Annotated in this window: 51 protein-coding genes, 4 pseudogenes and 1 riboswitch (1 of these 56 running past the window's edge); of the genes and pseudogenes, 41 read left to right on the plus strand and 14 right to left on the minus strand. The window is 71.0% G+C overall.

What is annotated here, in order from left to right; all coding sequences use genetic code 11:
- Both NW895_RS14530 and NW895_RS14535 read left to right on the plus strand, forming a co-directional pair.
- Positions 1–460, plus strand: partial view of an RICIN domain-containing protein gene (locus tag NW895_RS14530; protein ID WP_289935912.1) — the 3' end only. Its footprint begins 2441 nt before the window's first position; 460 of the gene's 2901 nt are visible here — the last part of the coding sequence; its start codon lies beyond the left edge, outside the window; it ends in the stop codon at positions 458–460.
- 570 nt (positions 461–1030) lie between these two features.
- The gene (locus tag NW895_RS14535) at positions 1031–2479 is read left to right on the plus strand and encodes a family 43 glycosylhydrolase (RefSeq protein WP_289935913.1); all 1449 of its coding nucleotides are present in this window, start codon (positions 1031–1033) and stop codon (positions 2477–2479) included.
- Between the two features lie 166 nt (positions 2480–2645).
- Here NW895_RS14535 and NW895_RS14540 read toward each other — a convergent pair.
- From NW895_RS14540 to NW895_RS14550, 3 genes and pseudogenes are all read right to left on the minus strand, one after another.
- Positions 2646–2815: pseudogene (locus tag NW895_RS14540) on the minus strand (F420-dependent oxidoreductase); the annotation flags it as partial.
- Between the two features lie 106 nt (positions 2816–2921).
- Complete coding sequence (locus tag NW895_RS14545) at positions 2922–4208, minus strand: cytochrome P450 (RefSeq protein ID WP_289935914.1); 1287 nt, start codon at positions 4206–4208, stop codon at positions 2922–2924.
- A gap of 17 nt (positions 4209–4225) precedes the next feature.
- Complete coding sequence (locus NW895_RS14550) at positions 4226–5590, minus strand: glutamine synthetase family protein (RefSeq protein WP_289935915.1); 1365 nt, start codon at positions 5588–5590, stop codon at positions 4226–4228.
- A 320-nt stretch (positions 5591–5910) separates the two neighbouring features.
- On the opposite strand from NW895_RS14550, the gene NW895_RS14555 reads away from it, so the two are divergent.
- From NW895_RS14555 to NW895_RS14620, 14 genes are all read left to right on the plus strand, one after another.
- A complete protein-coding gene (locus NW895_RS14555) occupies positions 5911–6099 on the plus strand; it encodes a ferredoxin (protein ID WP_069757848.1) in 189 nt (62 codons plus the stop codon).
- A gap of 2 nt (positions 6100–6101) precedes the next feature.
- Positions 6102–7331: an FAD/NAD(P)-binding oxidoreductase gene (locus NW895_RS14560; protein ID WP_289935916.1), complete on the plus strand. Its 1230-nt coding sequence runs from the start codon at positions 6102–6104 to the stop codon at positions 7329–7331.
- 1 nt (position 7332) lies between these two features.
- Complete coding sequence (locus NW895_RS14565) at positions 7333–8139, plus strand: acetoacetate decarboxylase family protein (protein WP_289935917.1); 807 nt, start codon at positions 7333–7335, stop codon at positions 8137–8139.
- Positions 8140–8173: 34 nt separating this feature from the next.
- Positions 8174–9637, plus strand: a complete 1464-nt coding sequence (locus tag NW895_RS14570; protein WP_289935918.1) for an aldehyde dehydrogenase — start codon at positions 8174–8176, stop codon at positions 9635–9637.
- Entirely contained in the window at positions 9630–10550 is a 921-nt protein-coding gene (locus NW895_RS14575; protein ID WP_289935919.1) for a 3,4-dihydroxyphenylacetate 2,3-dioxygenase, read from the plus strand. Before NW895_RS14570 ends, NW895_RS14575 begins: the two co-directional genes overlap by 8 nt.
- Positions 10543–11388 (plus strand): fumarylacetoacetate hydrolase family protein, encoded by an 846-nt coding sequence (locus tag NW895_RS14580; RefSeq protein WP_289935920.1) that lies wholly within the window; start codon positions 10543–10545, stop codon positions 11386–11388. The genes NW895_RS14575 and NW895_RS14580 overlap by 8 nt, the downstream gene beginning before the upstream one ends.
- Positions 11389–11436: 48 nt before the next feature.
- Positions 11437–12039 carry a TetR family transcriptional regulator gene (locus NW895_RS14585; RefSeq protein WP_289935921.1) on the plus strand — a complete coding sequence of 201 codons (603 nt, stop codon included), beginning with the start codon at positions 11437–11439 and terminating at the stop codon, positions 12037–12039.
- A 228-nt stretch (positions 12040–12267) separates the two neighbouring features.
- A complete protein-coding gene (locus tag NW895_RS14590; protein WP_289935922.1) occupies positions 12268–13464 on the plus strand; it encodes a cytochrome P450 in 1197 nt (398 codons plus the stop codon).
- Positions 13465–13497: 33 nt separating this feature from the next.
- Complete coding sequence (locus NW895_RS14595) at positions 13498–13710, plus strand: ferredoxin (RefSeq protein WP_289935923.1); 213 nt, start codon at positions 13498–13500, stop codon at positions 13708–13710.
- Between the two features lie 15 nt (positions 13711–13725).
- Positions 13726–13965 carry a hypothetical protein gene (locus NW895_RS14600; protein ID WP_289936027.1) on the plus strand — a complete coding sequence of 80 codons (240 nt, stop codon included), beginning with the start codon at positions 13726–13728 and terminating at the stop codon, positions 13963–13965.
- A gap of 145 nt (positions 13966–14110) precedes the next feature.
- Positions 14111–15568 carry an APC family permease gene (locus tag NW895_RS14605; RefSeq protein ID WP_289935924.1) on the plus strand — a complete coding sequence of 486 codons (1458 nt, stop codon included), beginning with the start codon at positions 14111–14113 and terminating at the stop codon, positions 15566–15568.
- Positions 15569–15720: 152 nt separating this feature from the next.
- Positions 15721–17211, plus strand: coding sequence for an aldehyde dehydrogenase (locus NW895_RS14610; protein WP_289935925.1), 1491 nt, complete (start codon positions 15721–15723; stop codon positions 17209–17211).
- A complete protein-coding gene (locus NW895_RS14615; protein WP_289935926.1) occupies positions 17208–17930 on the plus strand; it encodes a gamma-glutamyl-gamma-aminobutyrate hydrolase family protein in 723 nt (240 codons plus the stop codon). Before NW895_RS14610 ends, NW895_RS14615 begins: the two co-directional genes overlap by 4 nt.
- Positions 17931–17953: 23 nt before the next feature.
- Entirely contained in the window at positions 17954–18859 is a 906-nt protein-coding gene (locus tag NW895_RS14620; protein WP_289935927.1) for a hypothetical protein, read from the plus strand.
- 89 nt (positions 18860–18948) lie between these two features.
- Here NW895_RS14620 and NW895_RS14625 read toward each other — a convergent pair.
- Positions 18949–19164: pseudogene (locus NW895_RS14625) on the minus strand (bifunctional methylenetetrahydrofolate dehydrogenase/methenyltetrahydrofolate cyclohydrolase); the annotation flags it as partial.
- On the opposite strand from NW895_RS14625, the gene NW895_RS14630 reads away from it, so the two are divergent.
- On the plus strand, positions 19097–19513 hold the full coding sequence (locus NW895_RS14630; protein WP_289935928.1) for a hypothetical protein: 417 nt from the start codon (positions 19097–19099) through the stop codon (positions 19511–19513). The pseudogene NW895_RS14625 and the gene NW895_RS14630 overlap by 68 nt on opposite strands.
- Before the next feature lie 150 nt (positions 19514–19663).
- Here NW895_RS14630 and NW895_RS14635 read toward each other — a convergent pair whose 3' ends face one another.
- A complete protein-coding gene (locus NW895_RS14635; RefSeq protein ID WP_289935929.1) occupies positions 19664–21832 on the minus strand; it encodes an MMPL family transporter in 2169 nt (722 codons plus the stop codon).
- A 134-nt stretch (positions 21833–21966) separates the two neighbouring features.
- On the opposite strand from NW895_RS14635, the gene rpe reads away from it, so the two are divergent.
- The 7 genes from rpe to NW895_RS14670 all read left to right on the plus strand — a co-directional run bounded on the left by rpe (position 21967) and on the right by NW895_RS14670 (position 29344).
- Positions 21967–22653, plus strand: coding sequence for a ribulose-phosphate 3-epimerase (gene rpe / locus NW895_RS14640; RefSeq protein WP_289935930.1), 687 nt, complete (start codon positions 21967–21969; stop codon positions 22651–22653).
- A gap of 78 nt (positions 22654–22731) precedes the next feature.
- Positions 22732–23775 carry a sugar-binding domain-containing protein gene (locus tag NW895_RS14645; RefSeq protein ID WP_289935931.1) on the plus strand — a complete coding sequence of 348 codons (1044 nt, stop codon included), beginning with the start codon at positions 22732–22734 and terminating at the stop codon, positions 23773–23775.
- A 73-nt stretch (positions 23776–23848) separates the two neighbouring features.
- The gene (locus tag NW895_RS14650) at positions 23849–24187 is read left to right on the plus strand and encodes a barstar family protein (RefSeq protein WP_289935932.1); all 339 of its coding nucleotides are present in this window, start codon (positions 23849–23851) and stop codon (positions 24185–24187) included.
- A 107-nt stretch (positions 24188–24294) separates the two neighbouring features.
- Entirely contained in the window at positions 24295–25737 is a 1443-nt protein-coding gene (locus tag NW895_RS14655; protein WP_289936021.1) for a GuaB1 family IMP dehydrogenase-related protein, read from the plus strand.
- A 348-nt stretch (positions 25738–26085) separates the two neighbouring features.
- Positions 26086–27552 (plus strand): amino acid permease, encoded by a 1467-nt coding sequence (locus NW895_RS14660; protein ID WP_289935933.1) that lies wholly within the window; start codon positions 26086–26088, stop codon positions 27550–27552.
- Between the two features lie 10 nt (positions 27553–27562).
- The gene (locus NW895_RS14665) at positions 27563–28015 is read left to right on the plus strand and encodes an Lrp/AsnC family transcriptional regulator (protein ID WP_289935934.1); all 453 of its coding nucleotides are present in this window, start codon (positions 27563–27565) and stop codon (positions 28013–28015) included.
- Between the two features lie 138 nt (positions 28016–28153).
- Complete coding sequence (locus tag NW895_RS14670; protein ID WP_289935935.1) at positions 28154–29344, plus strand: MFS transporter; 1191 nt, start codon at positions 28154–28156, stop codon at positions 29342–29344.
- Here NW895_RS14670 and NW895_RS14675 read toward each other — a convergent pair.
- A pseudogene (locus NW895_RS14675) lies at positions 29271–29689 on the minus strand (hypothetical protein); the annotation flags it as partial. The gene NW895_RS14670 and the pseudogene NW895_RS14675 overlap by 74 nt on opposite strands.
- 297 nt (positions 29690–29986) lie before the next feature.
- On the opposite strand from NW895_RS14675, the gene NW895_RS14680 reads away from it, so the two are divergent.
- Both NW895_RS14680 and NW895_RS14685 read left to right on the plus strand, forming a co-directional pair.
- A complete protein-coding gene (locus tag NW895_RS14680; RefSeq protein WP_289935936.1) occupies positions 29987–30775 on the plus strand; it encodes a carbon-nitrogen hydrolase family protein in 789 nt (262 codons plus the stop codon).
- A gap of 40 nt (positions 30776–30815) precedes the next feature.
- Positions 30816–32528, plus strand: coding sequence for an NAD(P)/FAD-dependent oxidoreductase (locus NW895_RS14685; RefSeq protein ID WP_289935937.1), 1713 nt, complete (start codon positions 30816–30818; stop codon positions 32526–32528).
- Positions 32529–32549: 21 nt separating this feature from the next.
- On the opposite strand, the gene NW895_RS14690 is transcribed toward NW895_RS14685, so the two are convergent.
- Positions 32550–33236, minus strand: a complete 687-nt coding sequence (locus NW895_RS14690; RefSeq protein ID WP_289935938.1) for a DUF5995 family protein — start codon at positions 33234–33236, stop codon at positions 32550–32552.
- A 175-nt stretch (positions 33237–33411) separates the two neighbouring features.
- On the opposite strand from NW895_RS14690, the gene NW895_RS14695 reads away from it, so the two are divergent.
- Entirely contained in the window at positions 33412–34554 is a 1143-nt protein-coding gene (locus NW895_RS14695; RefSeq protein WP_289936022.1) for a glycoside hydrolase family 6 protein, read from the plus strand.
- Here the strand turns inward: NW895_RS14695 and NW895_RS14700 are convergent.
- A complete protein-coding gene (locus tag NW895_RS14700) occupies positions 34533–35912 on the minus strand; it encodes a solute carrier family 23 protein (protein ID WP_289935939.1) in 1380 nt (459 codons plus the stop codon). The two genes, NW895_RS14695 and NW895_RS14700, sit on opposite strands and share 22 nt — an antisense overlap.
- A gap of 97 nt (positions 35913–36009) precedes the next feature.
- Positions 36010–37221: an MFS transporter gene (locus NW895_RS14705; RefSeq protein ID WP_289935940.1), complete on the minus strand. Its 1212-nt coding sequence runs from the start codon at positions 37219–37221 to the stop codon at positions 36010–36012.
- Positions 37222–37358: 137 nt separating this feature from the next.
- Between NW895_RS14705 and NW895_RS14710 the strand changes: the two genes are divergently transcribed.
- The gene (locus tag NW895_RS14710) at positions 37359–38585 is read left to right on the plus strand and encodes an ROK family transcriptional regulator (RefSeq protein ID WP_289935941.1); all 1227 of its coding nucleotides are present in this window, start codon (positions 37359–37361) and stop codon (positions 38583–38585) included.
- Positions 38586–38621: 36 nt separating this feature from the next.
- On the opposite strand, the gene NW895_RS14715 is transcribed toward NW895_RS14710, so the two are convergent.
- Positions 38622–39377 carry an NAD(P)H-binding protein gene (locus NW895_RS14715; RefSeq protein WP_289935942.1) on the minus strand — a complete coding sequence of 252 codons (756 nt, stop codon included), beginning with the start codon at positions 39375–39377 and terminating at the stop codon, positions 38622–38624.
- Positions 39378–39691: 314 nt separating this feature from the next.
- A riboswitch (FMN riboswitch) is annotated at positions 39692–39822 on the plus strand.
- A gap of 145 nt (positions 39823–39967) precedes the next feature.
- Between NW895_RS14715 and NW895_RS14720 the strand changes: the two genes are divergently transcribed.
- The 9 genes from NW895_RS14720 to NW895_RS14760 all read left to right on the plus strand — a co-directional run bounded on the left by NW895_RS14720 (position 39968) and on the right by NW895_RS14760 (position 47338).
- Entirely contained in the window at positions 39968–40570 is a 603-nt protein-coding gene (locus NW895_RS14720; RefSeq protein WP_289935943.1) for a riboflavin synthase, read from the plus strand.
- The gene (locus tag NW895_RS14725) at positions 40567–41211 is read left to right on the plus strand and encodes a nicotinamide mononucleotide transporter family protein (RefSeq protein WP_289935944.1); all 645 of its coding nucleotides are present in this window, start codon (positions 40567–40569) and stop codon (positions 41209–41211) included. Before NW895_RS14720 ends, NW895_RS14725 begins: the two co-directional genes overlap by 4 nt.
- Positions 41208–42497 carry a bifunctional 3,4-dihydroxy-2-butanone-4-phosphate synthase/GTP cyclohydrolase II gene (locus tag NW895_RS14730; protein ID WP_289935945.1) on the plus strand — a complete coding sequence of 430 codons (1290 nt, stop codon included), beginning with the start codon at positions 41208–41210 and terminating at the stop codon, positions 42495–42497. Before NW895_RS14725 ends, NW895_RS14730 begins: the two co-directional genes overlap by 4 nt.
- Before the next feature lie 23 nt (positions 42498–42520).
- Positions 42521–43006, plus strand: a complete 486-nt coding sequence (gene ribH, locus NW895_RS14735) for a 6,7-dimethyl-8-ribityllumazine synthase (RefSeq protein WP_289935946.1) — start codon at positions 42521–42523, stop codon at positions 43004–43006.
- A 33-nt stretch (positions 43007–43039) separates the two neighbouring features.
- Positions 43040–43312, plus strand: coding sequence for a phosphoribosyl-ATP diphosphatase (locus tag NW895_RS14740; protein ID WP_007491392.1), 273 nt, complete (start codon positions 43040–43042; stop codon positions 43310–43312).
- A 48-nt stretch (positions 43313–43360) separates the two neighbouring features.
- Positions 43361–44209: an ATP phosphoribosyltransferase gene (hisG, locus tag NW895_RS14745; protein ID WP_289935947.1), complete on the plus strand. Its 849-nt coding sequence runs from the start codon at positions 43361–43363 to the stop codon at positions 44207–44209.
- Positions 44210–44231: 22 nt separating this feature from the next.
- Positions 44232–44687 carry a PH domain-containing protein gene (locus NW895_RS14750; RefSeq protein WP_289935948.1) on the plus strand — a complete coding sequence of 152 codons (456 nt, stop codon included), beginning with the start codon at positions 44232–44234 and terminating at the stop codon, positions 44685–44687.
- A 237-nt stretch (positions 44688–44924) separates the two neighbouring features.
- Entirely contained in the window at positions 44925–46259 is a 1335-nt protein-coding gene (locus NW895_RS14755; RefSeq protein WP_289935949.1) for a hemolysin family protein, read from the plus strand.
- Positions 46256–47338, plus strand: a complete 1083-nt coding sequence (locus NW895_RS14760; RefSeq protein WP_289935950.1) for a hemolysin family protein — start codon at positions 46256–46258, stop codon at positions 47336–47338. The genes NW895_RS14755 and NW895_RS14760 overlap by 4 nt, the downstream gene beginning before the upstream one ends.
- 70 nt (positions 47339–47408) lie before the next feature.
- Here NW895_RS14760 and NW895_RS14765 read toward each other — a convergent pair whose 3' ends face one another.
- Both NW895_RS14765 and NW895_RS14770 read right to left on the minus strand, forming a co-directional pair.
- Positions 47409–49271 carry an AAA family ATPase gene (locus tag NW895_RS14765; RefSeq protein ID WP_289935951.1) on the minus strand — a complete coding sequence of 621 codons (1863 nt, stop codon included), beginning with the start codon at positions 49269–49271 and terminating at the stop codon, positions 47409–47411.
- A gap of 429 nt (positions 49272–49700) precedes the next feature.
- Positions 49701–50322 (minus strand): annotated as a pseudogene (locus NW895_RS14770) (hypothetical protein).
- A 211-nt stretch (positions 50323–50533) separates the two neighbouring features.
- Here NW895_RS14770 and NW895_RS14775 point away from each other — a divergent pair.
- The 3 genes from NW895_RS14775 to NW895_RS14785 all read left to right on the plus strand — a co-directional run bounded on the left by NW895_RS14775 (position 50534) and on the right by NW895_RS14785 (position 52900).
- Positions 50534–51895, plus strand: coding sequence for a peptidase C39 family protein (locus NW895_RS14775; protein ID WP_289935952.1), 1362 nt, complete (start codon positions 50534–50536; stop codon positions 51893–51895).
- Between the two features lie 140 nt (positions 51896–52035).
- Positions 52036–52176 (plus strand): SCO1431 family membrane protein, encoded by a 141-nt coding sequence (locus tag NW895_RS14780; protein WP_289935953.1) that lies wholly within the window; start codon positions 52036–52038, stop codon positions 52174–52176.
- A 64-nt stretch (positions 52177–52240) separates the two neighbouring features.
- On the plus strand, positions 52241–52900 hold the full coding sequence (locus tag NW895_RS14785) for a TetR/AcrR family transcriptional regulator (RefSeq protein WP_289935954.1): 660 nt from the start codon (positions 52241–52243) through the stop codon (positions 52898–52900).
- Positions 52901–52963: 63 nt separating this feature from the next.
- Here the strand turns inward: NW895_RS14785 and NW895_RS14790 are convergent, their stop codons facing one another.
- Entirely contained in the window at positions 52964–54196 is a 1233-nt protein-coding gene (locus tag NW895_RS14790) for a glycoside hydrolase family 18 protein (RefSeq protein WP_289935955.1), read from the minus strand.
- A gap of 347 nt (positions 54197–54543) precedes the next feature.
- On the opposite strand from NW895_RS14790, the gene NW895_RS14795 reads away from it, so the two are divergent.
- Positions 54544–55716 (plus strand): acyl-CoA dehydrogenase family protein, encoded by a 1173-nt coding sequence (locus tag NW895_RS14795; protein WP_289935956.1) that lies wholly within the window; start codon positions 54544–54546, stop codon positions 55714–55716.
- Positions 55717–56135: 419 nt separating this feature from the next.
- On the opposite strand, the gene NW895_RS14800 is transcribed toward NW895_RS14795, so the two are convergent.
- On the minus strand, positions 56136–56573 hold the full coding sequence (locus tag NW895_RS14800; RefSeq protein WP_289935958.1) for a hypothetical protein: 438 nt from the start codon (positions 56571–56573) through the stop codon (positions 56136–56138).
- Positions 56574–56680: the final 107 nt, after the last annotated feature.

The following is a 56680-nucleotide window of genomic DNA, read 5'->3' on the forward strand; positions in this document are numbered from 1 at the left end:
CGGAACGAGCACCACGATCACGATCGGCCTGCTGACCGGCCCCTTCAGGCTGGTCAACCGCAAGAGCGGCAAGGTCATGGACGTCTCCGGCGCCTCCACCTCCAACGGCGGGCCCGTCATCCAGTACACGTGGTCCGGCAGCGCCAACCAGCAGTGGAAGCTGCTCCCCGACTACGACGGGTCCTACCGCCTGTCCAACGTCAACAGCGGCAAGGTGCTCGAAGTCCCGGGCAGCTCCACCAGCAGCGGCACAGCCCTGGACCAGTGGTCGGACACCAACGGCACCAACCAGTGGTGGAAGCTCGTTCCAGCGGCCACCAGCGGCTACTACCGCCTCGTCAACATCAAGAGCGGGCTGTGCGCAGACGTGCAGAGTGGATCCACCGCCGACGGCGCCAAGGTCATCCAGTGGCCCGCCAACGGCGGCTCCAACCAGGAATGGCAGCCAGTGGGGCTGTGACGGCCCTGGGCACGTGACCGGCGGCGATCCGACTCGCCGCCGCGGCCTGGCTCCGGCATCACAGGATGGCCAGGTGGCGGCCGGCCAACGGCACGGGCCGACTGACTGGTAGTCATCCAGCGCGGGCCCAGAACGCCACCAGCGCAGCCCGCCATCAAGAAGACCCCACCTACTCCGACGCCGACACCGAAGCGACAGACCGCAGCGACGAGGGTCGGGCAGTCCCAGCGCGCGTGGCCTGGGCTTCCCGTGTGTCCGACAGTGGCTGTTGGGGTGGTCGGCGGCGTTCGGGATATCGGTTTCGTTCCACCCATTGACGGCGTCCCTGAGCCGCCTTTACGTTTCGTCCGCAGTTCCGCACGTTGTTCGTATTTTCGAACGCAGGCGTGGTCCACCTCGGCGGCGACTACGCCCGCATCGTCAACGCCTCCACCGGCAACGTCATGGGCATTGCCAACCACGGCACGCCATCGGTACCGACGTACGCCGGTGGAGCTGGCTCAGCAACAACTGCCAGCAGTGGCGGCTCGTCCCCACGACCGCCTGATCCCGAAGGGCCGCAACAGAAACATGAGACATCTCGCTAGACGGGTTCTGGTGGCCGCGGCGGCCGCGCTCGCTGTGCTCAGCACCGTGACCACCCCCGCCCAGGCCGCCGTGCCCGCGTCCCCCGCCGTCACCTTCACCAACCCGATAGCCGAGCAGCGTGCCGACCCGCACATCTTCAAGCACACCGACGGCTTCTACTACTTCACCGCCACGGTCCCCGCGTACGACAGGATCGTCATGCGCCGGGCCACCACCCTCCAGGGCCTCGCCACGGCCCCGGAGACCACGATCTGGACCAAGCACGCCACCGGTGAGATGGGCGCCCACATCTGGGCCCCGGAGATCCACTTCATCGACGGCAAGTGGTACGTCTACTTCACGGCCGGCTGGTCCAACGACATCTGGCGGATCCGCCCGTACGTCCTGGAGAGCAGCGCCGCCAACCCGCTGACCGGTACCTGGACCGAGAAGGGCAGGATCAGCCTGCCCATGGACACCTTCTCGCTGGACGCCACCACCTTCACGCACAACGGCACCCGCTACCTGAGCTGGGCCCAGGAGGACCCGGCGTTCGGCAAGGGCACGCAACTGTACCTGGCGAAGATGGCCAACCCCTGGACCATCACCGGCAGCCCGGTCATGATCTCCAAGCCCGAGTACGCCTGGGAGACCGCCGGCGCCCGCGTCAACGAGGGCCCAGCCGTCATCCAGAAGAACGGCAAGGTCTTCATGACCTACTCGGCCAGCGCCACCAACGCCAACTACTGCATCGGCCTGCTGACCGCCGACGCCACCGCCGACCTGATGAACCCGGCCTCCTGGAGCAAGACTCCCACGCCGGTCCTCAAGAGCAACGACAAGACCGGCCAGTACGGCCCCGGCCACAACTCCTTCACGGTCTCCGAGGACGGCAAGTCGGACATCCTCGTCTACCACGACCGCAACTACAAGGAGATCGTCGGCGACCCGCTCAAGGACCCCAACCGCCGCACCCGCTACCAGAAGGTGTACTGGAACGCCGACGGCACACCCAACTTCGGCATCCCCGTCGCCGACGGTGTCACCCCCGTCCGCTTCTCCTCGTACAACTACCCGGACAGATTCATCCGGCACTGGGAGTTCCGGGCCAGGACCGAGGCCAACGTCACCGAACTCGCCGACTCGCAGTTCCGCGTCGTCCCCGGCCTGGCCGGCAACGGCACCGTTTCCCTCGAATCGGCCAACTTCCCCGGCTACTACCTGCGCCACAAGAACAACGAGGTGTGGGTGGAGAAGGACGACGGCACCACCCTGTTCGACAACGACGCCTCGTTCCACGAGCGGGCCGGTCTCGCCGACTCCGCGGCCGGTGTGTCGTACGAGTCGTACAACTTCCCCGGCCGGTACATCCGGCACTACAACCACCTGCTCTACACCCAGCCGGTGACCACGACCGTCGGCCAGCAGGACGCCACCTTCTACAAGCAGTAGGACCGGCCGGACGCACCGATCGGGTTTCCGCGTGAGGAACCGGGCCGGGCGACCGGGCTACGCGAGGAGCGGAGTGATCAGTGAGCCTCCGCGCGTCACCTCAGGGCGGCGCGCGGGTGGCTCACTGCCATGAAGCGGTGCCCCTTTCGCAACAGACCCTATGGCGGTCCTGGTTGCCGGGCAGAGCGTAGTCGCGGGGGTTGCCCATCACGCCGCCTGCTCCGGCGTCGGGGCCGAGCACGATGTGTTCGCTGATCACGACGGAGTCGAATCCGGCGTCCTCGGCCTCGCGGCCCAGCGGATCACGGCCGGCAGATCCGCGCGGCCTGCGGTCATGGTCCAGTTCTCGCGAGTGCGTCTGAGGGCAGACGTGAGGGGCGGCCGCTCGTTCGGGTCGGGGCGTCCCGGCGGACGCCCCCATCTGGACGGCTGGGTCAGGCGGTCAGGCGAGGGTGACCTCGACCGGCAGCTTCTTGATGCCGTTGACGAAGTTGGAGCGGACGCGCGGGACTTCGCCGGTCAGACGGATGTCGGCGATCCTCGGGACGAGCTCCTCGAACATGATGCGGATCTCGGTGCGGGCCAGCAGGTTGCCCAGGCACAGGTGCGGGCTGCCCTTGCCGAAGGTCACATGGTCGTTGTCGGCGCGGGCGACTTCGAAGTCGTACGGGTTGCCGAAGACCTCCTCGTCGCGGTTGCCCGAGGCGTACCACATGACGACCTTGTCGCCCTCCTTGATCCGCTTGCCGCCCAATTCCACGTCACGGGTCGCCGTGCGGCGGAAGTGGTAGACGGGCGACGCCCAGCGCAGGAACTCCTCCACCGCGACGGGGATCAGGGACGGGTCCTCCTGAAGCCGGGCCAGCTGCTCGGGGTGCTGGAGCAGCGCCAGCATGGAGTGGGTGATGGTGTGGCGGGTGGTCTCGTTGCCGGCCACGACGAGGAGCAGGAAGTAGTTGTCGAAGTCCTGCGGCGAGAGCGGCACACCGTCCTTCGGGGTGGTGTTCACCAGCTTCGACACCAGGTCGGTGCCGTCGCCGCCGCGCCGCTGCCGGGCCAGCTCACGGCCGTAGGCGAAGACCTCCAGCGAGGCGGGCGAGCGGAAGGGCAGGTGCCGGTACTGCTCGCTCTCCGCGCTGTCCAGCAGGACGTCGGCGTAGTCGGGGTCGGTGTTGCCGATGATGCGGTTGCCCCAGTCGATGAGCTGCTGGTTGTCCTCCGGCGGTACGCCGAGGAGGCGGGCGAGGACGTTGATGGGGAAGTCGGCGGAGACCTCCTTGACGAAGTCGAAGGTCCCCTTGGCCAGCGCCGCGTCCAGCGTGGTGGCGGTCAGGCCGCGCAGGAAGTCGGTGTAGCTGTTGATGACGCTCGCGCCGAACTGGCGCTGGAGCAGACTGCGCAGGGCGCGGTGACGGACTCCGTCCAGCTCCAGGATGGAGGCGCGGGTCTTGATCTGGTCGTCGTCGACTTCTTCGAGGTTCACGAACTTCGTGGAGGTGAAGGTCTCGGCGTCACGGTCGACGCGGGCGATGTCCGCGTGCCGGGTCACCGCCCAGAAGCCGGAGTTGGGGGCCTCCTCGGGCTGCCAGTGCACCGGGTCCTGGTGGCGCAGGGTGTGGAACATACGCCATGGGGTGATGCCGTCGGTGAAGTTGTCCAGGTCGGCGAGGTTGACGTCCGCCAGCGGCATCGGCTCGTTCACGGCGGCGGTCGGGGTCTCGGTCGTCATCGCATGGCTCCCAGTCGTCACAGGTGGTAGGCGTACTCGGTGAACTCCCAGTCGGTGACGTGCCGTTGGAAGCGTTCGATTTCATTGCGCTTGTAGGAGAGGAAGGAGTCGGTGAAGTCCTTGCCGAGGACGTCGGTCAGTTCGGTGTCCGCTTCCAGGGCGTCCAGCGCGGCCGGCAGGCTCATGGGCAGCGCGGCCGCCCTGGCGGTGTCGTAGCCGTACCCCTCCAAGGGGGCGGGGGGCTCCTCGCCGGTCAGAACCCCGAGCAGCGCGGCGGCGACCGTGCCCGCGATCAGCAGGTACGGGTTGGCGCTGGCGTCACCGAGGCGCAGTTCGAACCGGGCGCCGGAGCCGCGCTCGGGCGGGATGCGCACCATGGCGCTGCGGTTGTCCAGGCCCCAGTCGATCAGCCAGGGCGCGAGGGTGTCCGGGCCGAAACGCTTGTAGGAGTTCACGGTCGGGTTGGCCAGGGCGGCCAGGGCCGGGGCGTGGGCGAGGATGCCGGCGACGGCGTGGCGTGCGGTGGCGGACAGCCCGTACGGCCCGGCGGGATCGTCGAAGGCGTTACCGGCGCCTTCCTCGTCGGAGCTGTCGCATGACAGATGGAGGTGGAAACCGGAGCCGCCGGCGTCGTTGAACGGCTTGGCCATGAAGGTGGCGAGTTTCCCCTCCTTCCGGGCCAGCTCCTTGATCGCCGACTTGTAGCGGAAGGCGCGGTCCGCGGCGGACAGGGCGTCGGAGTGGGTGAGGTTGATCTCGAACTGGCCGCCGTCGAACTCGTGGTTTCCGCTGGTCACGCCGATGTTCATGTCCCGCAGCAGACGCAGCGTACGCAGCAGGTGATTGTCGCCGTCGGCGCGCAGACCGGCGGTGTAGACGACGCCGGCGGCGCCCGAGTAACGCTTCCAGCCGCTCGGGGAGGCCGGGTCCTCGTCGCAGAGGAAGTACTCGAGCTCGGGGCCGACCACCGGACGCAGGCCGTGTTCGGCACACCGGGCGAGGACGGTGCGCAGCAGATCGCGGGGTGACTCCGGTGCGGGCAGGCCGGTGGCCGGGTCGGTGACGTCGGCGAGGCAGGAGGCGACGCCGGGTTCCCAGGGGAGGGGGACCAGGGTGTCCAGGTCCGGCCGCACGGTGATGTCGGGCAGGCCGGCGTCGAGACCGCCGGAGACGGGGACCACGTCGCCCTGGGGGCTGGTGTGGTAGACGGCCCGGCAGAAGGCCAGGCCGTGGTCACACGCCGACGGCAGGTGGTCCAGCAGGATGTCGCGTGCACGGTCGGCGCCGATGAGGTCGGGATAGGTCACGCGCACCACGTCGATGCCCTCGGCGGCGAGCCGCTGCATGTGCTGACGGAGGCTGGGGGTTGGGGCTGCGCTCACCGATGTCTCCTCGGGCGCTAGGGGTGTGGATCGTGAGGGGGAGTCAGAGGGCCGGTACGGATGGGGGCGCGGCGTACGGACGGCTTGTTTGGCGCCAAACGGTATGAGCGCTGCGGACGCCCCGCAAGGGGGGCAGGAAAAAAATTATCCGCATGGATAGGTATTGACCAGGGTCAGGTGGCTTCCTATGTTGTTTGGAGCCAAATGAGTAAGGGTGCGGTCAGTCGCCGAACCCTTGGCCGGGGCCCGGTCGACGACGGTCGGGCCCCTCTTCCTCCCTTCACCCCCGCCCCGATGCCCTCACTTCAGGAGGACCGGCCATGAAGGTCGTCGTCGACATGAACAAGTGCCAGGACCACGGCCAGTGCGTCTTCGCCGCCCCCGATGTCTTCTCCATGGACGACAGCGGCCACCTGGCCTACGTCCCCGACCCCGACGACGCGCTGCGCGACGAGGTCGAGGAAGCCGCCGACGTGTGTCCGCTCCAGGCCATCCGTATCGAGGGCTGACCATGACGTCGAGGAGTGCACGCATCGTCGTGGCCGGCGCCTCCATGGCCGGCCTGCGCGCGGCCGAGCAACTGCGGGCCGCCGGCTGGACCGAAGGCATCACGCTCGTCGGTGACGAGCCGCACATGCCCTACAACCGGCCGCCCCTGTCCAAGGAGGTCCTGGCCGGCAAGGCCGCCTTCGAGTCGCTCTCCTTCCGCCCGCGGGCGAGCGTGGCCGACGCGGAGTGGCGGCTGGGCACCAAGGTCGTCGCCGCGCGGCTCGCGGAGAACATCGTCGAGTTCGACGACGGCGAGGCACTCTCGTACGACGGTCTGGTCGTCGCCACCGGAATGCGGCCCCGGCGCCTGCGCTGCCCCGGCCCGCTCGCGGGCCGGCACACGGTCCGCACCATCGACGACGCGCAGGGCCTGCGGCAGGCCCTGACCAGGCCCGGAACCCGGGTGGTCGTCGTCGGAGGCGGCTTCATCGGCTGCGAGGTCGCCGCCACCGCCGTCGCTCTGGGCGCCCGCGAGGTGACCGTCGTCGACCCGCTGCCTCTGCCGATGGTCGGCCCCCTCGGCGAGCTCCTCGCCGGGGCCTTGCTGAAGCGACACGAAGAGCGCGGTGTGCGCTTCGCCCTCGGCACGGGCGTGACCGGCTTCACCGGCGACGACCATGTCACCGGCGTCGCTCTCGGCGACGGCACCGTCCTGCCCGCCGACGTGGTGGTCGAGTCGGTCGGCTCGGTCGCCAACACCGAGTGGCTGGACGGCAACGGCCTCGACCTGAGCGACGGCGTGCTCACCGACGAGCACCTGCGCGTCGGCGGACGGCCCGACGTGGTGGCCGTCGGCGATGTCGCCCGCTTCCCCAACGCCCGCTACGACGGCGTACCGCGCCGTGTGGAGCACTGGTGCATCCCCACGGACACCGCCAAGCACGCCGCGAAGACCCTCGTCGCCCACCTGACCGGCGCCGGCCACGACCTGTCCCCGTTCGCGCCGCTGCCCACCTTCTGGAGCGACCAGCACGACTTCCGCCTGCAGTCCTTCGGGGCACCGGTACTCGGCAAGGAGGACGTGCGCGTACTCGAAGGCGACCTCGACGGTGACGTCGTCGTCGGCTACCACGCCGGCGGCCGGCCGGCCGGTGTCGTCGCCTTGGGCGGTCAGGCCGCGGCGGCCGCCGCCTCCCGCTACCGCGCCGAACTGCTCAAGCAGCCCGCCCTCACCCCTCAAGGACTTTGCTGACATGACCACCGTCCGTGGATTCTTCTTCCCCAAGACGGCGAGCGGAGCCTCGTCGCTGATCCCCTCGCCGCCCTGGCGGTACTCCGGTGACCTGCTCACAGTCGAGTACCGCACCGACCCGTCACGCGTGCGCGAACTGCTTCCCGAGCCGCTGGAACTCGCCGACGAGGACCCCGGCGCTGTGGCGCTGATCTGGGCCGACTGGCAGTCCTGCTCGGCGTCCGGCGCGGAGTTGCTCGATCCCGTGCTCTCCCAGTACAAGGAGGCCTTCGCAGTCGTCCGCTGCCAGTACCGGGGACAGACCTACTCGCGCTGCGTCTACATCTGGGTCGACAAGGACTTCGCCATCGCGCGCGGCCTGCACCAGGGCTACCCGAAGAAGCTCGGTTCGATCCACCAGACCCGCCCGCACCCGTACGGCCCCGCGCCGCGCATCGAGGCGGGGGCCCGATTCGGCGCCACGCTCGCCGCCGCCGACCGGCGCCTCGCCCAGGCCGTGGTCACCCTGCGCGAGCTGTCGGAGACGAACGGCTTCGTCAACGCCCACCCGATGGCCCACCACCGCTGGCTGCCCTCCATCGAGAAGGGCAAGGGCCTCGCTCTCGACGAGCTGATCGAGTCGGGCGCCGCGTCCTTCGAGGCGGGACAGGCCTGGCGCGGCGACGCCGAGCTGGAGCTGTTCGAGGCGCCCACCGAAGAACTGGCCCGCCTGGAGATCCGCGAGCCGATCGCCGCCTACTACCGCCAGGTCGGCGTCGTCTGGGACGGCGGCCGACTGCTGGAATCCGGCACCTCCGGCGCCGAGTAGACCCCACCACCTCGTGAGACCGGAGGAACAGAGCATGAGCGAACACACCATCACCGTGGCTGGGGTCGCCGTCGACACCCGGCACTGGATCGGCGGCGAGCGCGTCGCCTCGACACAGACGTTCGAGGACGTCTCGCCCATCGACGGCGACACGATCGGCCACATCTCCCGGGGCACGGCCATGGAGGCGGCCGCCGCCGTGGCCGCCGCGAGGGCCGCGTTCCCCGCCTGGGCCGCCACCTCCCGCGCGCAGCGCGCCCGCATCCTGCACGCGATCGCCGACGGGGTCGAGAAGCGGATCGAAGAGCTCGCCATCGTCGAGACCACCGACAACGGAGCCCTTCTGCGCTCCCACCGCCGCGGAGTGATGCCGCGCGTGGCGCACAACTTCCGCTTCTTCGCGGACTGGCTGCTCCAGCTGGAGCACGAGGACTTCCAGACGCGGGGCCACACCAACCACGTCACCTGGGACCCGGCGGGCCCCTGTGTCCTGATCACCCCGTGGAACGCCCCGCTCATGCTGGCCACCTGGAAGATCGCGCCCGCCCTTGCCGCCGGCAACACGGTCGTCCTCAAGCCCGCCGAGTGGTCGCCGCTGACCGCCTCCCTGCTGGCCGACATCGCCGCCGAGGCCGGGCTCCCGGCAGGTGTCCTCAACGTCGTCCAGGGCTACGGCTCCGAGATCGGCGACGCGCTGACCTCGCATCCGGACGTGCGCCGCATCAGCTTCACCGGCTCGGTGCCCACGGCCAAGCGCATCGCGGAATCGGCGGCCGCGAACCTCACGCCCCTGAGTCTCGAACTGGGGGGCAAGTCGCCGCTGCTGGTGTTCGCCGACGCGGACCTGGACCTTGCCGTCGACCTGGCGGTGGAGCAGTACGACAACGCCGGCCAGGTGTGTCTGGCGGGCACCCGGCTGCTGGTCGAGGAGTCGGTTGCGGAGGAGTTCACGCGCCGGTTCGTCGAGAGGGCGAGCGCGCTGAAGCAGGGTGATCCGCGCGACGAGGCCACCGACATCGGGCCCAACATCCACCCCCGCCAGCTGGAGAAGATCGACGGCTTCGTCCAGCGGGCCGTGGCGGCCGGGGCCCGCGCGGTGATCGGCGGGCACCGGGGGGACGGCCAGTACTACGCGCCCACCCTGCTCACCGATGTCGACCAGGATGCGGAGATCGTGCAGGAGGAGGTCTTCGGCCCGGTCCTGACGCTGCAGACCTTCGCCGACGAGCACGAGGCGGTCCGGCTGGCCAACGGCACCCGCTTCGGGCTGGCCGCCACCGTCGCCACCGGCGACCCGGAGCGCGCCGAACGCGTCACCGGGCAGCTCGTCGCGGGCACGGTCTGGGTCAACTGCTTCTTCGTCCGCGATCTGCAGGCCCCCTTCGGCGGCTCCCGGCTCTCCGGCGTCGGCCGCGAGGGCGGCACCTGGAGCTTCGACTTCTACTGCGACCTGAAGAACACGGTCACCGCACCGAACGGATGGACAAACCATGGGTGAGATCGTCGGGGCGGGCCTCCTCGCCCACGTCCCCACCATCGTGCTGCCCGAGGAGACCCGGCTGGAGCTCAACCAGGGCAAGGAGATCACCCTCGTCACGGGCCTGAACCAGCTCCGGAAGGACGTCTTCGAGCGGGACGACTACGACACCGTCGTGGTTCTCGACTCGCACTGGGCGACCACGGTCGAGTTCGTGGTGACCGCGCAAGCGCGGCGGGCGGGGTTGTTCACCTCCGAGGAGCTGCCGCGCGGTATGTGCCGGATGCCGTACGACTTCCCCGGTGATCCCGACCTGGCCCACAACATCGAGAAGTTCGCGGACAAACACGGCACCTGGATCACCGCGATCGATGACGAGTACCTGCCGGTCTACTACGCCACCATCAACCTCTGGAAGTTCCTCGGCGAGGGCCTGCCCGACAAGCGGTGGGTGACCATCGGTGTGTGCCAGACCGGCGACATGGAGGACCACCTGCGGCTCGGCCGCGCCCTGGCGGACGGTATCGCCGCCACCCCGGGGCGGCGCGTGCTGCTGATCGCCTCCGGAGCCCTGTCGCACACGTTCTGGCCGCTGCGCGAACTGCGCGACCACGAGGCCAGCGACCCGGTGCACATCCGCACGCCCGAGGCCCGGGCGGCCGACGAGGAGCGCATCGCCTGGTTCAAGGAGGGCCGCCACGACCGGGTCCTGGACACCATGGACGAGTTCTGGAAGTACAAGCCGGAGGCGAAGTTCTTCCACTACCTGATGATGGCCGGCGCCCTCGGCGAGCGTGCCTGCGTGGCGAGGGCCCGTCAGTACGGCGAGTACGAGAACTCGATCGGCACCGGCCAGGTGCACCTCTGGTTCGACCGCCCCGAGGGCGGCTGGACCGCATCCCACACCCCCGTACAGGAGTCCGCCCATGCCTGAGTACCGCCGCATCCTGCTCGACGGCGCCGCTGTCCAGGTGACCGTCGACGGTGACGAGCTGGTCGCCGGGGACGGCCGCCGCGTCAAGACGGAGGACGCGCAGCACCTGCCCCCGGTCGTCCCCTCCAAGGTGATCGCCGTCCACCTCAACCACCGCAGCCGTGTCGACGAGTTCCGGATCGACCTCCCCGACACCCCCACCTACTTCCACAAGCCCACCTCCGCCCTCAACTCCCACAAGGGCGCCGTCGTCCGCCCCGAGGGCTGCAAGTGGCTCAACTACGAGGGCGAGGTCGCCATCGTCATCGGGAGGACCGCGCGCAACATCTCCCCGGCCGAAGCGGGCGAGTACATCGCCGGCTACACCGTCGCCAACGACTACGGACTGCACGACTTCCGCGACACCGACGCCGGCTCCATGCTCCGGGTCAAGGGCTCCGACACCCTCTGCCCGCTCGGCCCCGGCCTGGTCACCGACTGGGACTTCCACGGCAAGCGGCTGCGGACGTACGTCAACGGCGAGGTCGTCCAGGACGGTTCGACCGACGAGATGAAGTGGGACATGCACTACCTCGTCGCCGACATCGCCCGCACCATCACCCTCTACCCGGGCGACGTCCTCCTGTCCGGCACCCCCGCCAACTCCCGCCCCGTGCGGCCCGGTGACGTCGTCGAGGTCGAGGTGGAGGGCCTCGGGCGGCTCACCAACCACATCGTCACCGGCCCGACCCCCGTCCGCGCCGACGTCGGCGCCCAGCCCACCGAATCGGAGGAGGTGCTGTCCACCGCGCTCGGCGGCGACTGGGAGTTCCGCGGCATCCGCCCGCCGAAGCGGTGACGCCATGCGGCGGCCTGCCGGTCCCGGCGTACGGGTAAGGTCGCGCTCATGAGCGATTCCTCCGACAAGCCCCCGGCCAGGCCCCGCAAGCGGGTGGACTACGGGACCGGCCGTGAGGCCCTGCTCAACGCGGCCGTGCGCGTGGTGGCCCGGGGCGGGCTGCGCAAGCTCACCTATCGCGCCGTCGCGGAGGAGGCGGGTGTCACGCACGGGCTCGTGGTGCACCACTTCGGTTCCCGGGACGCGCTCATCGAGGCAGCCCTCGAACACGCGGTGCGCACCAGCGCGAGTACGAGCTCGCTGGAACCCGGCACGGGCGACATCGCGGACTTCGCGGCGGGACTGGCGGACATGGTCACGCGTGAGCCGGCCCTGCAGACGTTCCAGTACGAGCTCATGCTCGAGTCCCGGCGCAGGCCCGAGCTGCTGCCGCAGATCCGCGCGCTGTACGACGAGTACTTCCAGGCCACGGAGAGGGAACTGTCCCGCAGCCTGCCCGAAGGCACCAGCCCTGCCCTGACCCGGCTCGTCTTCGCCGCCCTGGAAGGTCTCGTACTGCATCAGCTGATCCTCGATGAGCCGGACGTCACCGAGGCCGCGCTGAAGGAGCTGCGGTCACTGCTGACCCGGAAGCCTGGAGCGGCAGAGTAGCCGCCCATGTCGTTGTCCCTGCCATAACAGCAGGTCAGGACGAGTCCCCGTCGCCCGGCGACGGGGACTCGTCTGTTTCAGGCGGCGTAAAGAGTTGATTACCTGCCCGCGAAGTATTGACGGAATTATCCGAGTGGATAATTCTCGCGGTGCAGGGCCACTGGCCGCCTCCCCTTTGCCACTCCCGGCTTCCCTCCGCCTCGCGCCCGATACGAGGAGTGCCTCGCCATGACCGTCACCACCGCCGGACCCGCGTCCGCCACCGAGGACCTGCTGCCCTTCCGTGACCCCGGCTTCCGTGCGGACCCGTACCCGTACTACGCGCGGCTGCGGCAGGAGCACCCTGTCTACAGGCATCCGGTCGGCCTGTACGTCGTCTCCCGCTACGAGGACGTCGCCCGGCTGATCCGCAACCCCACCCTGAGCGTGCAGCAGCTCGACTTCGGTCCGGCCACCCCGATCCACCACACCATGCTCGGCAAGGACGCCCCCGACCACACGCGGCTGCGGCGGATCACCAACCGCTGGTTCACGCCCAAGGCCGTCGAGGAGTGGTCCAAGGTGATGCGCGCCTCCGTGGAGGCCGTGCTCGACGGGGTCGAGAAGGGCGACGGCACCCTGGACGCGGCCGACGGCCTCTCCCTGAAGTGCACCTTCGAGACGACCTGCCACATCTTCGGCATCGAGCCGACCGAGATGGACACCATCCAGCGCAAGACCTACGAGATCGGGCTGAGCCTCGGCCCCGGCGGCAATGACGAGGAGGCCCGCGCCACCACGGAGGCGTTCGCCTGGTTCGCCGAGCACATCCGCCGACTGGTGGCCGACAAGCGCGCCCACCCCGGAGAGGGACTGATCGACGCCTTCATCGCCGCGCAGGACGAGGGCAGGATGACCGAGGAAGAAGTCGTCTACACGATCTTCCTGTTCTTCGCCGTGGGCCACCTCGACGTCAAGCACCTGATCAACCACGGCATCTGGCTGATGGCGCGGCGGCCCGAGCTGTTCGCCGCCTATCGGGACGAGCCGGAGGCGCGGCCCGGCATCATCAACGAGATCCTGCGGATCGACACGCCCGAGTCGATGGTGGTGCGCCTGACCACGCAGGACACGGTCATCGGCGACACCACCGTGCCGGCCGGAGAGGCGCTGGCCCTGCTCATCGCCTCCGCCAACCGCGACCCCGAGGTCTTCGCCGACCCCGACACCTTCGACCACACCCGCCCGGTCGCCGCCAGCCAGCACCTGGCGTTCGGCTCCGGCATGCACGGCTGCGCGGGCCAGGTCCTGGCCCGCGCCGAGGCCGACATCGTCTTCAGCTCGATCGTCAACCGGTTCTCCGGTGTCGAGCCGGCGGGCGAGCCCAGCTTCGCCCATACCGAGTTCCTGCGCACGATCACCCATCTCCCCGTCCGTTTTCTCTGACCCCCCCGACCCCTCCGAGAGGCAGGAGCCGTCATGAAGGTCGAAGTCGATCTCAACAAGTGCCAGGACCACGGCCAGTGCGTGTACGCGGCCCCCGACCTGTTCGCACTGGACGACGAGGGGCGCCTGTCCCTGCGGTCGCGGGCGACCGACGTCTACGTGGCCGACGTGGACGAGGGGAGCGCCGAGGAGCTGTACGAGGCCGCCGAGGTCTGCCCGCTGCAGGCCATCACGGTGCACGAGTAGAGACGGGAACTCGGCATGTCGCCGATGGCGTCCGGGTCACCGGAGAACGGCCCTGGCGACAGCGGTCTGACCGTGGGCCCACCCAAGAAGTACGCGGCCGGCATACCGGCCGTCGTCCAGTCGCTGCGGCACGGCGGCCGCCAGACGGGCGCCAAGCGGACCTTGCTGACCCTGCTGAGCGTCAACCAGAAGACGTCGAAGTCGGTCGTCGTACGACTCGTACGCCGGGGCACGGCCGACCGGCCCGCCGCCTGAATCACGGTCCTGCAAAGACCTCCGCGTCCGCAGAAGGATCTCACCGCAACCCCTTGCCAAACGGATAGTTCCAGCCCACCATGAGGCAACTCGTTTGGCCTAAAACAATTTCCCGCCCCTCCCCGTTCCCCGGCAGGTGATTCGAGTGGACAGTCAGACCGCGGTCGCCACGCAGACCGCTGATGACGCATCCGTGGCAGGCAGACTCAAGCCCAACTCGCTCGGTGTCCTCGGCATCCTCTTCTTCGTCCTCTCCGCCCAGGCGCCGCTGACCGGCATCGCCGGGGCCGTGCCCATCGCCATCGCCATCGGCAACGGCGCCGGCGCTCCGGCCGCCTATCTCGCGGCCGGCGTCATCATCCTGCTGTTCTCCGTGGGCTTCGTCGCCATGGGCCGCCACGTCGTGGACGCCGGCGCCTTCTACACGTACATCGGCAAGGGGCTCGGCCGCTCGGCCGGCTCCGGCAGCGCCGCCGTCGCGCTCTTCGCCTACTGCGCCGTCCAGGCGTGCATGTACGGGCTGTACGGAAGCATCATGAGCGGCCTTGTCGAGTACCACACCGGAGCGCACGTGGCGTGGTGGGTCTGGGCCCTCGTCACCATGGCGATCGTGCAGGTTCTCGGCGCCTCCGGCATCGAGATGGGCGCCAAGATCCTCGCCGTCTTCGTGCTGGCCGAGTTCAGCATCCTGATCGCCTTCGCCCTCGTGACCCTCTTCAAGGGCGGTGGCCCCGAGGGGCTCGGCCTCACGGACAGCTTCTCGCCGTCCGCCGCGCTCCAGGGTGCTCCCGGCGTGGCGCTGATGTTCGCCGTGGCGTCGGTGTTCGGCTTCGAGGCCACCGCCATCTACGGCGAGGAGGCCCGCGAACCCCACAAGACCGTCCCCCGGGCCACCTACCTGTCCGTCGCGGTGGTCACCGGCTTCTTCGCCTTCACCGCATGGATGCTGGTCTCCGCGCACGGCGCCTCCCAGGCCGCGGCCGAGGCGGGCAAGGCCCTGGAGAGCGGCGACGCCACGGCCTTCGTCTTCGCGCCGATCGCCGCCCAGTTCGGCGGCTGGGTGGGCGACGTGCTGCCGATCCTGCTGGCCACCTCCCTCTTCGCCGGCCTCCTGGCCTTCCACAACTCCGCCAACCGCTACCTGTTCTCCCTCGGCCGCGAAGGGCTCCTGCCGCACGGACTGACCGCCCTCAACCGGCGTCACTCGCCCTGGGTGGCGGGCACCGTGCAGACCGCGATCGCGGTGCTGCTCGTGGTGCCCTTCGCGGTCCTGGGCAAGGACCCGGTGCTGACCCTCTTCTCCTGGTTCAGCGGGGTCGCGGTCCTCGGCATCATGCTGCTGTACTTCCTGACCTCGGTCTCGGTCGTCGTGTTCTTCCGCCGCTCGGGCGCCGACACCCGCCCCTGGAACACCCTGATCGCCCCCGTCCTGGGCGCGCTCGGCATCGCCGGTGCCATCTGGCTCATCATCGCCAACTTCACGACCCTCATCGGCGGCGACCGGACCACGGCCCTATGGCTCCAGGCCACCGTTCCGGTGGTGCTGATCCTCGGCGTCGTCGCCGCCCGGCTGACGCGGTCCAGGGCAGCGACCACCGACTGAACACCGCGATCCCTCACCGATACGGCCGGAGCCTGCGCCCCGGCCGTATCGGGCCTTGTCGAACAGCTTGAGTCGTTGCCAACCAACGAAACGAACGAAACGAACGAAACGAACGAAGCTGATGAAACGGATGGGACGGAGATGGAGAGCGCGTGCTGAACGCCACCCATGAGGAACTGCTGCGCCGCGCCAAGGGACTCGATCTGCCCACGCAGCACCACATCGACGGCAACGACGAGGCCGGTGACGGTGGATCGTTCGCCGTGGTCTCCCCTCGCGACGGCCAGACCCTGGTCCAGGTCGCCGACGCGCGGGAGGCGGAGGTCGATCTCGCCGTCGCGGCGGCGCGCCGCGCCTTCGACACCGGGCCGTGGCCGCACCTGGCGCCCGCCGAGCGGGGCCGGGTCCTGCTGCGGATCGCCGAGCTGCTTCAGGAGCGGCGCGAGGAACTGGCGCTGACCGTGAGCCTAGAGATGGGCAAACCGATCACGGACGCGTACGCCATCGAGCTGCGCGCCGCGATCAACACCTTCCGCTGGTACGGGCAGCTCGCCGACAAACTCACCGACGAGTCCCCCCGTACCGCCCCTGACTCGCTCGCCCTGATCACCCGGGAGCCGACCGGTGTCGTCGGGGCCGTCGTGCCGTGGAACTTCCCGCTCACGTTGGCGAGCTGGAAAGTCGCGCCCGCGCTCGCCGCCGGCTGCACGGTCGTCCTGAAGCCGTCGGAGTCCTCTCCGCTGTCAGCCCTCCTCCTCGGCCGCGTCGCCACCGACGCCGGACTGCCGCCGGGCGTCCTCAACGTCGTGACCGGTGACGGGCCGGTGGCCGGCCGGGCACTCGGCCTCCACCCCGACGTTGATGTCCTGGCCTTCACCGGATCCACCGCCGTCGGCCGCCACTTCCTGCGCTACGCCGCCGACTCCAACCTCAAGCGCGTCTGGCTCGAACTCGGCGGCAAGTCACCGAACATCGTGCTGCCCGACGCCCCCGACCTGGAGAAGGCCGCGGCGACCGCGGCCTGGGGCATCTTCTTCAACCAGGGCGAGATGTGCACGGCGCCCTCCCGGCTGCTGGTCCACTCCTCCATCGCCGAACAGGTCACGGAGGCCGTCGTGGCGCGGGCGCGCGAGCTGCGGGTGGGCGACCCGCTCGATCCGGCCACCGAGATGGGCGCGCTGGTCGGCGACTGCCACCTCGGCAGGGTCCTGGAGCATGTCGCCTCCGGTCTGGACGAGGGCGCCCGGCTGCGCGCGGGCGGGGGCCGGGCCCTGGCCGAGACCGGCGGCAGCTACCTGCGGCCCACCGTGTTCGACCGGGTCGACCCCGGCATGCGGCTGGCCCGCGAGGAGATCTTCGGCCCCGTCCTGTCCGTCCTCGCCTTCGACGACCTCGACGAGGCGGTACGGCTGGCCAATGCCACCGAGTACGGCCTCGCCGCCGGCCTGTGGACCTCCGACCTGTCCACCGCCCACAAGGTCTCGCGTGCGCTCAAGGCCGGGACGGTCTGGGTCAACTGCTACGAGGAGGGCGACCTGACCGTCCCCTTCGGCGGCATGAAGCAGTCCGGCAACGGCCGCGACAAGTCCGCCCACGCCCTCGAGAAGTACACCGAACTGAAGACCACCTGGATCCAGCTGTGACCCGTACGCACAAGCGACCCCTGATCGCGATTCCCGCCAGGTTCGCCGCCACCACGTCCGCGCTCCGCTACGCCGCCGAGGTCAACGCCCATGCGCTGGTCGAGGCCGTGTGGCGGGCCGGGGGCGAGCCGGTGAGCATCCATCCCGCCGACCCGGCCGGAGCCGGAGTGGCCGAGCGGCTCGCCCGCTTCGACGGCGTGCTGCTCCCGGGCGGCGGGGACCTGGCCCCGCACCGGTACGGCGCCACCGACACCCATGACAGCGTCTATGACGTCGACGACCTCCAGGACGTGTTCGACCTCGAAGTCGCCCGGCGGGCCCTGGACTCGGGCCTGCCCATGCTCGCGATCTGCCGCGGGCTGCAGGTGGTGAACGTCGCCCTCGGCGGGAGCCTGGAACAGGACATGGGCGGCGCGGACCGCGAACACCGGCACGTCGTGCACCCGGTCGCGATCCAGCGCGGCACCCTGCTCGAAAGGGCCATCGGCGCCGAGAAGACGGATGCCTCCTGCTACCACCACCAGCGAGTCGACCGCATCGGCGTCGGGCTCACGGTCACCGCGCGGGCCGCCGACGGCACGGTGGAGGGGCTCGAACTGCCTGGACACCCGGGGTGGTTCACGGCGGTGCAATGGCACCCCGAGGACACCGCGGACCAGGACCCGGCCCAGCAGGGCCTGTTCGACGCGCTGGTCCGGGCCGCCCACGACAGACACTGAACACGACGGACACTGAAAAGGACATGGCTCTCTTCGGCCCCAAGCGACAGGCACCCCGCCTCGCCCCCGAACTCGACGACGTTCCGCTGGGCCGGGTGCTGAGAGGCATCGCCGCCGCCCGTGGCCCCGGGCTGCAGGACCTCGCCATCGCCCAGGTGGAGCGGCTCCTGCGGGAGACCGGCGACGACTGGGACCGCCGCTGCCACCGGATCGGCGTCCTCGCGCAGGCCGCGCCCGCGCTGGCCCGGGGCTGGCGCGAGCGCCGGCCCCACGACCCGGATGCCCTGGCGCTGGCCGTGTGGTCCGAACTGGCGACCGACCCGCGTGGGGCCCTGGCGCTCTGCCGCGTCGCCGCCGATGCCCGCCCTGCTGATCCGACCCCGTGGGTGGGCGCGCTGGCGGCGCTGCGGCTCCTGGGGCGGCCGAGCTCTGAACTTTCCCCCGTCTGGCAGGAGATACGCGCGCGTGATCCATGGCACCGGGAGGCGCATCTGCAGATCCTGGGCTACCTCTCCCCGGAGGAGCAGGGCAGCCAGGCCGCGCTGCGGGACTTCCTCGACGATGCCATCGCGGTCATGCCGTGGGACGCGCCGACGGCATGCCTTCCGCTGACGGCGGCTGTGCGGCAGTACCACCGCGAAAGGAGCGGCGGAGGAGTCCAGGCGCTGGGGGTGAGCCGGTACTGGTCGCAGCCGCACACCGCACGGCTGCTGGACCAGGGCACGGCCTACTGGCTGCAACCGGGTCACCCGCGTCACGCGGCCGCCGTCGCGGACCTGGGAATCCTCGCCTACGCCCTGATCCGGGCGGGCCGCAGCGGTGATGCCGGACCGGTCTTCTCCGCGGTCGGCGGGCTGGTGACGCCTTGGCCCTGGAGCTACGAGGGCGACCCGGTGGAGTGCTACACCAACTACTCCGGTCGGGTGTAGGTGCGCGGGCGGCTCTCCAGCCGCCCGGCGACGCATGCGGAGTGGGGGCAGGACCTTGCGCGGCCCGGCCCCCACGCACTGCGTCGACGTCAGCCGCGCTCCGCGGTCTCGACGATGTTGGTCAGCAGCATGGCGCGGGTCATCGGCCCCACTCCGCCGACCGGCGGTGCGAGGGAGCCCGCGACCTGGTCGACGTCCGGGTGGACGTCTCCGAGGATGCCCTCGACGGTCCGGGTGATGCCCACGGACAGGACGGTGGCGCCTGGCTTGATCCAGTCGGGCTTGACCAGATGGGCCACGCCGGACTTCGCCGCGACCCTGGCCGACTTCATCGCGGCCGACCCCGACGTCCAGGCCTTCCAGTACGAGCTGAAGCTCGAATCCCGCCGACGGCCGGAGCTGCGCCACCACGTAGACGTGCTCTATGACGCGTACCGCGACGCCGTCCGAGAGGCCTTGGCCTGCTTCGACGTGTCACAGGAGATGACGGAGATCGTCTTCGCGGCCCTGGACGGCCTGGTCTTCCACCAGGTCACGTCCGGCGCGCCGGACCGCACCAAGGAGAGTGTCGACGCCCTGCGCCGGCTCCTCGCGGCCCATCGCGCGCAGGCGTCACCGGGGGCGACCGGCGGATGGCAGACACCTTGGCCGTAATGGGGATGTTCTGCGTCGGTGCCAAGATCCTGAGACACAACGAGGTTGGCCACTACCGAGACAGCTATGGATCCCCAGGTCCGGACGTTGGACTTGGCCAGGAGAAACGAGAACCTACACCGCGCGGCGCCGACGCCCCGCGCGGCGTGCTCACTCCGAGGAGCGCCTGACCTCCCCGCGCTGCTTCTCCGCCACCGTTTCGGTGCCGTCCGCCCCGTCGTGGCGGGACAACCGGTGCGGCCACCACACCTTCTTCCCCACGTCGAGGAAGAGCGAGGTGACCAGCACGGAACGGACGACGAACGTATCGAGCAGCACGCCCAGGGCGACCGCGAAGCCGATCTCCGCGAAGCCCACCAGCGGGAGCGTGGCGAGCGCGGCGAACGTACCCGCGAGGACCAGGCCGGCCGAGGTGATCACCGAGCCGGTCGAGGCGAGGGCCGTGACCACGCCGGGCCGGGTGCCCTGGCGGATGGCCTCCTCGCGGACGCGGGTGGTCAGGAAGATGTTGTAGTCGATGCCCAGCGCCACCAGGAACACGAAGACGAACAGCGGGAAGGCCACGTCCTCGCCCGCGTAGCCGAACACGTGACGGAAGGCGAGCGCGCTGATGCCCAGCGCGGTGGCCAGGGACAGCATCACGGTCGCGACCAGCAGCAGTGGTGCCACCAGCGCGCGCAGCAAGAAGCCGAGCACGAGCAGGACCACGGTCAGGACCAGCGGGATGACCAGGTAGTTGTCATGGGTCTGGGCCTCGTCCATGTCCAGCAGGGCCGCCGTGCCACCGCCGACCTGCGCGTCGGCGCCGTCCACGGCGTGCACCTCGTCGCGCACCCGCTCCACGGTGTCCTTCGCCGCCGAGCTGTCGGCGGGAGCGCGCATGGTCGCCTCGAAGAGCACCTTCCCCTCGTGCTCGGGCGCGGTCCCGGGTGGTACGCCGATGCTCCGTGGCACGACACCGGGGTCCGCGGCGACCGCGCGGCCCACCTGCACGGCCTGTGCGCTGTTGGAGACGATGACGAGCGGATCGCCGGTGCCCGCCGGGAAGTAGCGCGCGGACACCTCCTGGCCCACGATCGAGTCCGGTTTTTCGGTGAACGCGTCCGCGTTGGAGATGCCCGCCGCGCGCAGCTGGAACAGGCCGAGCGACAGCGCGGCGAGCGCGACCGCCGTGACGCCCCAGACGAGGCGCGGGCGGCGGGCGATGCGGCGGCCCATGCGAGCCCAGACTCCGTGCTCGGTCGGATCGGAGGTTCCGAAGCGCGGGATGGCCGGCCAGAAGATCCAGCGGCGGCAGACCAGCAGCAGGGCCGGGAACAGGGTGAGCATGGCGAGCAGAGCGACCAGCACGCCGATGGCCGCCACCGGGCCCAGGCCCCGCGTCGAGTTCATCTCGGCGACCAGCAGGACCAGCATGCCCAGCACGACCGTCGAGCCCGAGGCGAGCACCGCCGGGCCCGCGCGGTTCATGGCCAGCTGCATCGCGTCGTGCCGGTTCCTGTGCCGGCGCAACTCCTCTCGGTACCGGGCGACCAGCAGCAACGCGTAGTCCGTGCCCGCGCCGAAGACGAGCACGGTGAGGATGCCCGCGCTCTGGCCGTTGACGGTCAGGCCCGCGTGCCGGGCCAGCAGATAGATCAGCGCCTGCGCGGTGAAGAGGGCCACCACCACACTGAGCAGGGGAACGAACAGCAGGGTGGGGCTGCGGTAGGTGAACAGGAGCATCACGATCACGACGGCCATCGCGGAGAACAGCAGCGTGGAGTCGATGCCCTCGAAGGCGTCGGCAAAGTCCGCGGACGTGCCGCCGGGACCGGTGATGTGCACGGTCAGGCCACCGCCGCCCTCGCCCACCTCGTCGCGGATGGAGTCGACCGCGCCGGCGATGCGCTCCCAGCCCTCCGGGCCCATGGTGATCGGCACGTGGACCTGGGCGGCCCGGGGCGCGGTCTGCCGGTCGAACACGGGCCCGCGGGTCTCCGCGCCGCGGACTCCGTGGTCACGCAAGGACTTGAGCTGCGCGACATCCGCGGAGATCTGCCGTCGGTCCTGGACGGTCAGTCCGTTCTCGCGTGCGTAGATGACGACTGCGGGGATCTGCTCCGGCCGGAAGTCCTCGGAGATGTCCAGGACCTGGGTGGATTCGGCGGAGCCGGGCAGCCAGGACTGGGCGTCGTTGTCCTGTGCGTCGTTCAGTTTCGCCCCGAACGGCGCCGCGACCAGGAAGATCAGCAACCAGATGATCACGACCAGCCATTTCGTGCGCCGCCCGCACACGAACCGGATGGCTCCCTGCTTCCAGCTCTCGAGTCGCCTCATGACGACCCCCACGGCGATGCGTGGTGCCGGTCGGCCGCCCGACAGGGCATGCGCGGCCCCGGCGGAACATCCGGTGAACGTGCTGGGCCCGGACCGGGGGGAACATCCGTGCCGGGACATGGCAGGCTTGGGTCATGGCCGCGCAGATCAACCCCAGCATCCTGTCCGCCGACTTCGCCCGCCTCGCCGACGAGGCGAAGGCGGTCGAAGGGGCCGACTGGCTCCATGTCGACGTCATGGACAACCATTTCGTACCGAACCTCACGCTCGGCGTGCCGGTCGTAGAGTCCCTGGCCCGTGCGACGGACACCCCGCTGGACTGCCATCTGATGATCGAGGCCCCCGATCGGTGGGCGCCCCAGTACGTCGAGGCGGGGGCCGGTTCCGTCACCTTCCATGTCGAGGCGGCCGCCGCGCCGGTGCGGCTCGCCCGGGAGATCCGGGCCAAGGGCGCCCGCGCCTCCATGGCGCTGAAGCCCGCGACGCCCATCGAGCCGTACGAGGACCTGCTCCCCGAGCTCGACATGCTGCTGATCATGACGGTCGAGCCGGGCTTCGGGGGACAGGCCTTCCTCGACATCATGCTTCCGAAGATCCGTCGCACCCGCGAGTTGATCAGCAAGCACGGCCTGGAGCTCTGGCTCCAGGTCGACGGCGGAGTCTCGGCCTCCACCATCGAGCAATGCGCCGACGCCGGAGCCGACGTCTTCGTGGCCGGATCGGCGGTCTACGGGGCGTCCGACCCGGCCGAGGCGGTACGTGCACTACGCACCCAGGCGGAGGCGGCCACCGCCAAGGCGTCGTGGGCGTGCGACCACTGAGCGTCAGGAACGTGAACGGCTCCGATCAGGGCTGATCAAGCGCCGCGGATCTGCAAGGATGAACGGCGAATCCAGAGTGTGAACAGTAGTGAGGAGATCGCCGTGTCGGGTATGTCGGCGGGCCGGTCAGCCATGCGGATGGGACCCGCTGAGCTGGTGCAGGCGGCGGCCATGGCCCGCCGCTTCTACCTTGAGGGCAAGTCCAAGATCCAGATCGCGGAGGAGTTCGGCGTCAGCCGCTTCAAGGTGGCCCGGGTCCTGGAGACCGCCCTCGAACGGGACCTCGTACGAATCGAGATCCGTGTGCCCGCCGAGCTGGACGCCGAGCGCTCGGACGCGCTGCGCGCCCGCTACGGCCTGAGGCACGCCGTCGTGGTGGAGTCCCCGGCCGACGCCGAGGAGACGCCCGACCCCGAGAACCTGGGAGAGGTGGCCGCCGACCTGCTCGGCGAACTGGTCAACGAGGGAGATGTGCTGGGGCTGGCCTGGGGCCGGTCCACCATCCACATGGCGGCGGCGCTCGACCGGCTGCCGCCGTGCACGGTGGTGCAGCTGACGGGCGTGTACGACGCCGGGACCGCCGAGCGCGGTTCGGTCGAGGCCGTCCGGCGCGCCGCCCAGGTGTCCGGCGGTGACGCGCACCCCATCTACGCGCCCATGCTGCTGCCCGACGCGGCCACCGCCACGGCACTGCGCAACCAGACGGGGATCGCCCGGGCCTTCGAGCACTTCGACAAGGTCACCGTCGCCTGCGTCTCCATCGGCTCCTGGGAGCCGGGCATTTCCACGGTGCACGACATGCTCACCGAGGAGGAGCGCTCCCACTACGCCTCCCTCGGTGTCGCCGCCGAGATGTCCGCGCACCTCTTCGACGCCGAGGGCCGCCGGGTCGGACGGGACCTGGGGGAGCGGTGCATCACCGTCAAGGCCGACCAGCTCCGTCGTATCCCGGAGGTCGTCGCGATCGCGGGCGGGCAGCGCAAGGCGGCGGCGATCGACGCGGTGCTGCGCTCCGGGCTCGTCACCAGCCTGGTGACGGACACGTCGGCCGCCGACTACCTGATGACGGCGGGGCCGACGCCGAGGCCGGCGCTCAACCGGGCGGACCCGGACGGGCCCTGAGGGAACATCAGGAGGGGGCGGCAGCGGCCGCTCCCTCCTGCCCGGACGACCGACTGCTCAGGGACGTGCCGACATGACGGAACACGTGGTCACGCTGGACCTCGACGGGGTCACGGACAAGGCGGGCCTGATGGACCGCTGCGCCCGCGCCCTGGAGCTGCCCGGCTGGTTCGGCCGCAACTGGGACGCCCTCGCCGACTCCCTGGCCGACCACACCCTCTGGCCGGAGGGCGCCGTGGAGCGGGGGCTGCTGATCGTCGTGCGGGGATGGCGGCCGTACGCGAAGGCGCGGCCCGAGGAGTGGGAGATCGCGCAGGACGTGTTCGCCGAGGCGGTGGAGGCCGTGCGGGGGCTCGGTGTGGTGCTGGCCCTTGGAGGTTCCTCCAAGGAGGCCTCTGACCAGCCTGGATGATCCGCCCGGGGATCGCGTACCGGCCGACATGGGACAATGAAGTACGTGCTCTTCCCCCTGGCTGACCTGTCCGGGGGCCACCTCTGATCGACTGGGATGTGCAGCACGTGCGTTTCCTCAACGACATCCAGCCCGCGTACGACCTGACCTACGACGATGTGTTCATGGTGCCGAGCCGCAGCGCGGTCGGCTCGCGGCAGGGCGTGGACCTCAGCTCCCCGGACGGCACGGGCACCACCATCCCGCTGGTCGTCGCCAACATGACCGCCATCGCGGGCCGGCGCATGGCCGAGACCGTGGCCCGGCGCGGCGGCCTCGTCGTCATCCCGCAGGACATCCCGATCGACGTCGTCACCGATGTCGTCTCCTGGGTGAAGAGCCGCCACCTCGTCCTCGACACCCCCATCGTGCTGGCTCCCCACCAGACCGTCGCCGACGCGCTCGCCCTGCTGCCGAAGCGCGCGCACAACGCCGGCGTCGTGGTGGACGAGAACTTCAAGCCCATCGGCGTGGTCACCGACAGCGATCTGAGCGGCGTGGACCGGTTCACGCAGCTCGAAGTGGTCATGTCCAAGGACCTGTTGCTCATCGACGCCGGCATGGACCCGCGTGAGGCCTTCAACGCTCTGGACGGCGCCAACCGCCGCTACGCCCCCGCCGTCGACAAGGACGGCAGGCTCGCCGGCATCCTCACCCGCAAGGGCGCCCTGCGCGCCACGCTGTACACGCCGGCCACCGACGCGAGCGGCCGGCTGCGGATCGCCGCCGCCGTCGGCATCAACGGCGACGTCGCCGGCAAGGCCAAGCAACTGCTGGACGCGGGCGTCGACACGCTCGTCATCGACACCGCGCACGGCCACCAGGAGTCGATGGTCAGCGCCCTGAAGCTGGTGCGTGCCCTGGACCCGCAGGTTCCGGTCGTCGCGGGCAACGTCGTCGCCGCGGCGGGCGTGCGCGACCTGATCGAGGCGGGCGCGGACATCGTCAAGGTCGGCGTCGGCCCCGGCGCCATGTGCACCACGCGCATGATGACCGGCGTCGGCCGGCCGCAGTTCTCGGCGGTGCTGGAGTGCGCAGCCGAGGCGAGGAAGTACGGCAAGCACGTCTGGGCCGACGGCGGTGTCCGCCACCCGCGCGACGTGGCGATGGCGCTCGCGGCCGGTGCGTCCAACGTGATGATCGGCTCCTGGTTCGCGGGCACGTACGAGTCCCCGGGCGACCTCCAGCACGACGCCTCCGGCCGTCCCTACAAGGAGTCGTTCGGCATGGCCTCCGCGCGTGCCGTGCGCAACCGCACCTCGGAGGAGTCGGCGTACGACCGTGCCCGCAAGGCGCTGTTCGAGGAGGGCATCTCCACCTCCCGCATGTTCCTCGACCCGGCCCGCCCGGGCGTCGAGGACCTGATCGACGCGATCATCGCGGGCGTCCGCTCCTCCTGCACCTACGCAGGCGCCGCCTCCCTGGAGGAGTTCGCCGAGAAGGCCATCGTCGGTATCCAGAGCGCCGCGGGCTACGCCGAGGGCAAGCCGCTGCACGCGAGCTGGACCTGACGGCACCTCCACCGTCTGCCCCCGCGGCGCTCTGGGTGCCGTACCCGGACGCCGCCGGCGTACAGCACGAGCGCACCGACCCATGCACCTTCCTGATCAGGGGACTTCGCTGACCAGTTACGGTGCAACGGTCGACAGCCGCCGCGCAACGAACCTACGCCCGGTCCGGATGAACGCAATGATCTTGCGGTGATGCGCAAGGTTGCTGCATTTCACGAGCAACGCCGCTGCTCATAGGGTGCTGCGCTGTACGTGGCGTGGCGGGGACCCCGCTCGGTGGGTCCCTGCCCTCGCGGGGGGCCGCCAGTACCCGCCACCCAAGACCGGCAGCGACGAAGGAGCCAGCGCGTGCTCGATCAAGGCGCACCCCCGAACAACCGCAGTCAGACCGCCCCACCGTCCTCGGGCGCAGGTGCGCGCCTCATGCGTCGTAAGCCAGTGGAACGCCTGGTCGCGGAGGGCGGCCAGGGCGAGGGCGGCAGCCTCCGGCGCTCCCTCGGGCTGTGGCAGCTCACGATGATCAGCATCGGTGCCACGCTCGGCACCGGCATCTTCGTCGTGCTCGGCGAGGCCGTGCCGAAGGCCGGCCCGGCCGTCACCCTCGCCTTCGTGATCGCCGGTCTCACGGCGCTGTTCTCGGCCCTGTCCTACGCCGAACTGGCGGGCACCATCCCGGTCTCGGGGTCCTCGTACTCGTATGCGTACGCAACGATGGGCGAGCTGATCGCCTGGATCTGCGGCTGGTGTCTGGTCCTGGAGTACGGCGTTTCGGTCGCGGCCGTGGCCGTCGGCTGGGGCGAGTACCTCAACGAACTGCTCGACGGGACCGTCGGCGTCACCATCCCGGCCGCGCTGTCCGCCCCGCCCGGAGACGGCGGCGTCTTCAACCTGCCCGCCCTGATCGTCGTACTCCTCGCCATGGCGTTCCTGCTGGGCGGTGCCCGCGAGTCCGCCCGCGCCAACACCGTGATGGTCATCGTGAAGATCGGCGCCCTGGTGCTGTTCTGCGCCATCGGCGTCCAGGGCTTCCGCTCCGGCAACTACGAGAACTTCATGCCGCTGGGGATGGCGGGCGTCAGCGCGGCCGGAGCGACCCTGTTCTTCTCCTACATCGGCTTCGACGCCGCCTCCACCGCCGGGGAGGAGGCCAAGGACGCGCAGCGCGACCTGCCGCGCGCCATCATGCTGTCGCTGGTCATCGTGACGGCGCTGTACGTCCTGGTCGCCGCCGTCGCCGTCGGTGCCAAGCCCTGGCGGCAGTTCAGCGACTCGGAGGCCGCGCTCGCCCAGATCATGCGTGAGGTCACCGGGCAGACCTTCTGGGGCACGCTGCTCGCGTTCTGCGCCGTCATCGCGATCGCCAGTGTCGTGCTGACCGTGCTGTACGGCCAGACCCGCATCCTGTTCGCCATGTCCCGGGACGGTCTCGTGCCCAAGGTGTTCGCGAAGGTCCACCCGAAGACCGGCACCCCCCGCGCCAACACCCTGATCGTCTCCCTGTTCTGCGGTGTCCTGGCCGCCGCGATCCCGCTCGGCCAGCTCGCCGACGCCACCAGCATCGGCACGCTGTTCGCCTTCGCGCTGGTCAATGTGGCCGTCGTGGTGCTGCGCCGGACCCGCCCGGAGATGCCCCGCACCTTCCGGGTGCCGCTCTCGCCGGTCCTGCCCGCGCTGGGCTTCGGCTTCTGCCTGTGGATGATGGGCAGCCTCTCGGCCGTGACCTGGGTGGTCTTCGGTGTCTGGATGGCCGTCGGACTCGTGTTCTACTTCCTGTACGGCTACCGCCGTTCCCGACTCGCGACATCTGAGAAGTGATCGACCCACCGTGCTGAACGATCTCGACGAACGCATCGTGCACGCCCTCGCCGAGGACGCCCGCCGCTCCTACGCGGACATCGGGCAGATGGTCGGCCTGTCCGCGCCCGCCGTGAAGCGGCGCGTGGACCGGCTGCGGGCCACCGGAGCCATCACCGGCTTCACCGTACGGGTGGACCCGGCGGCCCTGGGCTGGGAGACCGAGGGGTTCGTCGAGATCTACTGCCGGGGCAACACCTCGCCGGAGACCATCCAGCGGGGCCTGGAGCGCTACCAGGAGGTCGTGGCCGCGTCCACCGTCACCGGGGACGCGGACGCGATCGCCCAGGTCTTCGCCTCCGACATGCGCCACTTCGAACGGGTCCTGGAGCGGATCGCGGGGGAGCCGTTCGTGGAGCGGACGAAGTCCGTGCTGGTGCTCTCGCCGCTGCTGCGGCGGTTCTCGTCGGGATCGCCGACCTGAATTCGGGGGCGGGACCCGCCGGACAGGGCCTAGCATCGATGCCATGACCTGGCGACATTGATCCCGCAGCCATGCCTCCCGAGGGCCGCCTCGGACGCCGTGACCCGGCGTCCGAATCGTCCCTGCGGGAAGGCCTCCATGACACTCTCACCTGCGCGTGTGCCCGGCACCGGCGTCCGACGGCTCACGTCCACGCTGTACGGCTACGCGTTCCTCCACGACCTGATCCTGCTGTACCCGGTGTACACGCTGCTGTTCAGCGACACCGGCCTCACGGTCTGGCAGATCTCCTCCCTCTTCGCCCTGTGGTCCCTCACCAGCCTGGTGGTGGAGGTCCCCTCCGGCGCCTGGGCCGACACGTTCTCCCGTCGGTCACTGCTCTGCGCCGGCCCCCTGCTCACCGCCGCCGGCTTCGCCCTGTGGGTGCTCGTCCCCGCCTACGAGGCCTTCGCGATCGGCTTCGTCCTGTGGGGCGCCGGGGAATCGCTCGGCTCCGGCGCGCTGGAGGCACTGGTCCACGACGAACTGGACCGGCTCGGCGCGGCCGACCGGTACGCCCGCGTCATGGGCCGGACCCGCGCGGCAGGCCTGCTGGCCGTGATGGCCTCGATGGGCCTCGCCGGACCGGTGTTCGCCTTCGGCGGCTATCAGGCCGTGGGGGCGGCGAGCGTACTGGCCCTCCTGCTGGCGGCGGCGACGGCGACCCGGTTCCCGGAGCACCGGAAGGCGAGGGCCGAGGGCGACGGCTGGGCGGCGACCCTGCGCGCCGGACTCGCCGAGGCCCGCGCCGACCGCTCCGTCCGCGGCGCCCTGCTGCTCGTCCCGGCCGTGACCGCCGTATGGGGCGCGCTCGACGAGTACTCGCCGCTCCTGGTGCGCGACACCGGCGTGGCGGAAGAAACCGTTCCCTATCTGCTTCTGCTGATCTGGGCGGCGGCCACCGCCGGAGGCCTGCTGGCCGGTGCGGCCGAACGGCTGGGCACCGCCGGGCTCGCCGGGCTGCTCGCGGGTGCCGCCATCGCCCTGGCCGCCGGTGCCGCGGTGGGCACCCCGGCCGGGCTCGGCCTCGTCGCCCTCGCCTTCGGTGGCTTCCAGTCGGCGAGCGTCCTGGCCGACGCCCGCCTCCAGGAGCGCATCGACGACACCGCGCGGGCCACGCTGACCTCGGTGGCGGGCCTCGGGACCAGCCTGGCCACGATCGTCGTGTACGGCGCGTACGCGGCGGCGGGTTCGGTGACCTCGCACGGCACCGCCTTCACCTGGTTCGCGGTGCCCTATCTGCTGACGGCGCTGCTGCTGGCGGCTGGAGCTCGGGCTGCGAGGGAGTGACCGAGAAGTCGCCGGTGCCCCGCTTGACCTTCTCGAAGGGCGCTGAGCTCACGCACTCGGGCAGGTCCTCAGGGCCGAGGCCCTCGGTCGTCGCCCAGCTGTAGCCGAGCCGGTCGTGGCGGCCGAGGTCATGCACCGTGACGCCGACCCGGGTGCCCTTCGGGCCCGGCCGGTCCGTGGCGGTGATGACCCCGGAGACGACGGCCACCTTGCCGCCGGTGACCAGGCAGTCGGCCTTCGCCTTTACGCCCAGGCGCCCTTCCCGTTCAGGTAGTGGCCGAACTCGAAGGTGCCGGTGGCCTTCGAGGGATCGGCCCTGTCCTCGGCGGCCAGGTGCGCGTCGAATGGTGGTCCTTTCGGCAGGTGACTGCGGTGCTTCGAACGCTCACCACTGTTCCGGCACCGCGCCCGCGCCACATCGCGCCGCAGGCGGGACCGCTCCTCCGCCGTCCGGCGCGGAAAGCCCTGCGCTTCCTGCGCCTGCAGTCGTGTGTCAGGCCGCGCAACGAATCGCCGCCGGACCCGTGAAGGACGCAACGGACCGCTCACCGGTGCGCAACGGCCGCTCCTTGTCCGGCCGAGCCCGCCGACCGTACCGTCTATCTGGCCCCCAACCCCCCCGCGTACCGGTGAGGATCACGCATGCGCACCGCCCTGCTCCAGAGCTCCGGACGGCCCGGCTCCACCGCCGAGAACCTGAAGGTCCTCGACGAGGCCGCGGGCCGTGCCGCCGCCGCGGGTGCCGGGCTGCTGGTGGCGCCGGAGATGTTCCTGACCGGGTACGCGATCGGCGACGACATCGCCCGGCTCGCCGAGCCCGCCGACGGCGACGCGGCCGACGCGATCGCGGAGACGGCCACGCGCCACGGCCTGGCGATCGCGTACGGGTACCCGGAGCGCTCGGCCGACCAGGTCTTCAACTCCGCCCAGCTGATCTCCGCCGACGGCACTCGTCTGGCCAACTACCGCAAGACCCACCTCTTCGGCTGCTTCGAGCACGACCACTTCACGCCGGGCGAGCAGCCGGTCGTCCAGGCCGAGCTGGGCGGTCTGACCGTCGGCCTGATCATCTGCTACGACGTCGAGTTCCCGGAGAACGTCCGCGCCCACGCCCTGGCCGGCACCGACCTCCTGCTGGTGCCCACCGCGCAGATGCACCCGTTCCAGTTCGTCGCCGAGTCGCTCGTCCCGGTGCGCGCCTTCGAGAACCAGATGTACGTCGCGTACGTCAACCGCGTGGGCCGGGAAGGGGACTTCGACTTCGTCGGGCTCTCCACCCTCGCCGGGCCCGACGGGGTCGCCCGCAGCCGCGCGGGACGTGGTGAGGAACTCGTCCTCGCCGACGTCGATCCGGCCTTCCTCGCCGTCTCCCGCGAGGCGAACCCGTATCTGACGGACCGCCGCCCCGGCCTCTACGGGTCCCTCGCCTGAAACCCACACCAGTCTTTCTTGTGCAAGGAGTCCGTACCCCATGACGTCCACGGTGCCCAACGCCGTCGAGCACGCAGACGAGCAGCAGCCGCCGATCACCATGTTCGGCCCGGACTTCCCGTACGCGTACGACGACTTCCTCGCCCACCCGGCGGGCCTGGGCCAGATCCCCGCGACCGAGCACGGCACCGAGGTCGCGGTCATCGGCGGGGGCCTGTCCGGCATCGTGGCCGCCTACGAGCTGATGAAGATGGGCCTCAGGCCCGTCGTCTACGAGGCCGACCAGATCGGCGGCCGGCTGCGCACGGTGGGCTTCGAGGGCTGCGACCCGGCGCTCACCGCCGAAATGGGCGCGATGCGCTTCCCGCCGTCCTCCACGGCCCTCCAGCACTACATCGACCTGGTGGGGCTTGAGACCCGCCCCTTCCCCAACCCCCTCGCGGAGGCCACTCCGTCGACCGTCGTCGACCTCAAGGGCGAGAGCCACTACGCCGAGACGATCGACGACCTGCCGCAGGTCTACCGGGACGTGGCGGACGCCTGGAACCGGTGCCTGGAGGAGGGCGCCGACTTCTCCGACATGAACCGTGCCCTGCGCGAGCGGGACGTGCCGCGCATCCGCGAGATCTGGTCGAAGCTCGTGGAGCGGCTCGACAACCAGACCTTCTACGGCTTTCTCTGCGACTCCGAGGCCTTCAGGTCCTTCCGGCACCGCGAGATCTTCGGCCAGGTCGGCTTCGGGACCGGAGGCTGGGACACCGACTTCCCCAACTCGATCCTCGAAATCCTGCGCGTCGTCTACACCGAGGCCGACGACCACCACCGCGGCATCGTCGGCGGCTCCCAGCAGCTGCCCCTGCGCCTGTGGGAGCGCGAGCCGGAGAAGATCGTGCACTGGGCCCACGGGACCTCGCTGGCGAGACTGCACGACAAGGGCGAGCCGCGCCCGGCCGTGACCCGCCTGCACCGCACCGCGGGCAACCGGATCACCGTGACGGACGCGAACGGCGACATCCGGACGTACCGGGCGGCCGTCTTCACCGCCCAGTCCTGGATGCTGCTGTCGAAGATCGACTGCGACGACTCGCTCTTCCCGATCGACCACTGGACGGCCATCGAGCGCACCCACTACATGGAGAGCTCCAAGCTCTTCGTCCCGGTCGACCGGCCCTTCTGGCTGGACAAGGCCGTCGACGACAAGGGAAACCCGACGGGGCGTGACGTCATGTCGATGACGCTCACCGACCGCATGACGCGCGGCACCTACCTGCTCGACAACGGGCCGGACAAGCCCGCCGTCATCTGCCTCTCCTACACCTGGTGCGACGACAGCCTGAAGTGGCTGCCGCTGTCCGCGAACGAGCGGATGGAGGTCATGCTGAAGTCGCTCGGCGAGATCTACCCGAAGGTCGACATCAGGAAGCACATCATCGGCAACCCGGTGACGGTCTCCTGGGAGAACGAGCCTTACTTCATGGGCGCGTTCAAGGCCAACCTGCCCGGCCACTACCGCTACCAGCGACGCCTGTTCACCCACTTCATGCAGGACCGGCTGCCCGAGGACAAGCGGGGCATCTTCCTCGCCGGCGACGACATCTCCTGGACGGCCGGCTGGGCCGAGGGAGCCGTGCAGACCGCGCTGAACGCGGTCTGGGGCGTCATGCACCACCTCGGCGGGGCGACCGACCCGGCCAACCCCGGCCCCGGCGACGTGTACGACGAGATCGCGCCGGTGGAGCTGCCGGAGGACTGAGCCCGGGGCAGGGGGCCCGGGTCAGTCCGGCAGCGGCGTGAGCAGCATGCGGCCCGCGAGGCCCACCGCCGCGTCCAGCCGGTCGGTGAACTCCTCGGCGACGTCGGGGAGCCCACGCAGCGCCCACAGCGCCCGGGCCGCCGTCCACGCGGCGTCCCGGGCGCGCTCCAGGCTCCACGAGCCGAGCAGGTGCGTCAGCGGATCGGCGATCTGGAGGAGGTCGGGGCCCGGCATCAGATCTTCGCGGATGCGTTCCTCCAGCGAGACGAGGAGGTCGCCCACCCGGTCGAACTCGTCCTCCAGTGCGGCGGGTTCGCAGCCGAGCGTACGGCAGGCGTCCACCACGGCGAGCGCCAGATCGTGACCGATGTGCGCATTGATGCCCGCCAGCGCGAACTGCAGTGGTCGTACGCCCGGGTGGCGCCGGAACTGGAACAACGGCCGCCAGCAGGCGGGCGGACGCCGCTCGTCCGCCGCCGCGTCGACGGCCGCCAGATAGCGCTCCGCGAACCGTACGTCCAGCGTGATCGCGGCTTGCGCGTCCGCGAACCCGCCGGTGTCGACGCACCGGTCGACCGCCTCGGTGACGGCGAGGTAGACGCGGTTGAAGACCGCGACGCCGTCCCCGGCGGGAAGGGTCGCGCCGAGGGCGCGCATGCGCGAGATGACCGCGTCGACCGCGGTGATGACTTGTTCACGGTGCGCCATGGGGGCAGGGTGACAGCTCTAGGCTGACCCCAGTACCCGCGGGCTCGACGCTTCCCCAGAACGGGGGAACGCGCCCGCCGGGCGGGGGAGGGGGACTCGTACCGTGTCAGGCTCACGTGCCCGGCGGCTGGCCGAGCGCAGGGCCCGGCGCAGGCGCGCCGTCCGGCGCAACGCCATGGTCATGGCGGCCTCGGTCGTGGTCGCGGTCGGCGCCGCCGCCGGGATGCTGACCGCGCTCGACGAGCGGCGCGACTCGGACCGGGCACGGCCCGAGGTGACGCGTTCCCCGCGCCTGGACTCCCTGCCGGTCGTGCCCTCGGTGTCGCCGTCGGTCACCAGGTCCGCGTCCCCGGCCCCTTCGCCTTCTTCCCCTTCGCGAAGGAAGGCCGGTCCCACGCCCTCACCGACGGCGAAGGCCGAGAGGAAGCAGGGGCGGCGGACCGCCACCCCCTCCGCCCGGCTCTACCGGCACCCCGACTCCCAGGTGCTCGACTGGGTCCGCGCCCACCCCGACGACCCGCGCCGTGAGGTCATCGAGTCCCGCATCGCCGATCAGCCGGCCGCGGTGTGGTTCGCCGACTTCACGCCCGCGACCATCACCGCACGGGTCCGCGCGGTCACGGCGGGCGGCGTCGCCCGGGACCGGGTGCCGGTCGTCGTGCCGTACGCCATCCCCGACCGCGACTGCGGCGGGCACTCCCATGGCGGGGCGCCGGACCTCGACGCGTACGACGCCTGGATCGACCGGTTCGCGGCGGGGCTGGGCTCCGAGGAGGTCATCGTGATCCTGGAGCCGGACTCGGTCGCCCAGTCCGAGTGCCTCTCCGCCGGTGCGCGTGCCGACCGCTTCGCCTCCTTGGCCCGCGCCGGGCGTGTCCTGAAGGACGCCGACCCAAAGGCGCGGGTCTACTTCGACGCGGGCCACTCCGGCTGGCACACGCCCGCCCAGCAGGCGGGGTGGCTGCGGCAGGCCGGTGCCGCCTCGGCCGACTCCTCCGACGGGATCTTCAGCAACGTCTCCAACTTCCACACCACGGCCGACGAGGTCGCCTACGACCGGGCGGTGCTCGACGCCCTGGGCGGACCGCCGGGCCTGGGCGCCGTCGTCGACACCAGCCGCAACGGCAACGGCGCCCCGGCCGAGGGCGCGTGGTGCGATCCGGAGGGCCGCAAGCTGGGCCGGACGCCGACGCTCAGCACCGGTGAGGCGCGGATCGACGCCTACCTGTGGGTGAAGCTGCCGGGGGAGTCGGACGGCTGCAAGGGGGCGCCGGGGACGTTCTCGCCGTCGTACGCCTACGACCTGGCCTCGTCGTAGGAGGAGGTGCCCTCGTCCAGCAACGGCTCCTGAGTCTTCAGATGGGCCGGGGCGAAGGCGCGCAGCGCGTGGTAGCCGGTGATGACGACCAGCGTGCCCAGCGCGATGCCGCTCAGCGAGAACGTGTCGGTGAACTTCATCGTGACGTTGCCGACGCCGATGATGATGCCCGCCGCGGCCGGCACCAGGTTGAGCGGATTGCGCAGGTCCACCTTGGCGTTGATCCAGATCTGTGCGCCCAGCAGGCCGATCATGCCGTACAGGATGACGGTGATGCCGCCGAGGACACCGCCCGGGATCGCGGCCACGACCGCGCCGAACTTCGGGCAGATGCCGAACAGCAGGGCGAAGCCGGCGGCCGCCCAGTAGGCGGCGGTGGAGTAGACGCGGGTCGCGGCCATCACGCCGATGTTCTCCGAGTACGTGGTGTTGGGCGGGCCGCCGACCGCGGTGGACAGCATGGATCCGACGCCGTCGGCCGCGATCGCCGTGCCGAGCCTGTCGTCCAGCGAGTCGCCGGTCATCTCGCCGACCGCCTTCACATGCCCGGCGTTCTCGGCGACCAGCGCGATGACGACGGGCAGGGCGACCAGGATCGCCGACCACTCGAAGGAGGGCCCGTGCAGGGTCGGCAGGCCCACCCAGTCGGCCTTGCCCACACCGGAGAGGTCGAGCCGCCAGTGGTCGGTGAGCTTCCCGCTCGCGTCGACCGAGTGGATCCTGCCGAAGATCCGGTCGAAGGCCCAGGAGACGCCGTACCCGAAGACAAGCCCGAGGAAGATCGCGATCCGGGACCAGAAACCGCGCAGGCAGACCACGGCCAGACCGGTGAACAGCATCACCAGCAGGGCTGTCCACTGGTCCTGCGGCCAGTACGTGGAGGCGGTCACGGGAGCCAGGTTGAAGCCGATCAGCATCACCACCGCGCCGGTGACGATCGGCGGCATCGCGGCATGGATGATCCGTGCCCCGAAGCGCTGCACGGCGAGACCCACCAGGAACAGCGCCACGCCGACGACGAGGACCGCGCCGGTCACCGTGGCGCTCGCGCCGCCCTGCGCCCGGATGACCGCGGCGACGCCGACGAAGGAGAGCGAGCAGCCGAGGTAGCTGGGCACCCGGCCGCGGGTGGCGAGCAGGAAGACGACGGTCGCGACGCCCGACATCATGATCGCGAGGTTGGGGTCCAGGCCCATAAGTATCGGCGCGACGAAGGACGCCCCGAACATTGCCACCACGTGCTGGGCGCCGAGCCCCACCGTGCGGGGCCAGGAGAGCCGTTCGTCGGGGCGGACCACCGCTCCGGGCGCCGGGGTGCGTCCGTCGCCGTGCAGTTTCCAGCGGACGCCGAGATCCATGGTGCGGTTCGCTTTCGTCGTGCGTGCGGGTGACCGGACCATTGTCAGGGGTGCGCCGCGGCTCTCCGCGCCCGCTGTCCCGCCGCGGGCGACGCCGTCAGGGCCGCGGGTCGGGCACCGCGGCGTTCGGACGGCTGACCTTCGGGCGGTCGCGGTCGCCGGCGCGCAGCACGCCCGCGAACACGGCCAGCCCGCACGCCAGCACGGTCACCAGGCCGAACGACACCGTCAGGCTGGTCGCCTGGGCCAGACCGCCGATCGCGCTCGGGGCGATCAGCCCCGAGGTGTAGGTGATGGTCGCGACGCCCGCGATGGCGAGGCTGGGGTTGGAGCCGCTGCGGCCGGCCGCCGCGAAGCACAGCGGAACGACCACCGCGATGCCCAGCCCCATCAGCGCGAACCCGGCCATCGCCACCGCCGGATGTCCCGCGACGACGATCAGCAGCCCGCCGAGGGCGGCCAGGACACCGCTCACCCGGACCGTGCGCACCGAGCCGAAACGGTCCACCACCCGGTCGCCCGCGAACCGGGCGAGCGCCATGGTGAGCGTGAAGCCCGTCGTGCACGCGGCGGCGAGACCGGCGGAGGTCTCCAGCTGGTTGCGCAGGTAGACCGCCGACCAGTCGAGGCTCGCGCCCTCCGCGAACACCGCGCAGAACCCGACCGCGCCGATCAGCAGCGCCGACCGGGGCGGCAGGGCGAACCGCGGCGGCGGCTCCTCGTCCTCGGCGGGCTGCAGGTCGAGCACCCACCGGCAGGAGAGTACGCCGATGAGGGTGAGGGCCGCCGCGGCCAGCACGTGGTGCAGGCGGGCGTCCGAACCCAGGTGGGCGGCGAGCGTCCCGGCCGCCGAACCGATCAGGGCGCCCGCGCTCCACATGCCGTGCAGACCGGACATGATCGACCGGCCGAGGCGGTTCTCGACCTCGACGCCGAGCGCGTTCATCGCCACGTCCGCCATGCCCGCCGTGGCGCCGTAGGTGAACAGCGCCAGACAGAGGGTGAGCAGATCGGGAGCGAGGGACGGCAGGACCAGCGAGAGGGTCCACAGGGCGATCAGGCCGCGCAGGGCGTTGCGGGCGCCGAAGCGGTGGCTGATGCTGCCCGCGAGCGGCATCGCCACGGACGCGCCCAGCGCCGGGAAGGCGAGCGCCAGCCCGAGCTGGCCCGCGCTGACCCCGGCGTGATCCTGGATCCACGGCACACGGGTCGCGAACGAGCCGGTGACGGCGCCGTGCACGGCGAACACGGCCGCCACGGCGTACCGGGCGCGCCTCACCTCGCGTTGCTCGTAGGCCACCGCACTCATTCTGTCCGCCCCTCCCCGGGTCTGCTCCCCGCGCCGGTCCCGCTTCGGCGACGTAAACTATCAGGAACCCTGCCTGATAGATAGGGGATTACCGGTGGGGTGAGCCCGCGCCTCCACCGATCTGGAAGGATCCCGGCATGCCCGCATCCCCGAGCACCGCCCGGGCCATCAACGACCGGCTCGCCCTGCGTCTGCTCCAGCAGGAGGGCCCGTTGACGGCGGGGCAGTTGAAGCAGCTGACCGGCCTGTCCCGGCCGACCGTCGCCGACCTCGTCGAACGCCTCACCGCCTCCGGACTGATCGCCGTGGTCGGGGAGTCGGGGGAGCAGCGCCGCGGGCCGAACGCGAAGCTGTACGGGATCGTCGCCGACCGGGCCCATCTGGCCGCGCTGGACGTGCGCCTCGAAGGCGTCACCGTGATCGTGTCCGACCTGGTCGGCCGGGTGCTCGCCGAGGCGTCGGTGCCGATCGGCGACGAGGCGGGGACCGGCCCCGCGGTGGAGCAGGCGGTCGGGCTGGTCGAGCGGGTGGCCAAGGAGGCCGGGGCCGACCGGCTGCACACCGTCGGCATCGGCGCCCCCGGCCTGATCGACCCGGCGAGCGGAGACCTCCGCGGCTCCACCGGTCTGCCCGAGTGGCACCGCCGGCTGGTGGCGGCCCTCCAGGAGCGGTTCCCGGAGGCCCGCGTCAGCGTCGAGAACGAGACCAACCTCGCCGCCCTCGCCGAACAGCGCGACGGGGCCGCCCAGGACCGGGACACGTTCGTCCTGCTGTGGCTCGGCATGGGCATCGGCGCCGCGCTCGTCCTCGACGGCACGCTGCGGCGGGGTGCCTCCGGCGGCGCGGGCGAGATCGGCTTCCTGCCGGTACCGGGGACCACGGGACTGCCCTCTGCCACCGACTGCGCCGGCGGCTTCCACTCGCTCGCCGGGGCGGGGGCGGTGGCCGGCCTCGCGGCGGAACACGGCATGGCGGTGGCCGTCCCCCCGCACGCGCCCCACGCGGCGGCGCTGGTGAGGGAGGCGGTTCTCCGGGCCGGCCCGGCATCGCGCGCGGGGGCCCGGCCGGCCGACGCGGACCCGTCCGCCGAGCGCTTCCTCGACGCCCTCGCCGAGCGCGTCGCCCTCGGCACCGCCGCGGTCGTCTCCGTCCTGGACCCCGGTTGCGTGATCCTGGCCGGCGAGATCGGCCGCGCGGGCGGCGACGCGCTCGCCACTCGCGTACGGGACCACCTCGCCCGCATGTCACCCCTGCCGACGGAGGTGCGTCCGAGCATGCTGGGCGGCGGAGCGGTACTGCGTGGGGCACTGCTGACGGCGCGGGAACGGGCACAGGAGGAGTTGTTCGCGCCACCGGAGCGCTAGGCCCTGTCGTTCGGATCATCCCGGCGTCGCGGGGTCCTACTCCTGACGCGCACCACCGAACCGCGCCGCCAGATGTTCCTCGAACGTCCCCTTGCCCACGGCCCGCTCCGGGGCGAGGTGCCCGCCCGCCCGGAAACCCCGGTACGCCTCCCCGGCCAGCGGCACGTTCAGCACCGCCCGGCGCTGCCCGGCCGCCTTCAGATACGCGTGGGCCAGCGACTCCAGCGTCCGTACCGCGGGCCCGGCCATGTCCTCGACCCGCCCCGCCGGTGTGCCCACGGCCAGCTCGGCGAGCCGGTCCGCGACCTCCGCCACCTCGACGGGCTGGTCCCGGACACCGGCCGGCAGCAGCATGACCGGGAGCTTGGCCAGCGCCTGGAACACCCTGACCAGCAGATCGTGGAACTGCGTGGTGCGCAGGACCGTCCAGCCCAGCCCCGACTCCTCGATCAGCCTCTCCACGGTGAGCTTCGTCCGGTAGTAGCCGAGCGGCGCCCGGTCGATGCCGACGATCGAGATGTAGACCAGGTGCCCCACCCCGGCCCGGCGCGCCGCCGCGATCAGGTTCGTGGCCGCCCGCTCGTCACCGCCGCGCGGCGAACTCGCGCAGTGCACGATCGTGTCCACGCCCGCCACGGCGGCCTCCAGGGCCGGCCCGCCCTCGCGCAGGTCGACGGCGTACGGCCGGCTGTGCCGGCTGAGCACCCGCACCTCGTGCCCGGCCGCCCGCAGGCGCTCGGTGACGTGCCGGCCGAGCGTTCCGGTGCCGCCGGTCACCAGGATGGTGGTCATGCTGTTCCGTCCCTTCGTACGACCCCCAGCTTGTCCGGGAGCACCACGACCCGCACCTGGGCACGCACGAGGGGCCCGGCGGCGGGCAAGGGCCGTCGTCACCGCCGCCGGGCCGGTCCGTGTTCCAGCGGACAGTAAAAGGACTAGACCAGTCCGTCAATAGGTGTGGGTCGCCTCAAGGCCGCCGTGCCGTGCGCCGGTTGGGTCTGTCATGCACCGTACGAGAAGTCCACGGAAGCGCTCTGTGAGCGAGCCCACACCCTCCGCCCGTATGGACATCGATCAGGCGTGGCACACTGGCCCTGTACCTAAAGCAGCGCACTCCGGGGTCGGTGAAATTCCGAACCGGCGGTTACAGTCCGCGACCCGGTCGCCTCCAGCGGCCGGTTGACCAGGTGAAATTCCTGGACCGACGGTTAAAGTCCGGATGGGAGGCAGTGCGCGGCGAGCGGGCATACGTGCGCGCCGCCGAAGCGGTTCGCCCTGCGGGCGGACTCCGTCCGGCGTCGTACCCGGTGTCCTCGCTCGTCCAGTCCGTCGTCATCGACAGCCCCGGAGTCCGTGCCCGAAGAGGCAGGAGGACCCGGGAAGTGTTCACCGGAATCGTCGAAGAGCTGGGCGAGGTCACCGCCGTCGAGAACCTCGACGACGCCTGTCGCTTCCGCCTGCGCGGCCCCGTCGTCACCAAGGGCGCACAACACGGCGACTCCATCGCCGTCAACGGCGTCTGCCTCACGGTCGTCGACCACGAGGGCGACGAGTTCACCGCAGACGTTATGGCCGAGACGCTGAACCGCTCCAGCCTGGGCGTCCTCACCGTCGGCTCCCGCGTCAACCTCGAACGCCCCACCGCGGTCGGTGCACGCCTCGGCGGGCACATCGTGCAGGGCCATGTCGACGGCACCGGCGAGATCCTTGAGCGCAAGCCCTCCGAGCACTGGGAGATCGTCAAGATCTCGCTCCCGGCGGACCTCGCCCGCTACGTCGTCCAGAAGGGGTCCATCACCGTCGACGGCATCAGCCTCACCGTCGTCGACGCCGGTCCGGACTACTTCACCGTCAGCCTGATCCCCACGACCCTCGCGCTGACCACGCTCGGCCACAAGCAGAGCGGCGATCTTGTCAACCTTGAGGTCGACGTCATCGCCAAGTACGTCGAGCGGCTGCTGGCGAGTCAGGGGGCCGGCCGGTGAACTGGCTCAACTCCGAGGCGTTCACGCTGTTCGGGCAGCACATCAAGTGGTCGGACATGATCGGCAACGTGATCGGTCTGGCCGCCCTCGCCCTCGGCTGGCGGCGCTCCATCTGGACCTGGCCCGCCCAGTTCGTCTCCGGCCTCATCCTCTTCGCGGCCTTCGCCACCGCCCACCTCTCCGGCAGCGCGGGCAAACAGGTCGTCGTCATGCTCGTCGCCGGCTACGGCTGGTGGCAGTGGCAGCGCGGCAAGGGGCAGGCGGAGGACGGTCACATCGCCGTACGGTTCGCCACCTGGCGCGAGCGCGGGGTGCTGGCCGGCGCCGCCGCCCTCGGCACCCTCGCGGTCGGCGGCCTGTTCACCGCCTTCCCGACGCTGTCCTGGGACCCCTGGCCGGACGCCTACATCTTCGTCGGCACCGTCGTCGCCATGTACGCCCAGGCGCGCGGCATGGTCGAGTTCTGGTTCGCCTGGCTGCTCGTCGACCTGGTCGGCGTGCCGCTCAACTTCGCCAACGGCTTCGCCTTCTCCGGCTTCGTCTACGTCATCTACGGCGCGCTCGTCCTGTGGGGCCTGCGCGACTGGTGGCTGCGCTCCCGCAAGGCCGCGCGGCCCGTTCTGGAAGGAGCGCCCGCATGACCGCGGCCCCCATCCTGTACAGCACCGACGGCATCGAGGACTTCGCGCTCGACCCCGTCGAACAGGCCATCGCCGACATCGCCGCCGGCCGCCCGATCGTGGTCGTCGACGACGAGGACCGGGAGAACGAGGGCGACCTCGTCATCGCCGCCGAGAAGGTGACCCCGGAGATCGTCGCCTTCATGATGAGCGAGTGCCGCGGCCTGATCTGCGCCCCCATGGAGGGCGAGGAACTCGACCGGCTCCAGCTCCCGCAGATGGTCGAGGACAACACCGAGTCCATGAAGACCGCGTTCACCGTCTCCGTGGACGCCACCGCCGCGCACGGCGTGACCACCGGCATCTCGGCCTCCGACCGCGCGACCACGCTGCAACTGCTCGCGAGCGGCACGGCGGAGCCCTCGGACCTCGTCCGCCCCGGCCACATCTTCCCGCTGCGGGCCAGGCCGGGCGGCGTGCTGGCGCGTGACGGCCACACCGAGGCCGCCGTCGACCTCGCCCGGCTGGCGGGCCTGCGCCCGGCCGGTGCCATCGTCGAGATCGCCGGCGAGGACGGCCAGATGCTGCGCCTGCCCGAGCTGATCCCCTTCGCCCGCAAGCACGGCCTGACGATCATCTCCATCGAGGACCTGATCGCCTACCGCCGCAGCAGTGAGCCCACCGTCCGCCGCGAGGCCGAGACCCGCCTGCCCACCGTCCACGGCACGTTCACGGCGTACGGCTACCGCTCCACCGTCGACGGCGTCGAGCACATCGCCCTCGTGCACGGCGACATCGGCGACGGCGAGGACGTCCTCGTCCGCGTCCACTCCGAATGCCTCACCGGCGACGTCTTCGGCTCCGCCCGCTGCGACTGCGGCCCCCAGCTGGACACCTCCCTGGCCCGCATCCAGGCCGAGGGCAGGGGAGTGGTGGTCTACCTGCGCGGACACGAGGGGCGCGGCATCGGCCTGCTGTCCAAGCTGCGCGCGTACGAGCTCCAGGAACAGGGCCACGACACGCTCGACGCCAACCTGGAGCTCGGCCTGCCCGCCGACGCCCGCGACTACGGCGCCGGGGCCCAGATGCTGCGGGACCTCGGCGTGCGCAGCCTGCGCCTGATGACCAACAACCCCGACAAGACCGCGGCGCTCGTCCGCCACGGCCTCAAGGTCACCGGCCGCGAGCCGATGCCCGTACAGGCGGGTGAACACAACCTCCGGTACCTGCGCACCAAGCGGGACCGGATGGGCCACGACCTGCCCTGGCTGGACCCGTCCCCCGTGTCCGCCTGCAGCAACCAGTAAGAGAACCGAGGAGACACGAGAACGTGAGCGGCAAGGGTGCACCGGAGCTGACCGTACGCAACGTGGGTGACCTCAGGGTCGCCGTCATCGCGGCGCAGTGGCACGAGAAGGTGATGGACGGTCTGGTGGACGGCGCCCTGCGGGCGCTGCACGACCTGGGGATCGACGAGCCGACCCTGCTCCGGGTGCCCGGCAGCTGGGAACTCCCCGTCGTCGCCAAGGTCCTCGCGGGCCGCGGCTACGACGCGATCGTCGCCCTCGGCGTCGTCATCCGCGGCGGCACCCCCCACTTCGACTACGTGTGCCAGGGCGTCACCCAGGGCCTCACCCAGGTCTCCGTCGACACCGGCGTCCCCGTCGGCTTCGGCGTACTGACCTGTGACACCGAGGAGCAGGCCCTGGACCGGGCGGGTCTGCCCGGCAGCAACGAGGACAAGGGGCACGAGGCGGTGACGGCGGCGGTGGCGACGGCGGCCACGCTCCGCTCAGTATCCGAACCCTGGCGTTAGGCCCGCCGGCACACGCGTAAAGTGGGCGCCACCATGTCCAAGAAGACGTTCGAGGAGCTCTTCACCGAGCTCCAGCACAAGGCCGCCCACGGCGACCCCGCCACTTCCCGCACCGCCGAGCTGGTCGGGAAGGGGGTCCACGCCATCGGCAAGAAGGTCGTCGAGGAGGCCGCCGAGGTCTGGATGGCCGCCGAGTACGAGGGCAAGGAGGCGGCCGCCGAGGAGATCTCGCAGCTGCTGTACCACGTCCAGGTGATGATGGTCGCTCGCGGCATCTCCCTGGACGACGTCTACGCCCACCTGTAAAGCCCCTTTTTCAGACACACACCCCTTCACGCAAAGGAAGCCGACCTCATGCTGCGCATCGCCGTCCCCAACAAGGGTTCCCTGTCAGGCCCTGCGGCGGAGATGCTGCATGAGGCCGGCTACCAGCAGCGCCGCGAGTCCAAGGAACTGCGGATCGTCGACCCCGAGAACGACGTCGAGTTCTTCTACCTCCGCCCCCGCGACATCGCGATCTACGTTTCCTCCGGCCAGCTCGACATCGGCATCACCGGCCGCGACCTGCTCATCGACTCCGGCGCCAACGCCGAGGAGATCCTGCCGCTGGGCTTCGCCCGCTCCACCTTCCGCTACGCCACCAAGCCGGGCACGGCCGGCGGCGTCGGCGACCTCAACGGCATGACGGTCGCCACCTCCTACGAGGGCATCGTCGCCAAGCACCTCGCCGACAACGGCATCGACGCCTCCGTCGTCCACCTCGACGGCGCCGTCGAGACCGCCATCGAGCTCGGTGTCGCAGAGGTCATCGCCGACGTCGTCGAGACCGGGACCTCGCTGCGCAACGCGGGCCTGGAGATCATCGGCGAGCCGATCATGAAGTCCGAGGCCGTCGTGATCCGCCGCACCGGCGCGGACCCCGAGGAGCCCAAGGTGCAGCAGTTCCTGCGCCGTCTCCAGGGCGTCCTGGTGGCCCGGACCTACGTGATGATGGACTACGACTGCCGCGTCGAACAGCTGGAGAAGGCCGTCGCGCTCACCCCCGGCCTGGAGTCGCCGACCGTCTCCCCGCTGCACAACGAGGGCTGGGTCGCCGTCCGCGCGATGGTCCCCGCCAAGGAGGCCCAGCGGATCATGGACGATCTGTACGAGATCGGCGCACGGGCCATCCTGACCACGGCCATCCACGCCTGCCGCCTCTGAGCCGACGGGGGAACCGTTCGTCATGCCGGATCTGCCCGCACTTCCCGTCACCTTCCGGCCGGGCCGCACCCGTGCCGTCCTGCTGACCTCCGCCGTGGTGATGTTCGTGGTCATCACGACGGTCGCGATGCTGCTGGAACACCTCAGCACCGGGGAGCGCCTCAGTTTCGTCCTCACGGCGCTGCTCCTGGACAGCGTCCTGCTCCTGCTGGCCCGGCCCAAGGTCGTCGCCGACGAGGACGGCGTCACCGTCGTCAACCTCACCAACAAACGCCGCCTGGAATGGGCCGAGATCCTTCAGGTGAACCTCCGCCCGGGCGACCCGTGGGTGTTCCTCAACCTCAGCGACGGCACCAGCCTGCCCGCGCTCGGCATCCAGCCGGGCATCGCCAAGCAGCGGGCCATCGCCGACGCGCGCGCCCTGCGGGCGCTCGCCGAGGCCCGCTCCACCGCGCACCCCGAGGCACCTCAGGGCTGACTCGGGGCTGACTCGGGGCGGCCTTGGGGCCTTCTCGGGGACATCCACCCTGCCGCAGGCACCCCTGTCTTGATTAATCTGGTGGCGGAGGCGCACCCTATGCGCCTCCGCCTCTGTCGCACCGCCCGGTGCACAGGGGCTCCTGCTACCCGAGGAGTGACCTACTCCGGCGATGGACGGATCGTCCTGCAGTACCTGCGCCGCCCCCTGCCGACATAGCGCGGAGGCGGCGGCATCATGACCATCCCCCTGCTGCTCCTGGCAGCCGCTTTCCTGCTGATCCTGGCCAACGGCTTCTTCGTGGCGGCCGAGTTCGGCCTGGTCACGGTCGAGGCCACGGAGGCCGAGAAGGCCGCCGCCGAGGGCGACCGACGAGCCCACCGGGTCGTCGAGTCGCTCAAGGAGCTGTCCTTCCAGCTCTCCGGCACCCAGCTCGGCATCACCATCACCTCCCTCGTCGTCGGCATGCTCGCCGAACCGGCGCTCGCCCAGCTGCTGGACGGCCCGTTCACCGCGATCGGCATCCCCGAGGGCGCGGTGTCCGGCGTGGCCGTGGTCGTCGGCATGCTGCTGGCCTCGGCCGTGCAGATGGTGATCGGCGAGCTCGTGCCCAAGAACTGGGCCGTGTCCCGGCCCATGCAGGTCGCGCGCTTCGTCGCCGGCCCGCAGCACGCCTTCGCACGCCTGTTCCACCCGGTGATCGCCGGTCTGAACGCCGTCGCCAACCGTCTCGTCCGCGCCCTGGGCATCGAGCCGACCGAGGAGCTGGCCTCCGCCCGCACCCCCGACGAACTCGTCTCGCTCGCCCGGCACTCCGCGCAGGCCGGCGCCCTGGAACAGGACACAGCGGACCTTTTTGTACGAACCCTCTCGCTGGCCGAGCTGACCGCGCAGCATGTCATGACCCCGCGCGTGAAGGTGAGCGCCCTGCAGTCGTCGGCGACCGCCGAGGACGTGGTCAACCTGACCCGCGCCACCGGCCTGTCCCGCTTCCCCGTCTACCGGGAGAAGATCGACGAGATCGTCGGCATGGCCCACCTCAAGGACGCCCTCGCGGTGCCCGTGCAGGACCGCCTGCGCACCCCCGTCGGCCGTATCGCCCGCCCGGCGCTGCTCGTCCCCGAGACGCTGCCCGTCCAGCCCCTGCTCGCCCGTCTGCGCAGCGAGCAGCCCATCGCGGTCGTCGTCGACGAGTACGGCGGCACGGCCGGCGTCGTCACGCTGGAGGACATCGTCGAGGAGATCGTCGGCGAGGTCCACGACGAGCACGACGACGTGCTCAACGAACTGCCCGAACTCGCCGCCGCCCCGTCCGAGGACGGCAGGCCCGCCTGGGATGCCGACGGCAGCTGCCGTGTCGACATCCTGCAGCGCATAGGCCTCGATGTGCCGGAAGGGCCGTACGAGACCGTCGCCGGCCTGGTCGCCGACCTGCTCGGCCGTATCCCGGCCGTCGGCGACAAGGCCGAGCTGCCCGGCTGGCGGCTGTCCGTGCGCCAGGTCGGCCACTACCGCGCCGAGCGCGTGCGGCTGGTGCGGACGGCCCCCGTCGCGGCGGAGGTCTCCCGATGAGCCTGCTGCAACTCCTCTTCGCCGCGCTGCTCGTGCTCGCCAACGGCTTCTTCGTCGGCGCCGAGTTCGCGCTGGTCTCCGTACGCCGCAGCCAGATCGAACCGCTCGGCACCGCCCGGGCCCGCCAGGTGCTCTACGGCCTGGAGCGGTTGCCGCAGATGATGGCGGCCGCCCAGTTCGGCATCACCGTCTGCTCGCTGACCCTGGGCGCGGTGGCCGAGCCGACGGTCGCCCACCTGCTGGAGCCGGTCTTCGAGTGGATCCACCTGCCGCACGGGATGGTTCACCCGCTCGGCTATGTCATCGCGCTCGCCGCCGTGGTCTTCTTCCACCTCGTCATCGGCGAGATGGTGCCGAAGAACCTGGCGATGGCCGCCCCCGAGAAGGTCGCGCTGTGGCTCAGCCCCGGCCTGGTGGCCTTCGCCCGCCTCTGCAAGCCGATCACGGTCGCCCTCGGTGCCTGCGCCCAGGGCATCCTGCGGCTCTTCCGGGTCGAGCCGAAGGACGAGGTCGAGGCCGTCTTCACCAGCGAGCAGCTCAACCGGCTCGTGGAGGACTCCGGCCAGGCGGGCCTGCTGGACCCGGAGGAGCAGGAGCGCCTGGAGGACGCCCTGGAACTGGGCTCCCGGCCGGTCACCGACGTGCTGCTCAAGAGCGAGTCCCTGGTGACCGTCCCCCCGTCGGTCACGCCGGGCCAGATCGTCGAGCTCACCGCCCGCACCGGCTACTCCCGCTTCCCGATCGCCGCGGGGACCGGTGCCTTCATGGGCTACCTGCACGTGAAGGACGTCCTGGATCTGGAGCACTCCGACCGGGCCGTGCCCCAGCAGATCTGGCGGCCCATGACCACGCTGCGGTCCGAGCTGCCGCTCGACGACGCGCTGACGGTGATGCGCCGGGCTGCCACGCATCTGGCGCAGGTGGCGGACACGTCCGGCAAGGTGCTCGGCCTGGTGGCGCTGGAGGACGTACTGGAGCTGCTGGTCGGTGAGGTACGGGATCCGGCGCATCGACAGGTGCCGGAGGTGAAGCTGGCGGAGCCCAGGACCGGGGCCCCGGAGGAGGCGCTCACCGGCTGAGCGCGCGGGCGCCGCGCGGCGCCGGCCCGCCGGGGCCCGCCTCCCGTCCGCGGTGGTGCCGCGGGGTCCGTCATATCGCCGACGGATCCTGCGGTCCCCGCCCCGACAGCACCTCCCCGTACGCCTGCATGAGATCGGGCAGCCGAAGCGTCGCCAGGTCCTCCCGGGTCAGCGTCCCCGGATACACCGACAACCGCAGATCCCGGTACGCGCAGCTCTTCTCGTACAGCGTCCGCAGGAACCGTCCGTTGCCCAGCTCGTCGATCCACCCCTGATCCACCACGTGTCCGGCGATGGACCGCAGCTCCTCCAGCGCCTCCTCGTCCCACATGTCGCCGTTCTCGGCGGCGAGGACCTTGCCGATCTCGGTGAGTTCGAGGGGCCGGTAGGAGGGGAAGTCGACGCGGGTGGTGAAGCGGGAGGACAGCCCGGGGTTGGCGGCCAGGAGGCGGTCCATGCCCTCGGGATAGCCGGCCAGGATCACCACCAGGTGGTCGCGGTTGTCCTCCGCCCGCTTCAGCAGCACCTGCAGGGCCTCGTCGCCGTACGCGTCGCCCTTGCCGTAACCGGAGTTGGAGAGGGCGTAGGCCTCGTCGACGAACAGCACACCGCCCAGCGCGGAGTCGATCAGCTCGTTGGCCTTCACCGCCGTCTGGCCGAGGTACTCGCCGACCAGGTCGGCCCGCTGGGCCTCCACGAGGTGGTCGCCGCCGAGCAGGCCGAGGGCGTAGAAGACGCGGCCCAGGATCCGGGCGACGGTGGTCTTGCCGGTGCCGGAAGGGCCGGAGAAGACGAAGTGGCGTTTCGGCGGCTGGACCGGCAGCCCCTGGCCGGCCCGCAGCCGTGCCATGTTCAGCTGCGCCGACAACGCCTTGACCTGCCGTTTCACCGGTTCCAGGCCCACCATGCGCTCCAGCTCGGCAAGCGCCTCCTCAAGCAGCCCGGGGTCGGTCGGCCCGGCGGGCAGCGACTGCGCGGTGGCCACGGTCTTCTCCCGCACCGCCGGGTCGGTCACCGACGGCAGGGGACCGGTCGGCGGCTCGGGGTCGGACAGCTTCAGGTCGCGCTCCTCGGTGCCGAAGAGCGGGTCCAGACCGTCCGGGCCCTCCCCGCAGTCCTGCCCGGCGCCGGTGAGCGTGATCGCCGCGAGGTCGGCGGCATCGTCGTATCCGTCGCCCTCGGCGATCGCCGCGAGCCGTGCCGAGGTGTCCATGAAGGCGGGGTCGACCCGGTGCACGGCACGGTACAGGGGCAGCGCCGCCGCGCTGCGGCCCGTGCCCTCGTGGGCCCGCGCCAGCCAGTAACGCAGCTCCTTGCGCTGTGGCTGCTCGCTGCGGCAGCGCATCAGGGCCGCCGACAGCAAGGGCTCGGCCTGTCCGTACATCTCCAGGCGTACCCGGGCCATGCCGCCGAACAGCCCTGCCTCGATGCCGAGCATGGGGTCGGCGAGCAGTGGGTCGGTGTGCCGGACGAGCTGTTCCCAGTCCTTGACCAGGTAGGCACGGCAGGCGTGCAGGAAGCGGACCTGGGGATCGGTGTCCACGGGCGGCAGCCCGGCGAGGGCCCGGTCGAGCTCGGGGACATGGCGGCCGTCCAGCCAGTGGGAGGCGTGCGCGAGCAGCAGGTCGCGGGGGCTCTCCAGCACCGGCTGCACCCACCAGCCCAGCCAGTACCAGGAGTTGAGGGTGCGGCGATGCCGGGTGCGCTGCTCGCCGAAGCGGTCCCGGTGCCGGAACATCCGAAGCAGCGCGGTCGTGGTGTCGACGCGCAGGGCGTGCAGCCCGAGCCAGCCGTCGGCCATCCCGGGATCCATCCGCACGGCGGTCCGGAACTCCTCCTCCGCCTGTGGATACGCTCCCATGGTGTAGGCGTCCACGCCTCGCAGCCAGGCGAGGTCGGCCGGGGCCTGAGGGCCCTGGGTGCCGAAGTCCATCACGTCCCCCACAAACCGTGCCCCCGTCGGTCTGCCGCCGGGCCGTCGCCCGCCGGCTGCCTTGGTCGAACCGCTGTACCGCGGACCGGAGTTGCAAGGTGCGCGAAGCTGCCGTCCGTAGGTCGCACCGAGGGCATCGTACCTGCGGTGGAGTCGGCGCCGAAGGGTGCCGCACGGGCCGTTCGGCGAGGTGGGAGCAGACGGACGCGCTCAGCTCGGTGACCGAGGGTGAACGATTTACGCCGCGCGGCGCCCGGAAAACAGGAGGAGGACAGAACGAAGCCCCCGATCACGGGGGAACAACCGGGGGCTTCGCGTCTGTCGGCGGCTCCGAATGGCCGCACATTGAGAACGTAAGTCCTGTACGGTCCCCCGGTCAAGCCGAGTTGAGGCACTGCGGGAAGTTCCCCTGCAAGGGTCTTCACAAGTTCAGCACACTGCGGACGGTCCGTCACCGTGCGTGAGGGGGCTGGTCCGGTCCAACGTCCCCACGAGGGCCCGGAAGTACCTCATACCCCTTCTCGCACTGGCGCACCAGAAGGTCGGCGAACGGCCGGGAAGGATCGTCGGCGAAGTGACGGCGCTCGGCCCGCATCCATCCGGCCCAGAAGTCCCGCTGCTCCTCCCCGTCCCGCGACCGCCCGCGCGCCCACGCCTCCTCGGGTGGCAGCTCCATCCACAGCAGCAGCGCCAGATGCGGGCGCAGAGCCCGGCGGCCCGCGCCGACCCCCTCGACGAGGATCACCGGGGCGGGCGGCAGCGCGCGGGGTGGTCCGAAGCGGCGGGCCCGCCAGTCGTAGGGGGTGTAGTGCGCGGTCTCGCCGTGGCCGAGCGGTTCGATCACCTGGCTCCGCAGACGCCCGGTCCAGTCGAACAGCTCGTCGTGGCTGGCGATGTCGTCGAGGTGCAGCACGGGAGCCCCGCCCAGCGCCGCGGCCAACTGCGCGGCGAACGTGGTCTTTCCCGAGCCGGCGTGCCCGTCGACGGCGATCAGGCGGGCCGGGCCGCAGGACGGGGGCAGACGGCGGATCCGGGAGGCGAGGTCGTGAATGGCTGGTCCTGGGGGCGTGAAGTGGGCGGGGATCCCTGCACTCTAGCGGCGCCCGCGTGACCGCGCCCCAGGTCACGCCAGTGGTGGAGACCAATATTGGTGGACGCGGCGCGGGCCGAAGTGCTGGCAGGAGCGGCCGCCCGCCTTCATAGTTGGCGCACACACGTGCAACGGACCTGCCCCGACTCGGACACCTGGGGGTCTTGTGCCCATGAGCAGAGCCGAACAGCCGTCCCGCAGAACCGTTCTGGCCGCCGTGGTCGCCGCCGCGGCCGCAGGCAGCGCCGGTCCGGCCCTCGCCGACAGCGCGAGTGACGCCGCGGACCCCGACCAGGCCGTGGCCCGCACCGTCGACAACCGCGCCTGGACCACCTACACCGACTGGCGCGGCGGCACCGCGCAGGGCACCCGTGCCGTCGCGGGTGCCCGGCCCGGCGTCGTGATCGGCACCCCCGCGGGCACCGCCGACCACACCGACCCGCACACCGGCAAGACCGCCACCTGGGAGTACGCGACCTGGACCTCCCCCGTCCACACGCTCGCCGTCCCCGCCACCGAGGCGATCGCCTCCTGGAACGCGCACACCCCGGCCGGCACCTGGCTCCAGATCGAACTCAGGGGTACGTACTCCGACGGCACGGCCACGCCCTGGTACGTGATGGGCCGCTGGGCGGCCGGCGACGGGGACATCAGGCGCACCTCGGTCGACGGCCAGAGCGACGGCAAGAGCACCGTCTGGACGGACACCTTCTCCCTCGACGACCCGGCCACGGGACTGCGTCTCGTCTCGTACCGCCTCCGTCTGACCCTCTACCGCAAGCCCGGCACCAAGCTCACTCCCACCGTGTGGCGGCTCGCCGCGATGGGCTCCGACGTCCCCGACCGCTTCACGGTCCCGGCTTCCACCCCCGGCCTGGCCAAGGAACTGATCGTCCCGCGCTACTCCCAGGAGACCCACCGGGGGCAGTACCCGGAGTACGACAACGGCGGCGAGGCCTGGTGCAGTCCCACCTCCTCCCAGATGATCATCGAGTACTGGGGTGGGCGGCTCACCCCCGAGCAGCTGGCCTGGGTCGATCCGTCGTACGCGGACCCGCAGGTGTGCCACGCGGCCCGGTTCACGTACGACTACCAGTACGCCGGCTGCGGCAACTGGCCGTTCAACGCCGCCTACGCGGCCACCTTCAAGGATCTTCGGGGCGTGGTCACGAGGCTCGGTTCGCTCACGGACCTGGAGACGCTGATCGCGGCCGGAATCCCGGTCATCACCTCCCAGTCCTTCCTGAAGGAGGAGCTGACCGGGGCGGGGTACGGCACCGCGGGGCATCTGATGACCGTGATCGGCTTCACGGCCGCCGGTGACGTGATCGCCAACGACCCGGCCTCGCCGAGCAACGAGGCGGTGCGGCGCGTCTACGACCGGCGTGAGTTCGAGAACATCTGGCTGCGGACCAAGCGGTACAACGCCTCCGGAAAGGTCGTCTCCGCAACGGGCGGCGTCTGCTACCTGTACTTCCCGGCGCGGTCGACCCCGCGCCGGGAAAGGGCCCTCGCGGCGGTGGGGGTGCGCTGACCCGGGCCGTGGCGGCCCCCGGCGACAACCGGGGGCCGCGCCCCTGTGACCAACGTCTCCGCCGCACTGGCCGCACCCGGTGGCAAGGTGGACAGAACCCCAAGAGGCCACCGCACATCCGAGACCGGCAGCGAGACACCATGACCGCACACACAGCCACCGCCGCGCGCGTCCGCACCGGCGGCCCGCAGGACGACGGCCCCAAGGCCCTGGAGCACATCGCCGGCTGGGCCCTCGTCGTGGTGATCGCGATGCTCGTGACCCAGCTCGGCCTGGTGTGACCTGACCCATATCCGACCTGCCATACTGCGGGTGTCCCGCCGCCCGTTGAGACCAGGGTCGAAATTGAATATTAGTCAACAGCGCGATGCCGCCCGCCCCAGATCGCGCGGCACCGAGCGTTCGCTGGCACGCCGCGCCGAACTCATCGCCATCGGGCGGAGGTTGTTCGCCGACACGTCCTACGACGCGCTGTCGATGGACGACATCGCCCGGCAGGCGCATGTCGCCAAAGGGCTGATCTACTACTACTTCCAGTCCAAACGGGGCTACTACCTGGCGATCATCCAGGACTCCGTCGCCGACCTGGTCTCCTTCGCGGCGAGCGGACTCGAACTGCCGGCGGTGGACCGGGTCCACCGCACCATCGACGGCTATCTGCGCTACGCCGAGCACAACCAGGCCGCCTACCGCACGATCGTCAGCGGCGGCGTCGGCTTCGACACCGAGGTGCACGCCATCCGGGACTCGGTGCGCGAGGCGATCATCGCGACCATCGCCGACGGGGCGTACGGCCGCGGTGACATCGCGCCGCCGGCCCGCATGGGCCTGCTCGCCTGGGTGTGCGGTGTCGAGGGCGCCACCCTGGACTGGATCGACCGCCCCGAACTGCCCCGCGACACCATGCGCGAGCTGCTGGTGAGGATGCTGGGCGGCGCCCTGCGCGCCATCGAGGATCTGGACCCCGCCTATCCGGCTCCGCAGCCCGCCCGCCGTAACGCCTGACGCGAGGGGGCGGAGGCCCGCTCGGACCTCCGCCCCGACTCCGCTGTCCGTTCTGTCCCGCGGTCAGCTGATCGCCTTGATCAGCTCACCGCCCGCGGTGTCACCGCTCAGCTCCCAGAAGAACGTGCCGCCCAGTCCCTGCTGGTTCTTGTACGCCATCTTGGTCGCGATCGTCGCCGGGGTGTCGTAACTCCACCAGTCGTTCCCGCACTTGGCGTACGCGGTGCCGCCCACCGTGCCGGTCGCCGGGCACTTCGTCTTCAGCACCTTGTAGTCCTCGATGCCCTGCTCGTACGTCCCTGCCGCCGGGCCGGTCGCGGTGCCGCCGGGCGCCGCCTGCGTGACGCCGGTCCAGCCGCGGCCGTAGAAGCCGATGCCGATCAGCAGTTTCGAGGCCGGGATGCCGAGGCTCTTGAGCTTCGCGATGGTCGCGGAGGTGGTGTTGGTCGCCTTGGGGATGCCCGGGTACGAGGTCAGCGGCGAGTGCGGGGCCGTCGGGCCGGTGGCGTCCCAGGCGCCGAAGTAGTCGTACGTCATCGGGTTGTACCAGTTGACGTACTGCGCCGCGCCCGCGTAGTCGGCCGCGTCGATCTTGCCGCCCGGGCCGGCGTCGGCGGTGATCGCGGCGGTGACCAGTTGGTTCGAGCCGAACTTCGCCCGCAGTGCCTGCATCAGGTTCTTGAAGGCCGCCGTGCCGCTGGTGTCACAGGTGGCGCCGCACGCGTTGGGGTACTCCCAGTCGATGTCGATGCCGTCGAAGACATCGGCCCACTGGGAGTTCTCGACCAGGTCGTAGCAGGACTGGGCGAAGGCGGCCGGGTTCTTCGCGGCCTCGCCGAAGCCGCTCGACCAGGTCCAGCCGCCGAAGGACCACAGGACCTTGAGGCCCGGGTGCAGCTTCTTCAGCTTGCGCAGCTGGTTGAAGTTGCCGCGCAGCGGCTGGTCCCAGGTGTCGGCGACGCCGTCCACGGACTCGGCCGCGGTGTAGGCCCGGTCGGTCGCCGCGTAGGAGTCGCCCATCGCGCACTTGCCGCCGGTGACGTTGCCGAAGGCGTAGTTGATGTGTGTGAGCCTGGCCGCCGAGCCCGAGGTCTGGATGTTCTTGACGTAGTACTTGCGGTCGTAGGTGCCCCATTCCGTGAAGTAGCCGATGACCTTGGAGCCGGCGGCTTCCCGGCCCTCGGGCTTGGCGGTCGCGGTGCCCGCTCCGGCGAGCAGTCCGGCCCCGAGGACGGTCGCGCAGGCGGCGGAGACCAGCGCCCGGAAGCGGACGCGAGGGTGGTGCGAGGTGAGCATCGAGAGTCTCCTCATGGGGGAGAGGCGAACCTGCCCGATTGGCATGAACGCGATGATGCGGTGGTGGTCCGTCACCGTAGAAGGACTAGACCAGTGAGGTCAATGGTTCGGACCAATTTCGATGCTTCTCGCGTGGCGGTCCAGGGGGAGTGGATTTCTTGAAGTAAGCGATCGTTAACTGGTGACTGCATGCCTCCGATCGGGCATACTCACAGCGCAGAGCCGCTGGTCAACAGCTTCCGAGACCCGGGAGTGCGAGCATCGGCCAGGCCCAGCAAGACCCGGCGGCACGGCCCCCACCCAGGGCGCGCATCCGCCGACTGCCCGACAGGGAGGAGAGCGTCGCCATGCCCGACCGCGCCCCGCAGCCGGTGGACCGACAACTGCCCACGGACGAGGCACGGGATCTGATCTCGCTCGTCCGCGACATCGCGCAGCGCGAGATCGCCCCGAAGGCGGCCGAGGAGGAGGATGCCGGACGCTTTCCGCGCGAGGTCTTCGCCCTGCTCTCCGCCTCCGGCCTGCTCGGCCTGCCGTACGACTCCGAGTACGGCGGCGGCGACCAGCCGTACGAGGTCTACCTCCAGGTCCTCGAAGAACTCGCCGCGTCCCGGCTCACCGTCGGGCTCGGCGTCAGCGTGCACACCCTGGCCTCCTACGCCCTCGCCACCTACGGCACCAAGGAGCAGCAGGTCGAGCACCTGCCCGCGATGCTGGGTGGCGGTCTGCTGGGCGCGTACTGCCTCTCCGAGCCGTCCTCCGGCTCCGACGCGGCCTCGCTGCGCACCAGGGCGGTGCGCGACGGCGACGACTGGGTGATCACCGGGACCAAGTCCTGGATCACGCACGGCGGTATCGCCGACTTCTACACCGTGATGGCGCGCACCGGCGAGGAGGGCCCGCGCGGGATCACCGCCTTCCTGGTGCCGGGTGATGCCGAGGGGCTGAGTGCCGCGGCACCGGAGAAGAAGATGGGCCTGAAGGGCTCGCCCACCGCTCAGGTCCACCTCGACGGCGTACGGGTCGGTGACGACCGGCGCATCGGCGACGAGGGCCAGGGGTTCGCGATCGCCCTGTCCGCGCTGGACTCGGGGCGCCTCGGCATCGCGGCCTGCGCGATCGGCCTGGCGCAGGCGGCGCTGGACGAGGCGATGGCGTACGCGGCCGAGCGGCGGCAGTTCGGGAAGCCGATCGCCGACTTCCAGGGGCTGCGGTTCATGCTCGCCGACATGGCGACCGAGATCGAGGCGGGCCGCGCGCTGTACCTGGCGGCGGCCCGGCTGCGGGACGCCGGCCGGCCGTTCGCCAGGCAGGCGGCCATGGCCAAGCTGCACTGCACCGACGCGGCGATGAAGGTCACCACCGACGCCGTCCAGATCCTCGGCGGGTACGGCTACACCGCGGACTTCCCGGCCGAGCGGTACATGCGCGAGGCCAAGGTGCTGCAGATCGTCGAGGGCACCAACCAGATCCAGCGGATGGTCATCGCCCGTCATCTCCTGGGGCCCGAGGAGCGCTGAGCCGGCCGAGGCCGCGCCAGGGCGCCGCGAGCCGTACCCACTCCGGGTCGTCGCGCCCCGGCAGGGTACGGCCGCGGTCGGCCCAGGTCCGCACCAGGTCGCGGTAGATCGGCGGGTCCGGGAGGGCCGGCGGAACCGACCCGGTGGGCGGCAGGACGAGCTCCAGGTGCTGACGCCCGGTCGTTGAGTACGTGGGGGTCATACCAGGGCAACGCGGTGGAGCGCGGACAGGTCACCGGCCGGAGGAATCGGGCGTGCGTTCATGGGGTCCGGCCGCCCGCGGTGTGCCGCCCCGCCGGCCCCTCTGGTGAGCCGTCACGTGGTGGTCGTCCGGCTCCCTGCTCCGGACGCACTGAACCTGCACCACGGCAACCCGTGAGGCGTGGTGCAGGACAGTGGTTTGGGATGAGCGGGTGCGCTCAGGCGGCCTGGCGCCGCTGGACGGGGACCCTGATGGGGCGCGAGCCCGGGCCGCCGACGTGGGAGAACGGCTGCGTCCGCCAGTCGAGCCCCTGAGGGAGCGTCAACAGCAGGGCGGTGTCCTGCTCCTGCGGCTGGAAGGACTCGTCCGCGGGGCGGGCGTCGGAGGCCCGGCGACCGGTCCCGGCGCAGACCGTGAGCCCGAACGGGTTCCACGGCGAGGCGCACAGCGCGTGCTCCGGCAGGAACTCCTCGTCCGCCAGCAGCGCGATGGGCTGCGCGCAGTCCGGGCAGATCACCCGGTACATCTCGAAGGTGTCGTACGCGTCGAGCTCCTCGTCGTCGAAGGCGTCGGGTTCGACGCCCTCCGGCTCGGGCTCGACGACCGGCTGGAGCCGCTTGGGCGCGGTGCGACCAGGGCGCTTAAGACTCTGCATGGATTTCTCCCCCTCGGGCTGGGCCGTGAAGGCGCTGCGGCCTCGACCACAGCAAGCACTTCCCGTCCCCTCTCGGCGGTAATCACGAGAGCATCACGGAGACTGTT

Source organism: Streptomyces sp. S.PNR 29 (assembly GCF_030386795.1).
Lineage (GTDB): Bacteria > Actinomycetota > Actinomycetes > Streptomycetales > Streptomycetaceae > Streptomyces.

Excerpts from the sequence above, each read along its gene's own strand:
- NW895_RS14670 (WP_289935935.1), top strand. The coding sequence starts at position 28,154 with ATGACACTCTCACCTGCGCGTGTGCCCGGCACCGGCGTCCGACGGCTC.
- NW895_RS14635 (WP_289935929.1), bottom strand. The coding sequence starts at position 21,832 with ATGAGGCGACTCGAGAGCTGGAAGCAGGGAGCCATCCGGTTCGTGTGC.
- NW895_RS14730 (WP_289935945.1), top strand. The coding sequence starts at position 41,208 with ATGACCGCGGCCCCCATCCTGTACAGCACCGACGGCATCGAGGACTTC.
- NW895_RS14545 (WP_289935914.1), bottom strand. The coding sequence starts at position 4,208 with ATGACGACCGAGACCCCGACCGCCGCCGTGAACGAGCCGATGCCGCTG.
- NW895_RS14715 (WP_289935942.1), bottom strand. The coding sequence starts at position 39,377 with ATGACCACCATCCTGGTGACCGGCGGCACCGGAACGCTCGGCCGGCAC.
- NW895_RS14600 (WP_289936027.1), top strand. The coding sequence starts at position 13,726 with ATGTCGCCGATGGCGTCCGGGTCACCGGAGAACGGCCCTGGCGACAGC.
- NW895_RS14575 (WP_289935919.1), top strand. The coding sequence starts at position 9,630 with ATGGGTGAGATCGTCGGGGCGGGCCTCCTCGCCCACGTCCCCACCATC.
- NW895_RS14590 (WP_289935922.1), top strand. The coding sequence starts at position 12,268 with ATGACCGTCACCACCGCCGGACCCGCGTCCGCCACCGAGGACCTGCTG.
- NW895_RS14800 (WP_289935958.1), bottom strand. The coding sequence starts at position 56,573 with ATGCAGAGTCTTAAGCGCCCTGGTCGCACCGCGCCCAAGCGGCTCCAG.
- NW895_RS14710 (WP_289935941.1), top strand. The coding sequence starts at position 37,359 with ATGCCCGCATCCCCGAGCACCGCCCGGGCCATCAACGACCGGCTCGCC.
- NW895_RS14775 (WP_289935952.1), top strand. The coding sequence starts at position 50,534 with ATGAGCAGAGCCGAACAGCCGTCCCGCAGAACCGTTCTGGCCGCCGTG.
- NW895_RS14795 (WP_289935956.1), top strand. The coding sequence starts at position 54,544 with ATGCCCGACCGCGCCCCGCAGCCGGTGGACCGACAACTGCCCACGGAC.
- NW895_RS14780 (WP_289935953.1), top strand. The coding sequence starts at position 52,036 with ATGACCGCACACACAGCCACCGCCGCGCGCGTCCGCACCGGCGGCCCG.
- NW895_RS14535 (WP_289935913.1), top strand. The coding sequence starts at position 1,031 with ATGAGACATCTCGCTAGACGGGTTCTGGTGGCCGCGGCGGCCGCGCTC.
- NW895_RS14565 (WP_289935917.1), top strand. The coding sequence starts at position 7,333 with ATGACCACCGTCCGTGGATTCTTCTTCCCCAAGACGGCGAGCGGAGCC.
- rpe (WP_289935930.1), top strand. The coding sequence starts at position 21,967 with ATGGCCGCGCAGATCAACCCCAGCATCCTGTCCGCCGACTTCGCCCGC.
- NW895_RS14690 (WP_289935938.1), bottom strand. The coding sequence starts at position 33,236 with ATGGCGCACCGTGAACAAGTCATCACCGCGGTCGACGCGGTCATCTCG.
- NW895_RS14570 (WP_289935918.1), top strand. The coding sequence starts at position 8,174 with ATGAGCGAACACACCATCACCGTGGCTGGGGTCGCCGTCGACACCCGG.
- NW895_RS14620 (WP_289935927.1), top strand. The coding sequence starts at position 17,954 with ATGGCTCTCTTCGGCCCCAAGCGACAGGCACCCCGCCTCGCCCCCGAA.
- NW895_RS14580 (WP_289935920.1), top strand. The coding sequence starts at position 10,543 with ATGCCTGAGTACCGCCGCATCCTGCTCGACGGCGCCGCTGTCCAGGTG.
- NW895_RS14685 (WP_289935937.1), top strand. The coding sequence starts at position 30,816 with ATGACGTCCACGGTGCCCAACGCCGTCGAGCACGCAGACGAGCAGCAG.
- NW895_RS14560 (WP_289935916.1), top strand. The coding sequence starts at position 6,102 with ATGACGTCGAGGAGTGCACGCATCGTCGTGGCCGGCGCCTCCATGGCC.
- NW895_RS14765 (WP_289935951.1), bottom strand. The coding sequence starts at position 49,271 with ATGGACTTCGGCACCCAGGGCCCTCAGGCCCCGGCCGACCTCGCCTGG.
- NW895_RS14650 (WP_289935932.1), top strand. The coding sequence starts at position 23,849 with ATGACGGAACACGTGGTCACGCTGGACCTCGACGGGGTCACGGACAAG.
- NW895_RS14750 (WP_289935948.1), top strand. The coding sequence starts at position 44,232 with ATGCCGGATCTGCCCGCACTTCCCGTCACCTTCCGGCCGGGCCGCACC.
- NW895_RS14595 (WP_289935923.1), top strand. The coding sequence starts at position 13,498 with ATGAAGGTCGAAGTCGATCTCAACAAGTGCCAGGACCACGGCCAGTGC.
- NW895_RS14755 (WP_289935949.1), top strand. The coding sequence starts at position 44,925 with ATGACCATCCCCCTGCTGCTCCTGGCAGCCGCTTTCCTGCTGATCCTG.
- NW895_RS14700 (WP_289935939.1), bottom strand. The coding sequence starts at position 35,912 with ATGGATCTCGGCGTCCGCTGGAAACTGCACGGCGACGGACGCACCCCG.
- NW895_RS14740 (WP_007491392.1), top strand. The coding sequence starts at position 43,040 with ATGTCCAAGAAGACGTTCGAGGAGCTCTTCACCGAGCTCCAGCACAAG.
- hisG (WP_289935947.1), top strand. The coding sequence starts at position 43,361 with ATGCTGCGCATCGCCGTCCCCAACAAGGGTTCCCTGTCAGGCCCTGCG.
- NW895_RS14705 (WP_289935940.1), bottom strand. The coding sequence starts at position 37,221 with ATGAGTGCGGTGGCCTACGAGCAACGCGAGGTGAGGCGCGCCCGGTAC.
- NW895_RS14760 (WP_289935950.1), top strand. The coding sequence starts at position 46,256 with ATGAGCCTGCTGCAACTCCTCTTCGCCGCGCTGCTCGTGCTCGCCAAC.
- NW895_RS14585 (WP_289935921.1), top strand. The coding sequence starts at position 11,437 with ATGAGCGATTCCTCCGACAAGCCCCCGGCCAGGCCCCGCAAGCGGGTG.
- NW895_RS14555 (WP_069757848.1), top strand. The coding sequence starts at position 5,911 with ATGAAGGTCGTCGTCGACATGAACAAGTGCCAGGACCACGGCCAGTGC.
- NW895_RS14680 (WP_289935936.1), top strand. The coding sequence starts at position 29,987 with ATGCGCACCGCCCTGCTCCAGAGCTCCGGACGGCCCGGCTCCACCGCC.
- NW895_RS14630 (WP_289935928.1), top strand. The coding sequence starts at position 19,097 with ATGCCCACGGACAGGACGGTGGCGCCTGGCTTGATCCAGTCGGGCTTG.
- NW895_RS14790 (WP_289935955.1), bottom strand. The coding sequence starts at position 54,196 with ATGCTCACCTCGCACCACCCTCGCGTCCGCTTCCGGGCGCTGGTCTCC.
- NW895_RS14695 (WP_289936022.1), top strand. The coding sequence starts at position 33,412 with ATGGTCATGGCGGCCTCGGTCGTGGTCGCGGTCGGCGCCGCCGCCGGG.